This window comes from Candidatus Roseilinea sp. NK_OTU-006 (assembly GCF_012931985.1).
In the GTDB taxonomy this organism is placed as follows: Bacteria; Chloroflexota; Anaerolineae; order J036; family Brachytrichaceae; genus JAAFGM01.
In genome coordinates, this window is sequence record NZ_JAAFGM010000016.1 from 1 (window position 1) to 57,671 (window position 57,671).

General features: G+C 64.3%; 47 protein-coding genes and 1 pseudogene (1 of these 48 running past the window's edge). 38 read left to right on the forward strand and 10 right to left on the reverse strand.

Annotated features, from left to right (window positions below; all coding sequences use genetic code 11):
- Positions 1-1,847, forward strand: a 1,847-nt coding sequence (locus GXH28_RS09570; protein WP_206156782.1) for a C1 family peptidase, incomplete at its 5' end; no start/stop codon positions are given.
- A gap of 319 nt (positions 1,848-2,166) precedes the next feature.
- Positions 2,167-3,036 (forward strand): aspartate carbamoyltransferase, encoded by an 870-nt coding sequence (gene pyrB / locus GXH28_RS09575; protein WP_320447941.1) that lies wholly within the window; start codon positions 2,167-2,169, stop codon positions 3,034-3,036.
- A 2-nt stretch (positions 3,037-3,038) separates the two neighbouring features.
- Here the strand turns inward: pyrB and aroQ are convergent, their stop codons facing one another.
- Positions 3,039-3,485 (reverse strand): type II 3-dehydroquinate dehydratase, encoded by a 447-nt coding sequence (gene aroQ, locus GXH28_RS09580; protein WP_320447942.1) that lies wholly within the window; start codon positions 3,483-3,485, stop codon positions 3,039-3,041.
- Between the two features lie 158 nt (positions 3,486-3,643).
- On the opposite strand from aroQ, the pseudogene GXH28_RS09585 reads away from it, so the two are divergent.
- The 28 genes and pseudogenes from GXH28_RS09585 to GXH28_RS09715 all read left to right on the forward strand — a co-directional run bounded on the left by GXH28_RS09585 (position 3,644) and on the right by GXH28_RS09715 (position 42,970).
- Positions 3,644-4,419: pseudogene (locus GXH28_RS09585) on the forward strand (SDR family oxidoreductase).
- 89 nt (positions 4,420-4,508) lie between these two features.
- The gene (locus tag GXH28_RS09590) at positions 4,509-6,671 is read left to right on the forward strand and encodes a glycoside hydrolase family 3 N-terminal domain-containing protein (RefSeq protein ID WP_169238803.1); all 2,163 of its coding nucleotides are present in this window, start codon (positions 4,509-4,511) and stop codon (positions 6,669-6,671) included.
- Positions 6,672-6,795: 124 nt separating this feature from the next.
- Entirely contained in the window at positions 6,796-7,179 is a 384-nt protein-coding gene (locus tag GXH28_RS09595) for an alpha/beta fold hydrolase (RefSeq protein ID WP_169238804.1), read from the forward strand.
- 28 nt (positions 7,180-7,207) lie between these two features.
- A complete protein-coding gene (gene tnpC / locus GXH28_RS09600; RefSeq protein WP_206156783.1) occupies positions 7,208-8,599 on the forward strand; it encodes an IS66 family transposase in 1,392 nt (463 codons plus the stop codon).
- 194 nt (positions 8,600-8,793) lie between these two features.
- Entirely contained in the window at positions 8,794-9,030 is a 237-nt protein-coding gene (locus GXH28_RS09605) for a hypothetical protein (RefSeq protein WP_169238806.1), read from the forward strand.
- A 3-nt stretch (positions 9,031-9,033) separates the two neighbouring features.
- Positions 9,034-9,243, forward strand: coding sequence for a DUF2283 domain-containing protein (locus tag GXH28_RS09610; protein ID WP_169238807.1), 210 nt, complete (start codon positions 9,034-9,036; stop codon positions 9,241-9,243).
- 392 nt (positions 9,244-9,635) lie between these two features.
- Positions 9,636-10,478, forward strand: coding sequence for a Pvc16 family protein (locus GXH28_RS09615; RefSeq protein ID WP_169238808.1), 843 nt, complete (start codon positions 9,636-9,638; stop codon positions 10,476-10,478).
- Positions 10,479-10,639: 161 nt separating this feature from the next.
- Positions 10,640-12,313: a phage tail sheath family protein gene (locus tag GXH28_RS09620; protein ID WP_169238809.1), complete on the forward strand. Its 1,674-nt coding sequence runs from the start codon at positions 10,640-10,642 to the stop codon at positions 12,311-12,313.
- An 83-nt stretch (positions 12,314-12,396) separates the two neighbouring features.
- On the forward strand, positions 12,397-12,855 hold the full coding sequence (locus GXH28_RS09625; RefSeq protein WP_169238810.1) for a phage tail protein: 459 nt from the start codon (positions 12,397-12,399) through the stop codon (positions 12,853-12,855).
- A 36-nt stretch (positions 12,856-12,891) separates the two neighbouring features.
- Positions 12,892-13,260, forward strand: a complete 369-nt coding sequence (locus GXH28_RS09630) for a phage tail assembly protein (protein ID WP_169238811.1) — start codon at positions 12,892-12,894, stop codon at positions 13,258-13,260.
- Between the two features lie 17 nt (positions 13,261-13,277).
- Complete coding sequence (locus tag GXH28_RS16840) at positions 13,278-13,418, forward strand: DUF6760 family protein (RefSeq protein ID WP_320447943.1); 141 nt, start codon at positions 13,278-13,280, stop codon at positions 13,416-13,418.
- Positions 13,419-13,420: 2 nt separating this feature from the next.
- Entirely contained in the window at positions 13,421-13,606 is a 186-nt protein-coding gene (locus tag GXH28_RS09635; RefSeq protein WP_206156784.1) for a hypothetical protein, read from the forward strand.
- A 1-nt stretch (position 13,607) separates the two neighbouring features.
- Positions 13,608-14,129, forward strand: a complete 522-nt coding sequence (locus GXH28_RS09640) for a phage tail protein (protein ID WP_169238813.1) — start codon at positions 13,608-13,610, stop codon at positions 14,127-14,129.
- A gap of 14 nt (positions 14,130-14,143) precedes the next feature.
- Positions 14,144-16,603, forward strand: coding sequence for a hypothetical protein (locus tag GXH28_RS09645; RefSeq protein ID WP_169238814.1), 2,460 nt, complete (start codon positions 14,144-14,146; stop codon positions 16,601-16,603).
- A 64-nt stretch (positions 16,604-16,667) separates the two neighbouring features.
- Positions 16,668-17,438, forward strand: coding sequence for a CIS tube protein (locus GXH28_RS09650; protein ID WP_169238815.1), 771 nt, complete (start codon positions 16,668-16,670; stop codon positions 17,436-17,438).
- Positions 17,439-17,482: 44 nt separating this feature from the next.
- Positions 17,483-19,294: a VgrG-related protein gene (locus tag GXH28_RS09655; RefSeq protein WP_169238816.1), complete on the forward strand. Its 1,812-nt coding sequence runs from the start codon at positions 17,483-17,485 to the stop codon at positions 19,292-19,294.
- Positions 19,295-19,315: 21 nt separating this feature from the next.
- Complete coding sequence (locus GXH28_RS09660) at positions 19,316-19,675, forward strand: hypothetical protein (protein WP_169238817.1); 360 nt, start codon at positions 19,316-19,318, stop codon at positions 19,673-19,675.
- 19 nt (positions 19,676-19,694) lie between these two features.
- Positions 19,695-20,105 (forward strand): GPW/gp25 family protein, encoded by a 411-nt coding sequence (locus GXH28_RS09665; RefSeq protein WP_169238818.1) that lies wholly within the window; start codon positions 19,695-19,697, stop codon positions 20,103-20,105.
- A gap of 3 nt (positions 20,106-20,108) precedes the next feature.
- Positions 20,109-22,247 (forward strand): putative baseplate assembly protein, encoded by a 2,139-nt coding sequence (locus GXH28_RS09670; RefSeq protein ID WP_169238819.1) that lies wholly within the window; start codon positions 20,109-20,111, stop codon positions 22,245-22,247.
- 14 nt (positions 22,248-22,261) lie between these two features.
- Positions 22,262-23,395 carry a phage tail protein gene (locus GXH28_RS09675; protein ID WP_169238820.1) on the forward strand — a complete coding sequence of 378 codons (1,134 nt, stop codon included), beginning with the start codon at positions 22,262-22,264 and terminating at the stop codon, positions 23,393-23,395.
- A gap of 2 nt (positions 23,396-23,397) precedes the next feature.
- Positions 23,398-24,564: a DUF4159 domain-containing protein gene (locus GXH28_RS09680; RefSeq protein WP_169238821.1), complete on the forward strand. Its 1,167-nt coding sequence runs from the start codon at positions 23,398-23,400 to the stop codon at positions 24,562-24,564.
- Entirely contained in the window at positions 24,561-25,406 is an 846-nt protein-coding gene (locus tag GXH28_RS09685) for an FHA domain-containing protein (RefSeq protein WP_169238822.1), read from the forward strand. Before GXH28_RS09680 ends, GXH28_RS09685 begins: the two co-directional genes overlap by 4 nt.
- A complete protein-coding gene (locus tag GXH28_RS09690) occupies positions 25,403-26,260 on the forward strand; it encodes a hypothetical protein (RefSeq protein WP_169238823.1) in 858 nt (285 codons plus the stop codon). Before GXH28_RS09685 ends, GXH28_RS09690 begins: the two co-directional genes overlap by 4 nt.
- A 23-nt stretch (positions 26,261-26,283) precedes the next feature.
- Positions 26,284-29,325, forward strand: a complete 3,042-nt coding sequence (locus tag GXH28_RS09695) for an FHA domain-containing protein (RefSeq protein ID WP_169238824.1) — start codon at positions 26,284-26,286, stop codon at positions 29,323-29,325.
- Positions 29,326-29,365: 40 nt separating this feature from the next.
- Complete coding sequence (locus tag GXH28_RS09700) at positions 29,366-38,203, forward strand: FG-GAP-like repeat-containing protein (protein WP_169238825.1); 8,838 nt, start codon at positions 29,366-29,368, stop codon at positions 38,201-38,203.
- Between the two features lie 45 nt (positions 38,204-38,248).
- The gene (locus GXH28_RS09705) at positions 38,249-38,989 is read left to right on the forward strand and encodes a hypothetical protein (RefSeq protein ID WP_169238826.1); all 741 of its coding nucleotides are present in this window, start codon (positions 38,249-38,251) and stop codon (positions 38,987-38,989) included.
- A gap of 11 nt (positions 38,990-39,000) precedes the next feature.
- Positions 39,001-41,175 (forward strand): ATP-binding protein, encoded by a 2,175-nt coding sequence (locus GXH28_RS09710; RefSeq protein WP_169238827.1) that lies wholly within the window; start codon positions 39,001-39,003, stop codon positions 41,173-41,175.
- Positions 41,176-41,308: 133 nt separating this feature from the next.
- Positions 41,309-42,970: an eCIS core domain-containing protein gene (locus GXH28_RS09715; RefSeq protein WP_169238828.1), complete on the forward strand. Its 1,662-nt coding sequence runs from the start codon at positions 41,309-41,311 to the stop codon at positions 42,968-42,970.
- A gap of 146 nt (positions 42,971-43,116) precedes the next feature.
- On the opposite strand, the gene GXH28_RS09720 is transcribed toward GXH28_RS09715, so the two are convergent.
- Genes GXH28_RS09720 through GXH28_RS09730 form a run of 3 tightly spaced genes read right to left on the reverse strand, consistent with a single transcriptional unit; the run spans position 43,117 to position 44,049 of the window.
- Positions 43,117-43,437 (reverse strand): nucleotidyltransferase family protein, encoded by a 321-nt coding sequence (locus GXH28_RS09720; protein ID WP_169238829.1) that lies wholly within the window; start codon positions 43,435-43,437, stop codon positions 43,117-43,119.
- Positions 43,434-43,703 carry a PD40 domain-containing protein gene (locus GXH28_RS09725; RefSeq protein ID WP_206156786.1) on the reverse strand — a complete coding sequence of 90 codons (270 nt, stop codon included), beginning with the start codon at positions 43,701-43,703 and terminating at the stop codon, positions 43,434-43,436. Before GXH28_RS09725 ends, GXH28_RS09720 begins: the two co-directional genes overlap by 4 nt.
- The gene (locus GXH28_RS09730; protein ID WP_169238831.1) at positions 43,657-44,049 is read right to left on the reverse strand and encodes a PD40 domain-containing protein; all 393 of its coding nucleotides are present in this window, start codon (positions 44,047-44,049) and stop codon (positions 43,657-43,659) included. Before GXH28_RS09730 ends, GXH28_RS09725 begins: the two co-directional genes overlap by 47 nt.
- A gap of 142 nt (positions 44,050-44,191) precedes the next feature.
- Here GXH28_RS09730 and GXH28_RS09735 point away from each other — a divergent pair, with 142 nt between their 5' ends.
- Positions 44,192-44,554: a hypothetical protein gene (locus tag GXH28_RS09735; RefSeq protein ID WP_169238832.1), complete on the forward strand. Its 363-nt coding sequence runs from the start codon at positions 44,192-44,194 to the stop codon at positions 44,552-44,554.
- 105 nt (positions 44,555-44,659) lie between these two features.
- Here the strand turns inward: GXH28_RS09735 and GXH28_RS09740 are convergent, their stop codons facing one another.
- The 6 genes from GXH28_RS09740 to GXH28_RS09765 form a co-directional block, all read right to left on the reverse strand.
- Positions 44,660-46,168, reverse strand: coding sequence for an aldehyde dehydrogenase family protein (locus GXH28_RS09740; protein WP_169238833.1), 1,509 nt, complete (start codon positions 46,166-46,168; stop codon positions 44,660-44,662).
- A 7-nt stretch (positions 46,169-46,175) separates the two neighbouring features.
- Entirely contained in the window at positions 46,176-47,231 is a 1,056-nt protein-coding gene (locus GXH28_RS09745) for a 2,3-butanediol dehydrogenase (RefSeq protein ID WP_169238834.1), read from the reverse strand.
- 31 nt (positions 47,232-47,262) lie between these two features.
- Positions 47,263-48,081: a carbohydrate ABC transporter permease gene (locus GXH28_RS09750; protein ID WP_169238835.1), complete on the reverse strand. Its 819-nt coding sequence runs from the start codon at positions 48,079-48,081 to the stop codon at positions 47,263-47,265.
- 56 nt (positions 48,082-48,137) lie between these two features.
- Positions 48,138-49,031, reverse strand: coding sequence for a carbohydrate ABC transporter permease (locus tag GXH28_RS09755; protein ID WP_169238836.1), 894 nt, complete (start codon positions 49,029-49,031; stop codon positions 48,138-48,140).
- Positions 49,032-49,185: 154 nt separating this feature from the next.
- Entirely contained in the window at positions 49,186-50,595 is a 1,410-nt protein-coding gene (locus tag GXH28_RS09760; RefSeq protein WP_169238837.1) for an ABC transporter substrate-binding protein, read from the reverse strand.
- A gap of 139 nt (positions 50,596-50,734) precedes the next feature.
- Positions 50,735-51,850: a mandelate racemase/muconate lactonizing enzyme family protein gene (locus GXH28_RS09765; protein ID WP_169238838.1), complete on the reverse strand. Its 1,116-nt coding sequence runs from the start codon at positions 51,848-51,850 to the stop codon at positions 50,735-50,737.
- 140 nt (positions 51,851-51,990) lie between these two features.
- Here GXH28_RS09765 and GXH28_RS09770 point away from each other — a divergent pair, with 140 nt between their 5' ends.
- From GXH28_RS09770 to GXH28_RS09800, 7 genes are all read left to right on the forward strand, one after another.
- The gene (locus tag GXH28_RS09770) at positions 51,991-52,470 is read left to right on the forward strand and encodes a cupin domain-containing protein (RefSeq protein ID WP_169238839.1); all 480 of its coding nucleotides are present in this window, start codon (positions 51,991-51,993) and stop codon (positions 52,468-52,470) included.
- Positions 52,471-52,493: 23 nt separating this feature from the next.
- Positions 52,494-53,045, forward strand: a complete 552-nt coding sequence (locus GXH28_RS09775) for a hypothetical protein (RefSeq protein ID WP_169238840.1) — start codon at positions 52,494-52,496, stop codon at positions 53,043-53,045.
- 48 nt (positions 53,046-53,093) lie between these two features.
- Positions 53,094-54,740 (forward strand): GMC family oxidoreductase, encoded by a 1,647-nt coding sequence (locus GXH28_RS09780; RefSeq protein WP_169238841.1) that lies wholly within the window; start codon positions 53,094-53,096, stop codon positions 54,738-54,740.
- 108 nt (positions 54,741-54,848) lie between these two features.
- A complete protein-coding gene (locus GXH28_RS09785; RefSeq protein ID WP_169238842.1) occupies positions 54,849-55,622 on the forward strand; it encodes an ABC transporter ATP-binding protein in 774 nt (257 codons plus the stop codon).
- A gap of 4 nt (positions 55,623-55,626) precedes the next feature.
- Positions 55,627-56,331, forward strand: a complete 705-nt coding sequence (locus GXH28_RS09790; protein WP_169238843.1) for an ABC transporter ATP-binding protein — start codon at positions 55,627-55,629, stop codon at positions 56,329-56,331.
- 3 nt (positions 56,332-56,334) lie between these two features.
- A complete protein-coding gene (locus GXH28_RS09795; protein ID WP_169238844.1) occupies positions 56,335-57,234 on the forward strand; it encodes a branched-chain amino acid ABC transporter permease in 900 nt (299 codons plus the stop codon).
- Positions 57,231-57,671, forward strand: the beginning of a protein-coding gene (locus GXH28_RS09800; protein WP_169238845.1) for a branched-chain amino acid ABC transporter permease. Its footprint extends 603 nt past the window's final position; 441 of the gene's 1,044 nt are visible here — the first part of the coding sequence; it begins with the start codon at positions 57,231-57,233; the stop codon falls past the right edge of the window. Before GXH28_RS09795 ends, GXH28_RS09800 begins: the two co-directional genes overlap by 4 nt.

Here is a 57,671-nt window from a genome sequence, read left to right on the forward strand (position 1 = left end):
CTGAAACGTCTCTCGAGACAGGTCTTGTTTCTCAAGATACCCCGACGCTGCTGGATGTTCAGGTAGGCCAAGATGGAAGCTGGGCGGCGGTCGAGAGCGGGCCGGCTTCTTCTGGCGCGCTGCAAACGCAGCAGACGCTGTCAAGTGGCGCGTCGCTGGACACGTTGTCCACCTGGTTGCATAGCAACGTCGACCGACTACTGGGTCGCGTGGGCAGCGCTGCGCTGACCCTGCGGGGCCAGGTCAAAGCGGGGGAAACGTTCAGCCTGACCTTGCCGTGTAATCCCTCCACCGGCTTCCTGTGGCAGGCCCAGGCCACGACAGCTCATGTGTCGGTTTCTCCGACGCCCGACGCGATTCATCCCATCACACGTCTGGTAGGCAGCCCGGCAATTTGCGCCTTTGCCGTTGTGGCGCTGGCCGATGGCGAGACGGATCTGACTCTGACCCACAGCCGGCCCTGGCTGAGCCAGCAGACCATCGCGCGGCGCGCGCAGTTCACGGCCAGCAGCGGGGTCGCGCTGGCGGCTTTGGCCCAGGTGGTCAGTTGGCCGTTGCCCGACCCGCTGCCGGACCAGCCGCCCGTCCTTCCCACCGGCGCGCAGCCTCGCCCTGCTGGTGAGACGGACGAAACGCCGGCCAATCTGTCGCCAGCTGCGCTACAGCAGCTTCCGGGTTACTTCAACTGGTGTCAACACAACAAGTGCCCGCCCATTCGAGACCAGGGCTGGTGTGGCAGTTGCTGGGCCTTTGCGACGGTTGGGGTGATGGAGTCTGCTGTGTTGATCGCCCGACCTACGCTTAACCCGACTAACGTCAACTTTTCCGAGCAGTTTCTGGTCTCCTGTAACCGCAGAAAGTGGGGATGTAGTGGCGGCTGGTGGGGCCACGACTATCACACCACATTGCGGATTGTAGGCGAACCGATGGCCGGAGCGGTGGGCGAAGCTGCCTTCCCGTATCAGGCAACTGATGCGCCGTGCAATGGTCCGTATCCACATCGTTGGCAAGGGCGGGTCTGGAACTACATCAGGCCAGGCGATCCATACTCGGTTCCTGGTGTGAATGAGCTGAAGCGGGCTATCCTGCAATACGGCCCTGTGGCTGTTGCGGTGCAGGTCGGGCCGCAGTTCGCGAATTACACCGGCGGCGTGTTTGCCATCAACGAGGCGAGCGGCCCGCACGACATTAACCATGGCGTCGTGCTCGTCGGTTGGGATGACAACGTGCAGGCCTGGATTTTGCGCAACTCATGGGGCGCCTGGTGGGGCCAAGGGGGCTACATGCTGATCCGGTATGGCGTCTCGAACGTTGGCTATGGAGCTTCATACGTCAACGGTGCGCGCCTGTTCAACCGCTGGGCTTACTTGCCTGTGGTGCGCAGGCCGAGTCCTACAAACGGGCCATTCATCTTCCCAATTCCCGATGGCGATTTTGAGCGTCAGGTGGAAGCCTGGTACAACACGTCGGGGATTACTAACTGGCAACGGCGCAGCGGTAATTGGGCTGCTTGGTTATGGGCCAATCGGTATAACCGAACGCCGACCATCTGGCAATCGGTGACTGTGCCCTCGACGGCGAACGCGCTGCGGTTCTGGTATCGTGTCTATCGCTATCCTAACCAGACCTGTGGCCAGGACTACGCGCGCGTCAAGCTGGGTGTAAACATAATTCAGCAATACAACCTGTGTGACTCGGCCATGCCAACAACATACTGGGCCGTGCAAGATGTCAACGTGCAGGCTTGGCGCGGCCAGCGTCTTACGCTTGTCTTCGAGGCCAGCACAAACAGCTCAGGTGATGCGCCTGTTGAGTTGATTCTGGATGACGTGCAGTTCATCCGCTAAGCGATCAACAGCCGGCTGACCGACAGGGAGAAGGCAGTGTGGCGCAGAGTGTGCCCCACCCTGCTGAACCTGTCGGCGGCCACACGATCTCGCAAAGAATCACGCGCTATGCCGCCTGACCGCGCATGTTAGAATCTCTGCGCGATGCGCGCGACTTTGTCAGCATTTACGAGGCCTTTGGTGTTCCAAGGGCCTTTTATTTTGTCTGTCACCGGCGCGCGTCCAAATCGGATCGAAGAGGGTGCACAACCGGATGAACTCACTCAAAAATCGTGACCTGATCAGCATTACAGACCTGAGCAAGTAAGAGATTCAGGATGTGCTGGCCCAGGCTGCCGAGTTCGAGCAGCGCCTAGCCAGCGGCGAGGTGTTGCGTCTGTGCGATGGGCGCATTTTGGCCACCGTGTTCTACGAACCGAGCACGCGCACCCGACTGTCATTCGAAAGCGCCATGCATCGCCTGGGGGGGGGGCGCGTTATCAGTGTGGCCGAAGCTAAAACCAGCAGCAGCGCTGCCAAAGGCGAGACCATCGAAGATTCGGCGCGCATGTTGGCCGGCTATGCCGATGTCATTGTGCAGCGCCATCCGGCGGTTGGCTCGGCGCGTGCGCTGGCCGACGCCGCCGATGTGCCCGTTATCAACGCCGGCGATGGAACGGGTGAGCATCCCACCCAGGCGCTGCTCGATTTGTACACCATCGAGCGCGAGAGGGGCGCTTTGGATGGTCTGACTGTCGCCATGGTGGGCGATCTCAAGAATGGCCGCACGGTGCACTCGCTGGCGCGCGCACTGGCGCACTGGCAGGTCACCCTCGACTTTGTGTCCCCGCCGGAGCTGTCCATGCCCCCGGCTCTGGTGGCTGAACTGCGATCGCGCGGCACAGTGGTGCGCGAAACGTCGAACATGGACGAGGCACTTCAGCGCGCCGATGTGGCCTATATCACGCGCATTCAGCAGGAACGTTTCATCACGCCGGATGAGTACCTGAAGTACAAGGGCGTGTATGTCATCACCGCCGATGTCGTGCGGCGCGCCAAACCAGGCGTGTCTGTTCTGCACCCCTTGCCGCGCGTCGATGAAATTGCCACCGATGTGGACAACCTGCCCAATGCCGCATACTTCCGCCAGGCGCGCAACGGCGTGTATGTGCGCATGGCGCTGTTGGCGATGGTGTTGGGTGCGATCTGAAATCAGGCCGGCTTCTGCTCGCTCAGCAGGTCGAGCAGCGCGCTGAGACCCAACAGATAGCTGCGCCAGCCGAACCCGGCAATTGTGCCGGCGCACACGGGTGAGATGTAGGAGTGGTGTCGGAACGGCTCGCGGGCGTAGATGTTGGACAGATGCACCTCGACCGTCGGTAGCCCGACGGCGCTGATGGCGTCGCGCAGGGCTATGCTGGTGTGAGTGTAGCCGCCGGGGTTGATCAAGATGCCGGCAGCCCGTTCGCGCGCGGCTTGAATTTCGTCAATCAACACGCCTTCGTGGTTGGATTGCACGATGTTGAGCGTTGCGCTGCGTGACTGCGCCAGCGCGCTCAGCCGCGCGTTGATCTCGCTCAGCGTGATGCGCCCGTACACCGCCGGTTCGCGCAATCCGAGCAGGTTCAGGTTAGGGCCATGCAGCACCAGGATGTTCACACCATTTCCTCCATGCCGGCCGGTCAAATGTCGCGCCGGTCTGCCGTAGTGTTTACGATAGCGCCAAAGCCGGCAGTATAGACAATTTGCCACACCAGTGTCTGGGTAGCCGCGCGTGACATGCACGGTGTGACCGGTTGGCTAGAATGTGAGCTACTATGCAACTTGCACTCACCAACAAAGTCGCGCTCGTCACCGGTGCCGGCTCTGGCATTGGCAAGGCCGCCGCGCTGCTGTTCGCCGCCGCCGGCGCCAGAGTCGGCGCCCTCAGCCGCACCGAAAGCGAAGTTCAACGCACCGCCGAGGAAATTCGGCAGGCCGGCGGCGAGGCGCTCGCTCTCAAGGCCGACATCGCCGACGCCGACCAAATGTCTGCCGCCTTCCAGCGCATGATGGATCACTGGGGCCGGCTCGACATCGTGTTTGCCAATGCCGGCGTCAACGGGGTGTGGGCCAAAATCGAAGACCTGACGCTGGAAGACTGGAACAAGACCCTCGCCATCAACCTGACCGGCACATTCATCACGCTCAAGCTGGCCGTGCCGCTCATCAAGCAACATGGCGAGGGGGGGCGATCATCGTGTGCTCGTCGGTCAATGGCACACGCGTGTTCAGCAACACCGGTGCCACCGCCTACTCCTGCACCAAGGCGGCGCAGGTGGCGATGACCAAAATGCTGGCGCTCGAGCTGGCGCCCAGTCGCATTCGTGTGAATGTCATTTGTCCCGGCGCCATCTATACTGAGATTCGCGACAACACCCAGTACCGCAACCTGCAACGCCGGCAGGACGTCTATATTCCGCTCACCGGCAAACCCGGCACATCAGAGCAAGTAGCCCGGCTCGCCTTGTTTCTCGCTTCCGACGCATCTGATCACATCTCCGGCACCGAAGTCTGGATCGACGGGGCCGAGTCGCTGATTCAGGGATTCTAGTGAGTCGTCAGTTGTCAGTAGCCAGTAGTCAGACGGAATAGGCAGCACACACTACCCGACACTCAGCACGCACTCCCTTCCAACCTGCCATGACCACCCCCACTTCATTTACCCGCCCGGAAGTTGAGCAACGCATCAATGAACTGCTCGGCCAGATGACGCTCGAAGAAAAGATCGGCCAGATGAATCAGGAATTGCCGCATGCGCCGCCGCAACTGGATGCGTTGCGCGCCGGCAGCGTCGGTTTACTCATCACCGAGGTGACTGCGTTGGCCGGCGCTGGCGTGGACGCAGCGCCCGAAGTGCGCGCCGAGATCTGCAACGACTTGCAGCGCGTCGCCGTTACCGAGTCGCGCCTGGGCATCCCGATTCTGTTTGGCCGCGATGTCATCCATGGCTATCGTACGGTCTTTCCCATTCCGCTCGGCATGGCCGCCACCTGGAGCCCCCAGCGCATGGAACAAGCCTCGGCGGTAGCCGCTGCCGAAGCCAGCGCCGCCGGCGTGAAGTGGACCTTCGCGCCGATGCTCGACATCGCCCGCGACCCGCGCTGGGGTCGCATTGCCGAAAGCCCCGGCGAAGACCCCTTCCTGGGCAGCGCCTTGGCGCGCGCGGCGGTGCGCGGCTTTCAGGGCGATGATTTCTCAAGGCCGGATAAGCTGGCCGCCTGCGCCAAGCATTATGCCGGCTATGGTGCGGCCGAAGGCGGGCGTGATTACAACTTCGTCGATGTGTCGATGCGCACGTTACGCGATGTGTATCTGCCCCCGTTTCGCGCCGCCGTCGAAGCCGGCGCGGCCACGCTCATGTCGGGCTTTCACGATTACAGTGGCGTGCCTGTGGCCGCCAACCGAACGCTGTTAACCGACATCCTGCGCGCGGAGTGGGGCTTTCAGGGGTTCGTCGTCAGCGACTGGAACGCTATTCATGAGCTGGTGGTGCATGGCGTGGCCGCTGACGATGCAGAAGCAGCCGCCAAAGCGGTGATTGCCGGCGTCGATATGGATATGATCGCCGGTGTCTATCCGGGTCAGCTCGCTCAGCAGGTGCGCAACGGGCATATGCCCCTGTCTGTCATCGACGAAGCGGCCCGGCGCATCTTGCGCGTCAAATGTCTGGCCGGCCTGTTCGACCAGCCTTACACCGACCCCGATCGCGCTGCGCGTGTCATTCTTGCGCCCGAACATCGCGCGCTAGCCCGCCAGATTGCGCAGGAATCGTGTGTCTTGCTGAAGAACGCAGACGGCCTGTTGCCGTTGAAGGCCGACAGCCCCTTCAAGCGCATCGCCGTGTTCGGCCCGCTGGCGCACGGGCGCAGCGAGCTGCTGGGCACGTGGACGCTGGACGGACGCGGCGAAGATGTCACCTCCATCGCAGACGCCATACGCCAGGAAGCGCCCAAGCACTTCGAGATCGTGACACCCTCCACGCTCCCCGACGAAGCGCTGTATCACATGCTGATGGGCGTTGATCTGGTTGTGCTGGTGATGGGCGAGCATCCGCGCCGCAGCAGCGAGGCGGCCAGTGTGTCCTCGCTGGAGCTGCCGGCCGGCCAGCGCCAGATGATCGAGTCGGTCTGCGATGCCGGCGTGCCGGTGGTTTTGGGCGTGCTGGCCGGTCACCCGTTGGCGATCAAGCGCGAAGTGGATCTGGCGCAGGTTGTGTTGTATGCCTGGCACCCCGGCACCGAGGGCGGCTATGCGATTGCCGACCTGTTGTTTGGCAAAGCCGCGCCGAGCGGGCGGTTACCTGTCACCATGCCGCGCGCCACCGGCCAGGTTCCCATCTACTACAACCATCGCAACACCGGCCGGCCGGCCGCCAACCGCGGCGACTCATCACGCTACATCGACCTGCCCATCGCCCCGCTGTTCCCGTTTGGCTTTGGCCTGGGCTATACCACCTTCGCTTACTCAGACCTGCGCGTGATCAAGCGCGGCGCGTCGGTGGAGATCAACGCGCAAGTGACGAATACCGGCGCAAGCGCCGGCATCGAGACCGTGCAACTGTATGTGCGCGATGTCGTGGCCTCGGTCACAAGGCCAGTGAAGGAATTGAAGGGCTTTCAGCGCCTGTCCTTGCAGCCGGGTGAGACACAGCGCGCACGGTTTGCTCTGTCGGCCCAAGACCTGATGTTCACCGGTTTGGATGACAGGCCGGTGTTCGAGCCGGGCGCCTTTCACGTGTGGGTTGGTTCGCACAGCGCGGACTGTGTCCGCGCAGCCGGCGCGCAGGGCGAGTTCGAGTTGTGAGCGAATGCCGCAGACAACGACTTGTGCGCGCGATGCGTATGGCGTCTGCTGCTGTGGCCTGTGCCCGATCCAACAGCGATCGCCACAATCCTGATGAACTTCTGGCTGCCCTCAAAGAGGAGTCATGGTGCCAACGATTACTCTCGGCGAGCAGGACATTCACTACATTGAACGGGGAGAAGGCGCCGTGCTGCTGATCTTTCCCGACAATGCGCACGCGGCTCAGGGGTACGCGGCGGAAATCGAGCATTTCGCCACGCGCTTCCATGTGTTGAGCTTCGACCCGGCCGGCACTGGTCAATCCACGCGCGTCGTCAAGTATCACGATGAGCGTGAGCATGATCTGTGGAACTATCAGGCAGACTGGGCCTGTCACCTGCTCATGGCGCTGGGCATCGAGGCATGCTATGTGCTCGGCGCCGGCTTTGCTGCGTGGAGCGCCCTGCATTTTGCTGGCAAACAGGCCCGGCTGCACCGTCTGACCGTGCGCGGCGTGGTACTTGTTTAGCGTCTTCGGATGTGCTATATAAATCGCCATGATGACCGAATGTCCCAGCTGCCGGATGCTTCGGGCCGAATTGGAGGCCCTCCGAGCCAAGCTGGAGGCGGCTCAAGCGAAGATCGCTGCCCTGGAAGCCGAGCTGCGTCGGGGCCATCGCCAAGCCGCGCCCTTCTCTCGGGACGAGCCGAAGCCTGATCCTAAGCCCCCGGGCCGTCGCCCGGGGAAAGGCCTCTTCACCTATCGGCAGGCGCCTCCGGAGGAGGCGATCCACGAAACCATTGTTCTCCTGCTGGAAGCGTGCCCCGACTGTGGGAGCCCCTTGGAGGAGCGGGCCACCCATGAACAAGTGCAAGTGGATCTGCCGGAGGTCGAGCCGGTCATCACGCGGTTTCGGACCGAGAGTGGCTATTGCCCCCGGTGCCGGAAGCGAGTGCGCTCGCGCCATCCGCGGCAGGTCTCGGCCGCCACCGGGGCGGCAGGGGTCAGCGTGGGGCCGCGGGCGAAGGCGTTGGCGGCGGACCTGAAGCATCGCCTGGGCATCCCCTACGGGAAGATCGCTGACCTGTTCCAGACCGCTTTCGGGCTGGAGGTCACCGCGGGCGGGCTCTGCCAGGCGGATGAGCGGCTGGCGGAGAAGGCCGAGCCGATCTACCAAGAGCTGGTCGAGGCCATCCGGCAGTCGGCTGTGGTGCACGCCGATGAGACCGGTTGGCGGATCGGAGTGCTCTCGGCGTGGTTGTGGGTCTTCACGAACCAGACGCTCACGGTCTACACGATTGACGAGCACCGCTCCCACGAGGTGGTGGTGGAGATCCTGGGGCGCCAGTTTGCCGGCGTGCTGGTCACGGACTGCTTCCTGGCCTATGATCACCAGGCGCTGGTGGACTGGCTCCAGCAGAAGTGCTTCGCCCATTTTCTCGACGACTTGGCGAAACTGGCGCGGGAGAAGACGCGGGGGGCGGTGCGCTTCCCCCGGGCGTTGGCTCAGCTCTTGCGGGAGGCCCTGGCCTTGCGGGACGCCCAGCCGACCCTGACGGCGGCGACCTTCGCGGCGCAGGTGCAGCAGCTCGAGGCCAAGCTGGACGCCCTGATCGCGGAAGGGCGGCGGTTCACCGATCCGGACAATGCGCGCTTCGCCCAGCGGCTCCGCAAGCAGCGGCGCCATCTGCTGCGGTTCCTCCAGGTCGAAGGAGTGGAGGCGACCAACAACCGCGCCGAACGGGCCCTCCGCCCGGCGGTGATTGTCCGCAAGACGGGAGGCTGCAACAAGACCCCGCGGGGCGCCCGCACCCATGCGGTCTTGGCGAGCGTCCTGCAGACCCTGAAGCAGCAGGGGCGCGAGGCGCGGGACTACCTGGCTTCGGTCCTGACGGCCCCAGCCGAGCCCCCGAAACTCCTCGCACCATCGGTATTCGATACCTCTTAACTGTACTTTCGCCAATTTTGTTTGACCACCAGATATGGTAATCAGGAGGACGCTAAAGCACCACATATGGGCGCTGGCTCCTCGAAAATTTCGCATAAACCATAAAAAGGCGAAACTACAGCATCGTAATCAGATCCGTTGCCGATGTGTATTTTGGCAATGAGCGCCTTGCGCTTCAAGTATAATCAAAGCAAATGAAAACCACGCAATACTTTCAATACACCCGCCAGCGTCCAGACCGCGCCGTTATCAAAGATGAATGGATTGAGCAAGTCGTCCGCAGCCCATTGCGTGAGGAAATCCAATCCGACGGGAGAATTCGTCGCTGGGCGCGAATCCCAGAAATGGAAAACCGCCCGTTGCGGGTTATTCTGCTCGAGGATGGCGAGACGGTTCACAACGCTTTCTTTGACCGAAACTTTAAGGAGTAAGCCATGCGAATCAAATACTTTGAAGATACCGACACGACATTGGTTGAACTTTCCAGCAACCCGCCTGTGGAGACGCGCGAACTAAACGAAAACATCTATCTGGATTTGGACAGCAATGGCAACGTGGTCAGCATCACGATTGAACACGCCAGCGCATACAGCGACATGAGAGAAATTCTTTACCAGAGAATACCAGCGGCAGCGTCCACATAAAGCGAAACGTCCCGAAGTCAGGCGTCTTCGGGACGTTTTTTTACCGCTTCAACGTGCGATACTTCACCCGATGGGGAGTCAGGTCTTTGCCGAATTTTTCCCTCATCAGCGCTTCGTCGTCACCCGAATTCGCTAAGCCTTTTGAACCTCCCGAAGGCTTTGTGCAAGCAACTTCAAGTCGAACCCGGCCTTTGGGACGATTGCGAAAGAGAAGTATGTTGACATCTGTGGAGGTGCTGCTACAATAGCTGCAACGCCTTCGCCTACTCGCTGCCAAAAAAGCGGATTGTTGGTGGGTTGTCTCCTGGCTGTGAGAAGCGAAGGGGTCCTGCCAGGTGAGGTCTTTATGCGTTGGAGTGCAGATCTGCTGCCCAAGCTAGGAGGCAACCGAAATGATAGACGAAATAGACGAAGCGCTCCGCCAGCTCTTGATCCAAGAGCTGCCAATTCGGCAGGGAGAAGTTGACGTCACCTTTGACCAACCGAAGCGGGAGTGGTCTGCGCGTCTGAGCCGGCCTACCCTCAACCTGTTCCTCTTTGACATCCGCGAAAACAACAAACTGCGTCAGCCCACGCCGGCGTTCGATATTGAGCGGAGTGAGAACGGCGTGGTGGTGCAGCGCCGCAAACCCCTCCGGCTGGACTTACATTACATGATCACCGCCTGGGCCGCCGATCCTGAAGACGAGCATCGGTTGCTCGCGCGGACGGTGATGGCATTGGCGCGCCACGGCACGTTGCCCAATGGTGTGTTGTCAGAGGGCCTGCGCGATCAGCCTGCTCCCATCCCCCTGAGCGTCGCCCAATCCATCATGATGGAGAAGCCCACCGATTTGTGGAGCGTGCTGGATAACGAAGCTCGCCCCGCGGTCGGCTGCTTGCTCACCGTGGCGTTGAATCCTTACGCGCCCGTGACTACGCCGCCAGTGCGCTCGGCGGAGGTGCGCTTTGGGCAAAGCATCCGCCCGCCAGATCAAACGCTCAGCACACCAGACGGCGAAGGACGCTTCGTGTGGATTTCCGGTTTGTTGCGCACACGCTCTGGTCAGCAGCTCAAGCGTGCGCGCTTGCGTTTGGTTGAGCGGGCACTGGAGGTGCCTGTGCAAGAAGGAGGTCAGTATGTTATCGGCCTATTGCCGCGTGGCCGGCATACGGTGGAGGTCACCGCCGAAGGGCGCAAGCCCGTGCGCCAGACACTTGTGATCCCATCAGAAAGTTACGACATCGTTGTGTGAGTGATTGGGCATTGGCAAAGCCGCACAAAGCGCAGGAGCCACCTTTTGCCAATGTCCGGTGAGTGACTGGGCATAGCGTGAACAACGTTTGCGGTGCAGACCTGTTCCGTGATTGAAGCCCCAATTTTCAGGTAGCAGACTTATTGCCAGAGGAGCGAAGCATGCCAGAGTATCTATCGCCAGGGGTATACGTGGAAGAAATTGACCGCGGCCCCAAACCGATTGAAGGCGTTGGCACCGCGATGGCTGTGTTCATTGGCTTCACCGAAAAGGCCCAAACAGTGGAGCGCGTGAACGGCGAAACGGTGACGCGCGATTTGCTGAATAAGCCCCAACTGATCACCAACTGGTCGCAGTTTGTGGAGAAGTTTGGCGGGTTCGTCAGCGGAGCCTATCTGCCCCATGCCGTATATGGCTACTTCAGCAACGGGGGGACGCGTTGCTACGTGCTGAGCGTGAAGACCATCCCGAAAGCGCAGGCGGCGTTGCTGAACAATGAAGGCAAACCGATGTTGATCGCGCAAGCCCGCCAGGCCGGCTTCGATGGCGCGCGCTTGCGGGTGAAGGTCGAGACCACCGGCGCGCCGCCTGTCGAGAAGCGGGGCCGGGCTGCCAAAGAGTCCCCTGCGCCGGAAGGACAGCCGGCCGATGCACCGGCTCCTGGCGCGCCAGTCGGTGACGGCTCGGCTGCCTTTCACCTGACCATCGAGCGCGAACGGCGCGGCGGCGGCTGGAAGACCGAAGAGGTGATCCGCAATGCCACGTTGGTCGAAGTGGAGGAGAACGGCGTGCGCCGCGTAGCGGTCTCCTACGCCAACAACAAGCGCCCGACCCTGATCGATCTGCTGATTGCTGACGAATCTGCGCCGCTGGCCAAAGTGTGGCCGCGCGAGCAGCAGCAATCGCTCAGCATTGACACGCGCCAACTCGCCCCAGCCACCAGCTCGGATTTTCAGGGCGATGTGACCGAGCGCACCGGCATCGAGGCGCTGGAGGCCATTGACGACATCACCATGGTGGTCGTGCCCGATCTGATGACCACCCTGCCGGGCCAATCGCTCGACCTGAATATGGTCAAGGCCGTGCAGACGGCCATCATCGCCCACTGCGAGCGCATGGGCGACCGTGTGGCGATTCTCGACACCCCGCCCGGCCTCAACCCGCAGCAGGTCAAGGCATGGCGCATGGAGGCGACGGGCTTCGACTCCAGCTATGCCGCGATGTACTACCCGTGGATCGAGGTCATGGATCCGGTGACCAACCAGCCGATCCATGTGCCCCCCTCAGGGCACATCGCCGGCATCTGGGCGCGCAGCGACAACACGCGCGGCGTGCACAAAGCGCCGGCCAACGAAGTGGTGCGCGGCGCCACCGGCCTGGCCTACAACTGCACCAAGGGCGAGCAAGATGTGCTCAACCCCAACGGTGTGAATTGCATCCGTGCCTTCCCCGGCATGGGCATTCGTGTGTGGGGCGCGCGCACGCTATCCAGCAACCCGGCGTGGCGTTACATCAACGTGCGCCGGCTGTTCAACTACGTCGAGAAGTCCATCGAACGCGGCACGCAGTGGGTGGTTTTTGAGCCGAATGAGCCCCGTTTGTGGGCGAAAGTGCGGCGCGATGTGAGCGCCTTTCTCACCACAGTTTGGCGCGGTGGCGCCTTGTTCGGCCTCACGCCCGCTGAGGCCTTCTACGTCAAGTGTGACGCCGAATTGAATCCGCCCGAATCGCGCGACCTGGGGCGGTTGGTGATCGAGATCGGCATGGCCCCGGTGAAGCCCGCCGAATTCGTCATCTTCCGCGTCAGCCAGTGGCAGCCCGGCGCCGAAGCCTAAACGCGGCGCACAGCGAGGCATCTTCCGCGACAATCCTTATCGCAAGAGATATCCCAAAATACATCTTTCAGGAGGTTTGAAAAATGGCCCAGAAATCCGGACGCTCAAGCGATCCCCTGGTGGGGTTTCAATTCGCCCTGGACATCGGGGGTAAGATCACCGGTTACTTCTCTGAGTGCAGCGGTATCGGCTCGGAACATGAAGTGATCGAGCACAAAGTCATTGACGAAAACGGCCGCGAGTTGGTGCAGAAAATCCCCGGACGGCTGAAGTGGGGTGATGTCACCTTGAAGCGCGGCATCACCGACACCCTTGACATCTGGGAGTGGCGCGATCTGGTGATCAACGGTAAGATGAAGGAGGCGCGGCAAAACTGCTCGATCATCATGTTTGATCGCAATTACGAGCCGGCGGCGCAGTGGGACTTCATCAACGCTTGGCCGATTAAGGTCACCGGGCCGGACTTCAAGGCCGACAGCAACGACTTTGGCATCGAGGAACTGGTGCTCACCCACGAGGGGATGAAGCGCGTCAAAGTCTAGCCCCTACCTCGCTCGATCCATCCCCCATCTTCGGCCATGAGACCGCAAACTGAGTTCCCATTCACGCTGCCGGTTGGCTACGTTGATCAGGACGGGAATGTGCACAAAGAAGGTGTGATGCGCCTGGCGACAGCGATGGACGAAATTGCCCCGTTGCGCGATCTGCGCGTGCGGGCCAATCAGGCCTACCTGGCCATTATCCTGCTCTCGCGTGTGATCGTCCGACTGGGCACGTTGCCTACCGTCACCACCGGCATCATCGAGAATCTCTACGCCGCCGACCTGGCTTACTTGCAGGCGTTGTATCGCCAGATCAACGAGACCGGCAAGAGCCTGATCAGCCTAACCTGCCCAGAGTGCAACGCTCGATTTGAGGTGGACTTGGCCGAGTTGGGGGGAGCTTAGGCTACCCCTCTGATCGCCTGCAAGAGGAGGTAGCCTACCTGGCTTACTACTTTCACTGGCCGCTCGACGACATCCTCAACCTGGAACATGCCGAACGACGGCAGTGGGTGGAGCAACTGGCCGGCATTAATCGCAGGCTCAATCAAGCAGGGGAATGACCATGGACCGCGATCAACCCACGGCATCGAAGGAAGTGCCGACGACAGGCGCATCCCTCGACGCCCCTTCAGTGATTCGCTCGACAGATGCCATTGATTTGGAGGCCCTGGCGCGCTGCATCTATGACTTGCTCAAGCGCGAATCGCGCATTGAACGAGAGCGCCTGGGTGTTCAAAAGTTGAGGTGACATGAGCACAGCCTTTCAAGCGCCGCTCACTCAACAAGACCTGATCGAAGCACGCCAGACGCAAGCGTTGCTAGGTGGCGCGCGCAGCGCCGGCCAGGCATTTCGCTTTTATCTGGAGATCGCCGGCATCCTCTCCGCCGAATTCCTGGAGTGCACCGGACTGAGCATGGAGCGCGAACTGAAGGAAGTCGCGGAAGGGGGGGTGAACGACTTCGTGCACAAGCTGGCCGGGCGCACCAAGTGGTCAAACATCACCCTGCGCCAAGGCATCAGCTACTCGCGCGATCTGTGGGACTGGTATTGCAACGGGCTATACGACGGCAAGGTGAGGCGCGTCAACCTCTCCATCATCCTCGGCAACGCCGAGCTGAAAAAGGTGAAGCAGTGGGACGTGTTTGACGCTTTCCCCGTGCGCTGGTCTGGGGCAGACCTCAGCACGGACACGCTTCAGGTCGCCATCGAATCCTTGGAAATTGCTCACCACGGCATGATGCTGAGCCGCGAAGAGGGCAATGCCCTCTGAAGGATGGGGATGCCATGAACGAACACTCAGCCGCTGTGTTGACCTTGCGGCCCTTGGCCCGAACCGAGGCGTGGGTGCGTCGGCAGATCGTCGTTCGTGCGCGCGGCGCGGCGTCGTTCATGGCGCTACGGCATCGCCGGTCCTTGCTGCGCACGGCGGCGCGGGCCCAGCGCCGGGCGGAAACGGTGCCAACCTGGTTGTGCCGCGCGAGCGCACTCTCCCCCGCCATGGTGGATCGCTTCGTCGCCAGCGTGAGCGAGCGCACCACACCCACGCTGGTGCGCCGCAGCTTGGCGCGCGAGGGAGGCGAGGAGTGGCCGGCGCTCGACATGCCCTTAGCGGGGGGGCCGTCGGCAGAAGCATCGCCGACTGCAGGCGCGCCATCCACCATGTGGCCGCCGCCGGCCTTGTATGCCATTGGGCGGCAGCGCGATGATGACTTGCCGGCGCGCCCCACCGCCGATTTGCCCCCGTTCGGCTTCCGCCGATCTTCTTCGTCGTCGCTCCCCGCCGCACCGTCAGTGTCTTCTCGGCCCATGCCTGGGGCTGGGGCCTCGCCCTCTCCCTCATCGTTGGCCGCGCCCGCCCCCTCCCCACAGCGCATTCGACGCTATTCGCGGGTGGAGGAGATTGATCCCCTGGCGTTGGCGGCGCAGAACGAACAGCGCGCTGCCGGCACCACTCGCCCTGCGGCGACGGAGATATCTTCAGAAGCGCCGTCCGCGGTCTCACCTGAGCGCCGAGCACAGCGCGCTGCCATCCCAACCGATCCTGCCGATGCGCCGCCGATGCAGCGTGCTGCCGATGCCCCGGCCCGTCCCGCCGCGGCGCTCCAGCGACCGACACAGACATCTCCGCTGCCCCATCCCCCGATGGACTCCGGCCCAGAGGGAGGAGAAGAGGTGACGCCGCGTCGAGTTTTACAGCGCCTGCGCCAGGCGCGCGCCGCGCAGTTACAGCGCCAAGCCGCGCGCCCTGCTGCGCCAGACCAGCGCCCATCACCGACGGGGCGCACCAGCCCCACGCTTGACGATCCGCCCAACGTTGCCGCTACCCCACCCCCTGATCTACCGGCCGCGGCTGCGCTTCCCCCATTGGCCGCTCCCCCTGAAACGCCGCCTCGCTACGTCGCGCCGTCATCTCCCCCCTCCTTGCTTCAACGCGCGACAGATCCACAACGCCTGCGCCCGGTGGCGGCCGAGCGCCTTACACCCGAGTCGCAAGCCACGCATCCCGCCCCTACCCACTCACCTACAACCGATGTCCCAGCGCGGGGAAATGAAGATGCAGAGGCGCCGCCGCGCCGCGTTCAACCATCGTCCAATTCCCAAGCGGAGCCGGCATCCGTGCGCCGAGCGCCTGACCCGCCGCAGGTCGAGCCTGTTCCGTTCACCGTCGTCCCTCACGCTGCGGTCCCCTCGCCGCGAATGAGCGCCCCCGCGGTTCAGGGCAAGCCCGCAAAGACAGAGCCCGCCATGGACGCGCCGACGCGCGACCAGGACGCTCCCAACGCCACCGATGCGCCGGCGCGCGTGCTGGCCATGCTGGCCGAGCACATCACGTCGCGCGCGACGACCAGCGCTCGCCTGCCGCTCAACGTCATGCGTTCAGCGAAGCCGGCGCGGCCGGTGATTGGGCCCGGGCGGGTGGCACGTCGTGCAGCCGCGTTGCCCCAAGCCAATATTTCGATGCGGCGTGCGCCCGTCGCTTTCCGCGTCGCGGTAGCGGACCGAACGGCGGATGCGTCAGCGACGCCGACCGCCGCGAAGGCAACGGGCCAAGCGTCACGACAAGCTGCTCTTGCCGAAGCGGCGTTCCGCGTGATCGGGGCGGAGCAGGTCACGCCACCTCAGAGCAGCGCGCCGATGCCTAGGTCACCGCTACAACGCCTTGCCCTGCGCCAGCAGCGCGCGCCAGACGTTGCCGCGGGCGAAGCAGCGGCCGAGGGGAACCGCCCAAGCCTTTCATCTCAGGCGCGGCATACGCTCGCGCGTTTTGCTGCGGTCGAATCGCCACCTGCAAAGGGGAGTCTGCAAATGCCGTTGGTTATGTTGAGAACGGAGGGGGACCGCGCTCCGGTCGCAGATCACCCGCTGCCCCTCGCGGCAGCGGTCGGCGCATTGCGCGTGGCGCGGCGCACGGCCCTGCCCCTCACGGCAGCGATGCGCTCGGCCTCGCCGGCGCCATCGGCGGTATCGGTGCATGGCAAGTCGCAGGCCAAAGCGCCTGCTTCGTCCAAAGCGTCGGCAGTTACGACAGCGCGGCTACCGCTAGCACGGCCTGCTGCTGCGCCGCGCATACAACGCGCAACTGCAGCCAGTGAGGTAGCCGTTGGTTCGCCGCAGCCCCGGCCGACCCGCGCCCAGCCCGTCGTCGTAGCGCGCCCGCCCGATTTGTGGTCGCTGGCGCGCCAGGTGTATCCCATTCTCAAGCGCATGTTAGCGGTGGAGAGGGAACGCATGCGCGGTTTTTGACGTATCCAGCCTGCGCAGTGTGACAACACACCGGGTGCAAACGAGACAACAAAAGGAGTTCATCATGAGAACCAGTTCTGCCGAACGCGCGCTGAACGTGAATACCAACAGCGAGCGCATGAAGAACTTGATGCAAGCCGGCTATGTGCCGGTCAAGGCCATGATCGTCAGCGTCGATCCTCCCTTCATTACCATTCCGTGCCAATTCAACCCCAGCGAAATACGCTTCAGCAAAGGCACGCGTTGGAGCGACAGCACCGAGGAAGCGGGCAACAACGCGCCCACCCTGGCCAAGCGCAATGTGCCCAAGTCCTACTTCAAACATGGTGAAGCGCCCCGCCTGAAGATGAGCCTGTTCTTCGATACCTCCGAGGTTGGGCACATGGACGTGCGCCACTACACCGATCTGTTGGTGGCGCTAACTGTCATCAACCCCACGACCAAAGCCTCCGGCGAGGAACGCCCATCGCTGGTGAAGTTCATCTGGGGCATGTTTTCGGCTTCGCTGACGATGTCGTTCACCGGCTACATCCCCTCGGTGGACCTGACGTTCAGCCTGTTCTTGCCGGACGGCACGCCGGTGCGCGCCGAGGCCGAGATCGAGCTGGTGGCGGTCTCCAGCATGTTGCCGTTCCAGAACCCCACCTCACGCTCCGAAGCGCGTCAGATGTGGGTCGTGACCGAAGGGCAAACGCTTGATTGGATCGCCTATCAGGCCTACGGCGATCCCTCGCATTGGCGGCACATCGCCGAGGCCAATGGCCTGCTCGACCCGCGCAATCTGAAGCCGGGGCAAGTGTTGAAACTGACCCCACTGCCGCCGCCAGGGCTGTAAACGGCAAGCCCGCCGGGCAAACGTTGGCCGGCAAGGAAAGCGCCATGCTTGGATTCGACCGCTTCACCATCACGATCAACGGCACACCGCTGACCGCGCCGCTGATCTACGACGTGGTGCGGGTGGTGGTGGACACCAGCCTGCACATGCCGTCCATGTTCGAGATTCACATCGCCGAGACGGAGGCGCCGCTGGGGATGTTCAAGTGGATTGACGCGCCGATGTTCACCGTCGGCGCGCCGGTGAGCATCGCTGCCTCGCGCCAGCCGGCCGACAACCTGCCGCCCATGCCGTCCGTTCCCCAAACGCTGATTACCGGCGAGATCACCGCCGTCGAGGCGCAGTTCCAGAGTGATGGGTCGGCGTTGTTGGTGGTGCGCGGTTACGACCGCTCGCACCGCCTGCATCGCGGACGCAAGACGGCAGCGTATCAGATGATGACCGACAGCGCCATCATCCAGACGGTAGCAAGCGAAGCCGGCCTGACGGCGCAGGTGACGCTTCCCGCGTCCATCGTTCACGAGTACGTCCTGCGCCACAATCAGACCGACATGGAGTTCATCCGCGAGCGGGCCGGTCGGCTGGGCTGCGATGTGTTCGTCAACGAACTGGGCGTGCTCATAGTCAAACCCGGCGGCGCGCCGCGCGGCACCGTCACACTGAAATGGAAGGAGGATTTATCCAGCTTCTCGCCGCGCCTCAGCTCGGCCGAACAGGTCAACCGGGTGGCCGTGCAAGGGTGGGACCCCAAGACCAAGACGAACATCACCGGCCTGTTCGGCGTGCCGCCGAACGCTTCCGGCGGCGCGGCCATGCTGGTGGACAAAACGGCGGCTCGCGCGGCCTTCAAGCCATCGGCCCAAGCCGTGGTGGTGGACGAGCCGATGGCAAATCCTGCCGAGGCGACTGCTCGGGCGACCGGCGTGGCCGGCAAGATTCAGGATGCGCTGGTGCAGGCTGATGGCGTGTGCCTGGGCAATCCGGCCGTGAAGCCCGGCGTGACCGCCGTCATCGCCGGCGTGGGCGCCAAGTTCAGCGGGCCATATCTCATCACTTCGGCCACGCATGTGTACGACGACAACGGTTACACCACCACTTTTCACGTGGAGGGACGCGAGCCAGGCGCGTTGCTGGCTTTGCTCAATAGCCCATCCGCTGCCAACGACCGCGTGAACGGAGTGGTGATCGGGGTGGTCACCAACAACAACGACCCGCTCGGCCTGGGCCGGGTCAAGGTTCGGCTGCCGCATCTGGGGCCGATGCCGCCGATTGAGAGCCACTGGTGTCGCGTGGCAGCGCCGATGGCCGGCGCCATGCGCGGCTTCTACGCCATCCCCGAAGTCAACGATGAAGTGCTGGTGGCCTTTGAGCACGGCGATGTCAACTATCCCTACGTGCTTGGGGCGCTGTGGAATAACGTGGACCGACCGCCCAAGCCCAGCTCGGCGGTGGTGATGGGCGGCAAAGTCAGCCAACGCATCTTCAAGACCGCGTCCGGCAGCCAGCTCATCTTCGACGATACCCCCAACGCCGAGAAGATCACCCTGGTGGACAAGACGCAGGCCAACTCCATCGTGATTGACGCCGCGCCGCCCGGCGCGATCAAGTTGACCGTGAACGGCACCTGCGTGATAGACGCCAAAGGCAAGGTTGAAATCAAGAGCGCCTCGCAGGATGTGGAGGTGAGCTGTCTCAACTTCAAGGTGACGGCCAACGCCACGATCCAGATGAAAGCGAATGCGCAAATGCAGTTGGAAGGCACGGCTGCGGTCAACGTCAAGAACGGCGGCGGCGCGCAAATTGCCATGGCCGGCCCGACGGTGAACGTCAACAACGGCGCGCTGGAAGTCATGTAAAGCAACACAGGAGCGATACTGATGCCGGGATTTTTGCTGACGATGGCCTCGCAGGTGACATGTGGGCACGGCGGAAAGGCCTCGCCGAGCGCGCCCAACCCGCGCGTGAAGGTGATGGGGCAACCCGTGCCGATGTCGTCGGTGCCGTATCTGGTGGCCGGCTGCCCGTTTCAAGTGGCCACGCCGGGCGGGCCGGTGCCGAACCCGTGCGTCTCGGCCACCTTTCTGCCGCCCACCCTGACCACGCGCGTCAGGTCCATGGGCCAGCCGCTGCTGTGCCAGTCCAGCATGACCGGCCCGGCGATCGCCAGCGGGCCGGTGCCCACCGGTCCGCCGTTGATCGTCGCCTCGCCGGGGCAGACGCGCGTGCGCGCGATGTGACTTGAAGGAGGATGAACGAATGGATCCCACCGTCCGTGACCGCGAATTCATCGGCCAGGGGCTGGCGTTCCCGTTGCAGTTCAACGCGCGCGGCGAGCTGGCGCTGGCCTCCGGCCCGGCCGACATTGAACAGGCCATCCGTATCATCCTCGGCACCGTGCCGGGTGAGCGCGTGATGCGCCCCACCTTTGGGTGTCGGGCCTGGGAGCTGCTCTTCAGCCCCAACGAAGCCGTCACCCAAAGCCTGATGGTCGAGTACGTGCGCGAGGCGCTGGAGATGTGGGAGCCGCGCATCGAGGTGCGCTCGGTGGTCGCTTACCGCGACCCACAGCGCGACGGCGGCATGCTGGTCGAGATTGACTACGAGATCAAAGCCACCCACGACCCGCGCAGCATCGTCTATCCGTTCTACATCTCCGACGAAACCTGAGCCATGCCGCTGCCTGAACCCATTCTCGACGATCTGCGATTCCAGAAGGACCTGGTGGATGAGGCCCGCCGGCGCATCATCCGCTATTGCCCCGACTGGACCGACTACAACCTGAGCGACCCCGGCATCACCCTCATCGAGCTGTTCGCCTGGATGACTGAGCTGATCGTCTATCGGCTGAACCAGGTGCCGGACAAGAACTACATTCGCTTTCTGGATTTTCTGGGGGTGCGCTTGCAGCCGGCCGCCAGTGCGCGCGTGGAACTCACCTTTCGCACGTCCGTCCCATTACCCATCGCGCCCGGAGACGAGACCAGCGTATTAGTGCCGGCCGGCACCGAAGTGGCCACCCGCCAAACCGAGGACGAGCCGGAGATCATCTTCACCACCGATGCGCGCTTGCTGATTGCGCCGCCCCGCCTGACGCAACTGCGCCGCGAAGCCGCCGACAGCGCCGCCGGCGACGACTTCAACAAGAACTTCCTGCCGCGCCTGGGCGTGGAGCCGTTCTATGCTTTCGGCCGGCCACGCCCTCAGCCCGGCGACACGTTCTACCTGGGCTTCGATGACCAGGTTGACCTGAGCGGCTACATCCTGCAACTGGTGTTCACCTGCGAGGAGACCCAAGCCGCCGGCATCCGCCGCGAGGACCCGCCCTGGGTGTGGGAAGTGTCGCGCGGCAACGGCGTGTGGGAAGAACTGCCGCTCAGCACGCGCCTGGGCGAGCGCGACACCACCGGCGGTTTGAACAACGCGCAGGGCAGCCTGGTGCTCTATCTGCCGCTCGACTTACAGCCCGATGACGTGCACGGCCGGCGCGGCTACTGGCTGCGCTGCCGGGTGGAACAGCGCCGGCCCGAACAGGGCATGTATCGCGAGTCGCCGCGCATCACCAGCGTGCAGGCGTTCGCGCTGGGCGCCACCACGCGCGCCACGCACGCGGTGGCGGTGCGCCACGAGACGCTGGGCATCAGCAACGGCGAAGCCGGCCAGTCGTTCAAGCTGCGCCACGCGCCGGTGTTGGCCCTGCGCGACGACGAGCGCGTGGAGGTCGAAGAGATGATTGACGGCGAACTGGTCTTCGTGCCCTGGCAGACGGTAGCCGACTTTTCCGAATCGGGCCGGCATGATCGCCACGTCACCCTCGACACCGCCACCGGCGAAGTGCATTTTGGCCCGTGCCTGCGCCAGCCCGATGGCAGTATGCGCCAGTATGGCCGCGTGCCCGAAGCCGGCCGCGTGATTCGCATGAGCCAATATCGCTATGGCGGCGGCGTGGCCGGCAACCTGCCCCCCGACAAGTTGCAAGTGCTCAAATCCCCCATTCCCTACATTGACCGGGTGACCAACATGGTGCGGGCCAGCGGCGGGCGCGACCAGGAAACGCTGGACGAGGCCCGTATGCGCGCGCGCCGCGAATTGCGCGCCCAGCAACGCGCCGTGACTGCGGAGGACTACGAGCATCTGGCGCTGGCCGCCAGCCGGCAGGTGGGGCGGGTGAAGTGCAACACGGGCGCGCCGGCGGACGGCCGACCACTGCCCCCCGGCGTGGTCGAATTGCTGGTCATCCCCGCTGCGCTAGATGCAGTTCAAGCCGGCGATCTGTCTCGCCTCCAGCTTGACCCAGCGTTGCGCAGAACCATCGAAGCGTTTTTGGATGAGCGACGCTTGCTTACGACCACGCTGCGCCTGCGCGAGCCGACGTATCTGGGCGTGAAAGTGCGCGCCGAGATCGTGGTGAACGCACATAGCCGGCCCGAAGCGGTGCAGCAGCGCGTGGCCGAGGCGCTGCGCCGCTTCATCACCCCGTTGACGATCCGTTGGCCGCCCAACGGGGCGGATGGAGCCTCACCAGCGGCGGATGGTGATGGCCAGCCCACGACCCCTGCGCGCGCGCCGTTGCAGGGCTGGCCGTTCGGACGACATCTCTACGTATCCGATATTTACAGTCTGGTGCAGCAAACTCCCGGCGTTAAGCATGTGCGCGACATCAAGCTGGGCAGCCGGCTGCTCACGCCCAGCGCCGAAGATGCTCGTGCGCCGGCGGATGACGTGACGCTGGATGATCGGCGAGTGATCGAAACTCCGCCCGATGGCGTGCTGTGCTCGCTGGAGCATGATGTGGTGGTGGTGGCGTTGTAGCGCGGAGACAAAGCATGGCCGAACCTGTCCCCTCTCCCCAGCTTCTCCAGGTCGTGCGGCGCGCGCGCACCGATAGCCGGCGCGATCTCGATGGCCAACCGCTGCAGCCTTCGCTCACGGCCGATGCGCTACGGCGTTACCCCGGCGAGCCGGTGACGCTCTTCCTGCGGCTCGATGTGCTGGACGATGCAGCAACCGATGCGGTGGTGCGCCTGACGACGCCGCCGGGCCTGCGCGTAGAGCGTTTCCACGCCCCAGCCGGCTTGTCTACGCCGACAAGCACGTTCTTCGGCGATGATGCCTCGCCCGGCCAGATGCTGGTGTGGGAGGTCGGCGCGCCTGGCAAAGCGCGACTCGAATTCGAGATCACGGCGGTGGTCGATCATGACGTGGCGCGCGTTGCGGCGCGCGCATCAGATGGACGGGCGATGAATGGAAGCGCCATGCCCATGCCGGTCTTCATGCTGGAGTGCGTGGCCGAGGCGCAAGCGCACATCAATGGCGCGTCTCTCACGCGCTCACAGGCGCTGGCGCTGGAGGTGTCTCCCAACGCGCGCTATTTGAAGCATCTCCCCGGCATCTACGAATCGGACGAGTTGATGAGCCGGCTGTTGATGTTATTTGAAAGTTTCTGGGCGCCCATCGAGCAGCAAATCACCCATCTCCACTATTACTTCGACCCACGCATGACCCCGGCCAGGTTGTTGCCCTGGCTGGCTGCGTGGGCGGATTGGGTGATGGACGAACGCTGGCCTGAGGATCGCCAACGTCGGCTGGTGCAGGCGCTGGTGTCGCTCTATCGCCGGCGCGGTACACCGCAAGGCCTGCGTGACATGTTGGCACTCTACACCGGCTTGGACCCAAACAGCGACGCGATTCAAATCGTTGAGCATCGGGCGAGCAACTTTGTGATGGGGCCAACTGCTTATTTGGGGCCAGGCGTGGCGCTGGGCACGCGCAACATTGCGCATACGTTCTCGGTGCGGGTGCGCTTGCCCCCGCTCATGCGTACCCGGCCTGATCTAACGCCTGACGAGGTTGAGCGCGAAGAAGCGCGCCGGCGGCAGGTGATTGAGGAAATTATCGAGATGGAAAAGCCGGCGCATACACGCTGCGACTTGCAAATCGCTGTGGAGGATGAAGCCTAAGCATGGACACTGATCTACTTGCATCCGCCGCAGGGCTGGCTGCCCTCAAACAGATTCCCGCCCGCCGGCTGAAACCGGTGAACGGCCTGGCCGTCACAGCAGAGGTGTGGGAAGAGGCGCATGATTTCCATCGCCTGAATCAACGCGCCCATCACCTGCTGGGGCATGGCTGCGGCATCCTGGCCGGCCTCGACGTGGTCGCCAGCGATCCGCCCGATAGCACCGTCTATATCCGGCCCGGCGCCGCCATTGACGCCAACGGCGAACTCATCGTGCTATCGCAGCCGGTGGCTTATGACCTGGGACAGGCGCAGGGCGACTTGCATCTCCTGCTGACCTATGCCGAAAGTGATCCCACGCCGGCCCCGAACGGCGACAGCACACGCCTATATGTCCAGATCGGCTATCAGGTTGAGGCTTGCCCTGTAGTGCCGGATGCACTGCATATCGAGCTGGCGCGGGTGCGGCGCCAAGGACGGCAGTCGCCGGTGCGCAATGCTGCCGATCCGGCGCACCCGGGCCTAAACGAGATCGACCAACGCGCGCGGCGCAGGGTAGGGGGCATCGCGCGCGATGTGGCTGGGGTTGCCGTGTGCTACGTGGGCGAACCGGCGCTTAAAGAGCAGGCGCGCGCCGGCTATTTGGCCGGCATAGATGCCATGGCTCGCGCGGCCAGCCGTGGCGGCGCCACCGATTTTTGGGTGGATGACGATGTGCCGCTAACCGGCCCACTCGATCGCTACGTCCTGGTGTACGTGGTTGGGTTGGGTGGTTTTCAAATGTCGCCTGAAGCGATGAAAGCCCTGTATGCCTATTTGCAGGCAGGGGGCACTGTGCTCTGGGAAGGGTGTCACCGGGCTGGAGATGGCGCTGCGGCTGATGCAGCGATCAGAGAGGTGCTCGGATCATTTGGCATGCAGCCAGTCGAGGTGACACCGGGCCATCCGCTGCTCAGCACCCCCTGGCTCTTTGGCGCGCCGCCGTCCGGTTACGATGCCGATGAGCCAGGCCAGTTGTGGATACATGACGGGCTGATCGTCAGCCGGTCGGACTACGGCAGCCTGTGGCAAGGTTGGCGCGCGGGCCGGCCGGCCACCCGCGAGGAGATCCGCGCGGCGCATGAGTTGGGCGCTAACGTGCTGGCCTATGCCCTGCGCCGCCGGAGATGAACGAACAAGAGCGCATTGTGCAAGGCGCAAGGATCGAAATCCAAGATCGAGATGGCTGGCACAAGACGTTTGTGATCCAGAAAGCCATCACGCACGTCGGTTCCGAGGCGCGCAACGACATCGTGCTGGAGACGTGGCGGGGGATGGGTGTGTCATCGCGCCATGTTCAGATCATCAGCGTGGGCGCGGCCTACCGCGTGGTTAACATCGGCGACAAAGAAATCGTAGTGGCACCTGACCCAAACAGCGCAGAGGCGCCGATTGCCCCCCTTGCCACGGCCGAACTTCGCGATGGCGCGCTGATCCAGATCGGCGACTTCCGCTTGCGCTTATTCATGCCACCGGTTCAGCCGCCGGATGCTGGGTCCCCGTTGACCGGACAGGAAGGGGCCGTCACAAGCCCTGCGCGCGACGCAGCGATATATCCTGCCCTGGGACCGGCGCCGCTGCCATCCACGGGACGCGACATCGGCCTGCGCTTGCAGTTGAGCGAGGCCGCCCTTTCCCCTCATCGTCCCTTGCAGGGCGTCCTGGTGGTGCGCAACCAAGGCCAGCAGGCAGGCGTGCAATTTCGGCTGGAGGTCATCGGCCTTGAGCCGGAGATGTTCGAGATTGGACCGGGGCCGATCCTCTTCCCTGGCGCCGAGAAGGAAGTCGCCTTGCGCATTGTTCACACCTGCAAACCCCATCCCCCGGCTGGGCCATTGACGTGGTCAGTTCGCGCAACCGCGCCGGAGGCGTATCCTGGCCAAAGCGCAACGGTTACGCACACTATTCAGGTGTTGCCCTTCTATCGTCATTCCTTGATTCTGGTCGAGGACCTCAACATCGTGCGCGCATGAACATGTTGCAGTGGCTGGTCAGCGGGGCTGTGCTGGGCATTGTCGCAGCGGCTAGCGTTGCGGCTTTGGCAATGGCGCGTGTTCAGGCACGTCACATGCAGCGCGTCTTTTTTGCCCGACTCACCAACGAAGGCAACGCCCCTACCCGCTACGAGGTGTGGACCGAGCTGGTTGGCCAGACCGATGCTGCGCCGAACGTTAGCTTTGAATTCCGACTAGATGGGCAAGTGCTTGCCACCTCGACCTTCGTTGAGCAGGACCGATCCCGCGCGGCTTCCCTCTCGAAGCCCGGCGCAGCGCCCGCCATCCCAGCGCAGCCAACCGCACTGGTGGAGAAGGCGCATGCAGTTGCTGATCTTTTGGCTGGGCTGGTGCCCGGCGTGGATGCGCATTTGCGCCGTGCGGAGGCGCAAGTTCGGCGTGGACAAGCGGCGGCCGCACGGATGGAGCGCACCACGGCGCGCTATCGCCGTGTGGCGGACTCCATCGCCAACGTTGCCAACCAGCGCACCTCCGGGCATGAGGCAGACGATGGCGATGTCACGCTGCCGACAGCAGCATCCATCCCTGGCGCGCCACCCAACGCAGCCCATACCCCTGTGGTGGCGCCTGGACAACAACTCACGCTATCGCTCGTCGTGCAGCGGGTCAAACGCGACCGCGCTCAAACCATCTCGTTTGTAGTGCATTCGCGGCCGCTCGCTGTATCCGACGCGCCAACCCAGCATGTTCAAGCGGGTGTGCGCTTCGAGGATCAAACCGGTTTGCGCTTCTTCACGCCGTTCGCAGCGATCTTTTTGATCGCTGCGGGGTTGATCGCATTGCTTCTCGCCATAAGCGCCCGTGGCCTATGAGCAGATATGTGATGTGAACGACGATGTCTGAAACCGATCAATTGGAAATCGTGATGCCCGACGGCCAGGTGAGGTTCTACGACCTGGACCCGCAGCGGGGCGTGACCAACATCGGCCGCCATCCGGAGAACGATGTGGTCGTGGACAGCCCCAGCATCGCGCCTTTCCAAGCCGTGCTCGACCATCGTCAGAAGCCGTACCACTTAGTGGTGCTGAGCGAGGAAGGGGATGTCCGCGTCGGAGATGTGCGCGTGCCGCCCAATACGCCCGTTCCGCTCAAAGGTTGGGAGACTTTGCAACTGGACGGGATGTCGCTGGTGTTGGTGGAGCGCGATACCTCAGGCGTCGCCGGCCGACCACCGCGGCCGGCGGTGACGGTGGCTGTGGTCCCGGAAGGCAGCGCCGCGCGCACTGCAGCGAGCGTGCCTGTGCCACGAATTGCCGAGGTATCCACGCCGACAGGCGCCGGAGGCGCGCCGGCTCCATCCCCGTCCGCCCCGACGACCGGTTGGGGAACCACTGAACGGGCCGAAAAAGTGAATCTGGGCGCCCTGCCGCCCGATATTCCCGACGATGTGATCCTGGCCCAACTGGCCGAGCGCGCCTTCACCATTGACGCCGGCCAATCGGCCACCTGGACGTTGACCCTCATCAACGGTGGGCCGCTGGTGGCGACGATGGTGGTCTCGGTGGCCGGCCTGGACGAACGCTGGGTGGATATCTCGCCGCCCACGATCAACTTGAACGAAGGCGAGCGGGCCAGCGTAACGGTGACGATCTCGCCGCCGCGCCTGTCGTCCAGCCGGGCCGGCAACCATCACTTCGCCATCCTGATCACTTCGCCCGATTACCCCGGCCACGTGCATCAACTCGGCGCCACGCTCACCCTCAACCCGTTCTACGACTTTGCCATCAGCGATCTGTCGCCGCGCCAACAGACGGTGGGCTGGCGCAAACGCACCGGCGTGGCCAGCATCGCCATTGCCAATCGCGGCAACAGCGAGGCCGCCTTCCGCGTCAGCGGCGAAGATGACCAGCGCGGGTGCAGCTTTGAGTTTCAACCGCCCGGCGAGTTGGCCAGCCTGGCCCGCCAGGCCGATGTGCGCGTGCAGCCCGAAGAAGTCCTGCCCCTGCCGGTGCGCATCACGCCCAACCGCCGCATGTTCATCGGCCTGCGCAAGACCATGTACGCGCTCACGATCACCGCCCAGCCGCTCGACGGCCAGCAGGCCGCGCGCTCGGTGCTGGGCCAGCTTTACAACGCGCCGCTGATCGGCCCGTGGCTGATTTTGCTGCTGCTGTTGCTGCTCGGCTTGCTGGTGGTGGTGATCTTCCGGCCCTGGATCGGCATATTCACGGTCAGCCGGGCAGCCATCAACGAAGGCGAGACCACCCGCTTAAGCTGGCAGGCCTCGCCGTTCGCCGAGGTGCGGCTGGAGCCGAATCCGGGCGTGCCGTTGCAATCGCAGGGCAGCCTGGAGGTCAGCCCGAAGGACACCACGCAATACCGCCTCTACGCCGAGAACTTGCTCAGCCGGCTTTTGCCGCCGCTGGCCGTTCAGCCGGCGGTGACCGAGGTGGTCGTCAACCCGCTCATCCCGGTCATCAACCAGTTCGATGTAGATCGCAAAGAGGTGGTGGTGGGCGAAAGCGTGATCGTGTATTGGGACGTGGTGGGGGCCGATAACCTGGTGCTCACCACCAACGGCGCCCCAGATGCCATTCCGTCGTCGCAGCACGTGGGCCAGCGCGTGGTGCGGCTGGAGGCAGACACCACGTTTGGGTTGCAGGCCTCGAACCGCCACGCCAGCATACCGCGCAGCGTGACCGTGCGCGTCAAGCAACCCACGCCCACGCCGATGCCCACGCCGGCCATCATCATCTTCGATGTCAATCCCAAGGTCATCACCCAGGGTCAAGAGGTGCGCATTGACTGGCAGGTGCTGGGGGTGAACGAGGTGCAGATCTCCGGCATTCTGGGCGCGAACACCTTCCCGCCGCAGGGCAGCATCAACCAGTCGCCGCAGCAGACGACGATCTATGTGCTGTCGGCCGGCATCGGCGATGCGCGCGTCTCGCGCCAGTGGGAGGTGCGCGTCAACCCCGCCCCGCCGCCGCCGCAACCGCCGACGATCGTGTTCTTCACCGCTTCGCCCAACGAAGTAGTGCGCGGCGGCGCCCAGGCGGCCGCAGTGTCGTTGGTGTGGTCGGTGCTCACCCCCACTACCAACATACAGTTGAGCGGCCCATCGCTGGGCGCCCCGATTGACAACCTGCCGGAGCAGGGCAATATCACCTTGAGCGTGGATCGCAACACCTTGTTCGTGCTGACTGCTTTCAACGGCGACTTGAAGACCAGCCGCACCGTGGATGTGCGCGTGCTCGAGCCGACGCCCACGCCGCCGCCGACGCCCACACCCTTCCCGCCGCCGCGCATCGTCTTCCTGCGCGTGGAGGACGGCAGCGGCAACGTCCTGTTGCCCACCGGCCCAGACGCCTATCAGGTGCTTTATAACTCGGTCGTGCGCCTGTCGTGGCAGGTGGAAGGGGCCAGCCTGAACGTGCAGTTGTATCGCGACGGCAGCCCGCTGGGCGGCCAGCCGGCCACCGGCTCCAGCGCGCCGGTCAATGTGACCCGTGCGACGCGTTTCCAGCTCGAAGCCAGCAATCCCGGCGGCACTGCAAACGCCTTTGTCACGATTGACCTGTTGCCGCGGCCCGCGCCCCCGCCGCCCTTCAACGTGAACCTCGTCAATGAAACGCCCGCTGCGGTGACGATTCAGTGGGACTACGACTTTGCCAACGTCGGCAACATCAGCGGCTTTCGCATCTACCGCGCGCCGATCGGGTCCACCAGCTTCCAATTGGTTGCAGCGGAATACCCCGTGGGCAGCGCGCCGGTGCTGAACGCCTTCACGCGCTCGTGGACGGACGCCGCCGCGCCGGTGTGCGGTCAAACTTACTATGTGGTGGCCGCCTGGGTGGACACCTACGGCGCGCCGCAGGAGACGGCGGCCGGCTCACCCTCGGTGGCTACTCAACCGTGTAGTTCCGGCACGCCGTGAGCGCGCGGGGTCCGGTTTGATGTAACGGGAGTTACCGATCATGACGACTATCGCAACGATGCCGGCCGGTTGGCGGGCGCTCTGGCGCGGGGCGTTTTGCGCCGCGTTGCTGTTGGCCGGCGTCGCGCCGGCCGGCGCGACGCCGGCGATGACGCCAAGCCGGGCGCGGGCCGCCGACGCTGCGTCAGCGCCGGCCCTGCTGCGCGCGCCTCAACGCGCAGGCGCCTACGCGCCGGCCGGCCTAGTCGTCTCCATGACCGCACAAACCGATTCCGGCATCCCCGGCGTGGTGTTCAGCGGGCAGCGCATCACCTACACCATCGGCGTATATAACGGCAGCAGCAGCGCGCTCACCAACGTCAAGCTGTCCGACGGCTTGCCGCCCCAGGCCCTGGACGACATCGTGTGCGCGCCTGCTTGCAACCAAACCGTCCTCCCCCAATCGTTCAAAGACCCCCTCGGCGATACCATCATCGTCAGCCGCGTCACCGCCGTGAACTGGACGGTGACCAACTGGCCGGTCGGCGTGGGCCAACAGTTCACGGTCAGCGGCCGCGTCGGCGGCTTGCCCGACGGCGCACTCCTGACCAACCAGGGCCTCCTCGAAGCTGATGCGATCAGCCCCTTGCCGACCAACGCGGTGCAGACCACCGTGCGCCTGCCCGTTCAAAACACCGGCGATGCCCAGTTGGTCGGCATAGCCACCTGGCTCTCCGCCGACTTGGGCGGCACGATTGACCAGGACTGGGGTGATTTTGACCGCGACGGCCGGCCCGACCTGGCGCTCGGCTCTTCCAACGGCGCTTCGGTCTACCGCAATGTCGCCGGCGCTTTGCAGCCGTTCTGGAGCAACGCCAGCCAAACCTACGGCGTAGTGTGGGCCGACCTCGACGCGGACGGCGCCCTTGAACTGGTGACGGTGGGTAAAAGCGGGGACGGCACAGCCGTCACCCCCGGCGTCAATGAGATTTATCACTACCGACCGGATGTGTTCGGCTTTGTGCTCTCGGCCACGCTTCCCAGCGATTATCAATTGGTGCGCATCACCGCGGGCGACCTCAACCGCGACGGATTGCCGGATCTGGTGGGCAGCACGAATTTCATCAACGCCCCCTGCCCGGTGATCGCCTACATCAACCTCGGCAATTTGAGCTTCGACCCGCGCTGCGTCAGCCCGCGCGCCACTGCCGCCGTCGGCCTGGGCGATTTCAACAACGACAACTGGCCCGACCTGGCGCTGGGCCTCTTCCCCAGCGACATCGTCGTGCTGGTCAATGAAATGATGCATAGCGGCGGCTTCTTCGCTGCGCCCATGCCGGTGGATACCAGCACGGCTTTCCTGGCCTACGATTTCGCGTGGGGCGATTACGACGGCGACGGCTTCCTCGACCTGGCGGCGGCCTTCCCCTTGCAACGCGAAGCGCGCGTGTATCGCAACCTGGCCGGCCAAGGCTGGGATTTGTCCGCCGCCAACATCATCCCCACCCAGCTCTTCATGACCCCGCTCACGGTGGATTGGGCCGACTTCAACGGCGATGGCCGAATAGACTTGGCCGTGGGCGACTCGCCCCCACGCCTGTATTGGTGGGACGGCGCCCAGCCCAGGGGGTTGGAGGGAGGCTCGCTGCCATCAAGCGGTGGGACGATCTGGCAGGTATGGGATCTGCGCGCGGTGCAAACCCGCCCCGGCGCGTCGGTGAACCTGGCCCTGGCCAATCGCAATCAACCGAGCATGATCTTCGATGTGGCCTCGCCCTGGTTGGCCAAGGCGCGCCGGCTGGTGGACGCCAGCCCCTCGGCGGTGCGCGCCGGCGGCGTCGCACTGGGCGATCTTAACCAGGACGGGCGCACCGATGTCGCGCTGGGGGCCGCCGCCGGCCAGTTCGGCGCGCAGACCTATCCCAACGCCGGAGTGGGCTTCATCGCCGGCCCGACATGGGGCAACGATGCCGGCCCGCATCACTTGGCCCTCGCCGATATCAATGCCGATGGCTCGCTGGAGGCCGCCGTCGCCACGGCGGTGGGCGTGAAGGTGTATCTTGCTTCCGGCTCGGTGTTGACCTCGCTCGTTGTGCCGGATGGCGGCCCCTACGTCGTGGCGTGGGGCGATCTGAACGGCGATGGCTGGCTCGACCTGGCGGTGGGCAGCAGCGGGCGCGTGTTTGTGTACGCCAATGCCGCCGGCCAGCTCAACACCCAACCCGCGTTCATCACGTTGGAGAGCTGCCCGGTCAGCAGCCTAGCCTGGGCCGATTATGACGCCGATTACTGGATGGACCTGGCGGTCGGGTGTCGCGGCGCGCCGGCGCGGGTGTACCGCAACAGCCGGATGCGCACGCTCATCCAGGCGTGGAGCGCGCCCTTCACCTCGACTCAGGACAGCCTGGCCTGGGCCGATTTCAACCGCGATGGCCGGCCGGACCTGGCCATCGCCGGCTTGAATGCGCCGGTGCGCGTCTTCGAGAACGTGGCTGCGCCGGGTGGCGGGCGCACGCTTGGCGGACTGCCCATTTGGGCCTCGCCCACCGTCAGCCCCACCACCGGCATCGCCTGGGGCGACTGGAACGATGACGGCTGGCTCGACCTGGCCGTCGCCAATGACGGCCAGCCCGATCAGGTGTTCGCCAACCTGGGCAGCACGCCCGGCCAGCCGCGCTTGTTCTGGCTGTGGTCTTCGGTGGAGGCCAGCCGCACCCTGGGGCTGGCCTGGGGGGACGTGGAGGGCGACGGCGACCTGGACCTGGTGGTCGCCGACGCCGACGGGCGCAGCGGCGTGTACGCGAACGGGACGAACAAGCCGGCCCATCACGCTGCGGTGTTCACCCCCACGCTGGCTTTGCCCGCTGTGCCGCCCTATCTCTCGCTGCGCCGGCCCGGCGGCACGGCAGCAGCTTGGTTTTACTCCACGCCGCGCCTGTTGGGCGGCCTGAGCAGCCCCACCGTCACAGTGAGCTATCGCCTGTTCGACGCCGACGGCGACCGCGCCGTGGCCGGCTCGAACATCACCGGGGGCCAGGTGGTGAGCACGGCGTTTGAATACTCGCTCGACGGCGGCAGCACCTGGCAGCCGGCCACGCCGGTCACTTACACGCCGCCCCCGCTTACCTTGACCTATCGCCTGGGCGCAGACGGCGCGTTCATTTGGAACGCGCGGCAAGACGGCGCGATCAGCGACGATGCGCGCTTCCGCGTGCGCGTGGTGGAGGCAAGGCCGTTTGGCCCCGCCCCGCGCGTGTCGAGCGTGGCGACCAGCCCGCCCTTCCGCGTGCGCGCCACCTCCTGCGTGTGGCCTCAGAACCCCGCCTTTACCTGGACCCCTTACAACCCCGCGCCCGGCCAGTCAACCCAGTTCATGGCCATCATCGGCGGGGGCAGCGGGCAGATCACCTACACCTGGGACTTTGGCAACGGCCAAACGCGCGTCGGCCAAGTGGTGCAGATGTCCTTCACCCTGTCCAACACCTACCAGGTGCGCCTGAGCGTAACCGGCACGCCCTGCCCGCAAACGCGCGAATCCATCACCATGTCCATGGTGCCGGTGGGCAGCGGTGTGCCGCCCTATCGGATTTACCTGCCGCGCGTGGCGCGCGCCTCGGCCAGCATGATGGCGCTGGCCTCGGCAGCGCTCGCGCCGCCCGCCACACCGGCCAACCCTGAGGGCGTCGGCGCGCTGATCGGCGAGACCGACCCCGTCGCCGGCGTCACCCGCCTGCGCTGGAGCGCGCCCGAAGGCGCAGCCAGCCCCGATGGTTATCGCGTCTATCGCATAGACCCCAACCAACCGCCGCGCCCGCTCGCCACGCTTGGCCCCGACGCGGTGTCCTTTGATGACGCCACGCCCGGCGCCGGCTGTGGGGTGGGCTATTTCGTCACCGCGCTGTGGGACGGCGGGACGCGCGAATCCGACGCCAGCGCCAGCAGCTACTATGCCCCGCCCTGTCCCGAATCCGACGACGGCCTGCCCGGCCCGCTCGCCATGCCTGAGGCAGGGCCGGAATTGCCGATGGACAAGCCGGAGCTGACCACGCCCGGCCCAACCTACGGCGCGCCGCCGGCCTTCTCGTTCATGGGTCCGTCATTCACCCCGGCTTCGGTGACTGCCGCGCCGGCCGCTTGCAACGTGATCACCGTAACCTCCGGCGGATTCAGCGGCCAGCCCAGTGTCGCCGCCAACGCCCCGCGTGTGGCGTTCTGGTCCACCGGCGCACTCGACACATCGGCCAACAACACCGACGGCAACATCGAGGTCTTTGTATACGACGCCGGCGCGTTGGACTTCACCCAAGTCACCAGCTCTAACGGCAGCATCCTAGGCGGCTTTAACCTGTGGCCGACGCTCAGCGAGGACGGGCTGAAAGTGGCCTTTGCCTCCGACCGCAACTTGGTCGCCGGCGGCAACCCGGACGGCAACTTTGAGATTTTTGTGGCCGCCCTCACCACAACGGCGCTCATCACCGTGGCCCAGGTGACCACCACCACCATCGGCGCCAACACCGCCCCTGTCCTCAGCGCCGATGGCCGCGCGATCGCCTTTGTCTCTGACCGCGATCTGGTCGGCGCAAACCCCGACCACAACCCGGAGATCTTCATCGCCTGGATCAGCGGCACGCAGGTGCTGACCTATCAACAGGTCAGCTCCTCGACGGGCGTGGTGAACGAGGCGCCTGCCATCAGTCGCGACGGCAGCCGGCTCGCCTTCAGCCAACGCGCGGCGGATAACTTGGTCGGGCCGGCCAGCGTTTGGCTGTCCTCCACTGCACTCATCAGCATTGGCGTGGCCGGCGCAGGCGTGCAGCCTTGGCCGGCCATCAGCGCCGACGGGGCGCGCGTGGCCTTTGTCTCTGATCGTGACTTGGCGCCGGGATCAAACCCCAGCCTTCTGCGCCAGCTTTTCGTGTACGACGTGGCGACCAGCCAGGTGCGCCAGGCGACCAGCGCCGGCGTTGGGCCGCGCTGCGCGCCGGCGATCAGCGCGCAGGGCGAGCGAGCCGTGTGCGCCCAGTCCGGGCCTGAAGTCGGGCTATACAACCTGATCGCCGAACGTGTGACTCTGGCGCCTTCCAACGGCCAACCGGTGCGCGGAACGTCACTTTCCGGCGATGCGCAAACGGTGGCCTGGGCGGCCGGCGGGCGCATCCTGCTGGCGCAGTGCCCCGTCGCCGATGTGTCGGCGGTCAAGAGCGCGTTGCCCGCTCAGCAGGCCGGCCAATCCCTCAGCTATACCTTAATCGTCAGCAACGCCGGGCCGGGAGCCGCCGTCAACGTGGTGCTGACCGATCTGATGCCCAGCAGCGTGATCATTCCGCCCGCGTTGTTGCCCGATCAGACGGACGACGACAACACCGCCGCCGGCTTTGGGGGCGGCTCGCTGGGTCAGGCGGCCAGAAACATCACCTGGACAGCCGATCTGGCGTTGTCCGCTTTTGCCGGCGCGCTGACGCTGCGCAACCCCCTCAGCAACGCCGCCGAGCTGCCCGACAATCGCGTCAACACTGGCTGGTTCCCCATGTCCGACAACGTGTTGCTGCTGCACCTGAACGAGCCGGCCACCGCCACGACCTTCCTGGATGCTTCCGGCCTGGGGCATCACGCCACGTGTAGCGGCGCGACTTGTCCTGAGCGCGGCGTGTGGGCGCACGTGGGGCGCGGCATCGCGCCGGACGGCGCCGACGACTTTATCGAGGCCCCTCATCATGGCGACTACAACTTCGGCAACAACCAGGATTTCACCGTCATGGCCTGGGTGCGCGCGTCGTTCTGGCAACAGGACACCGCCTTTCAGGACAACAGCATCATCGAAAAGTGGAGCGGTTCAGCGGGCTATCCGTTCGTCATTCGGTTCTTCAACCAGACCAGCGGCTTTCACGGGAAGGTGACGGCAGCGCGTTACGATAGGTGGCTTGCCTCTTCGGTGCGCTCCACGTCGCGGATTGACGACGGCGCGTTTCACCACATCGCCTTTGTGCGCGCTTCGGGCACGCTCTCGCTCTACGTGGATGGGATCCTCGAAGATGTCAAACCCGATCTGTCTGGGAAGCTGATCCTGTGCGGCTTCCTCACGTGCGACACAGGCAACACCGCGCCGGTGTATGTCGGCCAGCGCGGAGGCGGCACCAACCGCTTCACCGGCGCGGTGGACGAAGTGGCCATCTTCAGCCGAGCGTTGACCGCCGACGAAGTGGGGGGCATCTATGCGCGCCAAGCCCCCGGCTTTCGCGCCGGCGGCCTGTTTGATTCGCGCATCATAGACGCCGGCCAGGTGGTGAACTGGAATCGCCTGTCCTGGATGCCTGACCGCCCCTGGGGCAAGCCGCTGCCCGACAACAACCAGCTTGAAACCGGCTACCCCACCCTGACCGGCTCGCTCAACATGTCGGGCAACGTATTGCTGTTGCACCTCGATGAACCGCCGACGGCCACCCTGTTTTTGGACGCATCGGGCAACGGGCAACACGCTGCTTGCGCCGGCGCCGGCTGCCCCGCGCCTGACGTGTCCGGCGTGTATCGCACGGCGCTGCGCTTTGACGGCAACAACGATGCGCTCCAAGTGCCCAGCAGCAGCGCCCTGGATCCCCAGTCCGAGCTGACCCTGGAGGCGTGGGTCTATGCCGAGGACACGATACCCGACCAAAAGCTGGTTGGCAAGACGCCCATCGGCAGAGGTTATCTGCTGGGGATTCGCAATGGCTACATTGATCCGGAAATCTGGGACGACCAAGGCGGGCACTATCGCTTCCCTGCAAACAGCGGCCCGTTCATCCGGCCCTACCAGTGGACGCATCTGGCGGTGACCTTCAAGGCCGGCGACCAAATGATCGGCTACGTCAACGGCCGGACCGTTGCTACCCTGACGGTTGGCAGCCGGCCCGTCGGCCCCAGTTCCACGCCGCTGCGCGTCGGCGTGGCGCCGTGGGATGGCACGTCCTATCCTTTCCGCGGGCGGCTGGACGAGGTGGCCGTGTATCGCCGCGCGCTCGGCCCGGACGAGATTCGCGCGCGCTACGAGCGCGGGGTGGGGCGCGTGCTGTTCCAGGTGCGCTCGTGCGACGATCCGGCCTGCAGCGGCGAGCAGTTCAGCGGGCCGGGCAACGATCCACAGCAGTTCTACAGCCAGGCGCTGCTCAGCACCGCCCAGCTCCCCGCCGTCTCTTTCTCGGCGCCCAACAACCGCTACTTCCAGTATCGCTTGTGGCTGGACGGCGGCGGTCTGGATGCGCCGCCGGCGGTGTATCGGGTGGAAATTGGGCCGCCGCACGGCCCGGCGAGCGCCAGCCAGGGCGAGTGCAACGCCAGCGCGCCCATCGTCTGTATGTTGGGGGAGCTGGCGCCCGGCATGACTGCCACCGTGGTGATCTCGGCGCAGATTACGCCGACTGCCCCCGCCGGCCTCACGCACAACGTGGCGGTGGTGGCGGCCGATTCTGAAGACGTGAACCCCACCAACAATGCTTACACGGCGACGACAAACGTGTTGCGCAATGTGTCGCTCGACATCGCCAAGCTCGTCCAAAAGGTGACGATCAGCGGCGTGCAGCAAATCACCTACACGATCGTAATCACCAATCAGGGGACGGCGGCCGCCAGCGACGTGACCTTGAGCGATACCGTGCCGAGCGAAGTCATCATCAGCCAGGTGAATGCGACCGGCCTGGCGTGTAGCCAGAGCGGGAATAGCGGGAATTTGGTCTCGTGCGGCCCCAATTCCCTGAGCGGCGGTGCTACAGCCGTAGTCAGCATCGTCGGCGTGGCCAATCCGGCTGCGGGCGGCGTCATCACGAATACGGCATGGGTCAGCGCCAGCGAGTTCCTCGCCGGCGCAACGGCCACCGTCACCACTACTGTGCTGGCCACTGCCGACATCAGCGCGACCGTGCTGCCGCCGGCCGGCCCGCTCATCGCCGGCGACTGGGTGACCTTCACCGCGCGTGTGAGCAACACCGCCTTCTCAATCGCGCCGGGCGTGCAGCTTACCCTCACCTTGCCGCCCAGCGCCACCGCCGCCTCTGCGCCGGGATGCACCCCCGGCTCCGGCGTGTTGGTGTGCGCCCTGGGCAATCTGTCCGCCGGCCAAGTCGTCAGCGTGCCGGTCGCCCTGCAAATTCACCCGGCGTTGCTCGATCCTCTGCCGCTGACCGCCACCGCGACGCTGGACGGCATTGACCTGAATCCGGCCAACAACAGCGCCACGACGGCGCCGCCGGTGCAAGCGCTCGCCGACCTGCGCGTGGAGCAGCACGCGCCGAGCAGCGTCTTTGCCGGCCAGCGCATCACCTACACGTTGCTCTACACCCAGGCCGGCCCCTCGCTGGCGCGCCATGTGACGCTCACCACCCTGTTGCCTGCCGGCCTCGATCTGAGCGGCCTGATCGTGCATGGACAGCACCCGCCGACCGTCTTTGCCTCGCCGCTGATCGCCGGCGCGCAGATCACCTGGACGACCGGCGCCCTTTCGCCGGGCGCGAGCGGCGTGATCACCTTCAGCGCGCCGGTCACGTCCATCTCACCCCCGCCGACGCTGACCAATCTCGCCGTCATCGCCGCGTCCACGCCCGATCCACAGCCGGCCAACAACAGCGCTGCCTTTACCGCCACCGTGATACCCATCGCACCCACAGCCATCGCCTTAACCTGGGCGACGCCGGTGATCAGCGGCACGCCCGCCGTGCTTACTGCGACCGTGTCGCCCCTGGACGTGACGCTGCCGCTGACCTTCACCTGGACGATCAGCAACCATCCGGGTTACGTGCTCACTCTTCCAAGCTTAGTGAGCGCGGTGACGGTGACGTGGACGGTGACCGGCACGCAGGTGGTCAACGTGAACGCGACCAACGGCGCCGGCGTGGTCAGCACCTCGTCCAGTGTGACCGTTGGGCCGTGAGCCGGTGGTTCAGCCAGGAGGTGGTTGAAGAGGATGAATGATCCGATGCGTAGGCGCAGCAAGCAAGCCGGGATGATGCTCGTGGGGCTGTTTGGTCTATTGGCCTGTGCAGCGCCGGCCGAGCCGTCCACCATCTTGGTCTACATCCACGCCCAGGATGCGACTCCGCCGTCGGCTGCGCCTGCGGCGGCATCGCCGACTGCTCCTCCGGCGGCGCCGACGGCTGCGTTGACGGCCACGCCGGCGCCGCCGGCCTGCGCCCTGGAGACGCTGGCGCCCGGCCTGCACATCTCGGCCAACGGCAGCTACACCGAAACCGAGGACCAGGCCGCCGGCCCGATGACCTGTCGCATCGCGCGTGACTCGTGCGCGTTTGGCCTGCTCATCCGCAACCTCGACGCCGCCATCCTCTTTCAGGATGAGGAAGCCCCGCCGCACAACGACGAAGACCGGCGCATGCACCCGGCCGTGCTGATGCCGCTCAGCCGGCTGCGCGATCTGGTGGCCGCCGAATGGCGAGGCGAGGCGCGCCTGGTGGTCTCGGATGCCTACGATGCGCTGCTGGAGCACGACCTGAATCAGACCGACCCGGCGCGCAAGTATTCCTTGCACTTCGAGGGTCGCTCGATTGACCTGTTGCTCTCGCCGTATGACCCGGCGCGCATGGATCGGCTGTGTGCGCTGGCGCATTGCGCCGGCTTCGATTGGGTGCACCACGAATCCACCCATTGCCACGCCTCGGTGCGGGCGATGAGCCTGTGCGCGGCGTGCAGCGGCGAGCGATGAAGAACTGACGCATGGCTGATCTAAGCTTCATTCACCTTCAAGCGTCGCTGGCTCGAGTTGAGGTGCTGCTGCGACGGACGGTCCGGCTGGCGCAACTGGCCGGTCGCACGGCGCATGACCCGTTGCGCGGGTTGCATGTGTCGGACGAGCAGGCCCACGAGCTGGTCACGCGGCCGTGGGCATGGCAAAGTCAAGCCAAGCTGCCAGCCCAAGACCATGCTGTCTTCGCGGCTGCTATGGCCCAAGTTGAGGCCAATCTGCGTGCCATTCGGCAACAGGCGCGCCGCTGCGGCGAGGTGTTACGCCTGGAACGGCTACGTCGCGCTTTTAACCTGAGCGCTTTTGAGCGCGATGCCTTATTGTTGTGTTTAGCGCCGCTGGTGGATCTGCGGTTTGAGGCCCTCTATGGTTACCTGCATGATGATCTCACCCGCAAACAAGCCAGCCCAAGCCTCATCCTCGACGTGCTGTGCCCGCCGGGCGCGTCCCGCCTGCATTATCTTGCCCGCCTGGGTGATCAGGCTCCGCTGTTGCGCTTTCGCCTGCTCCAGCGCGCCAGCGACGCACAGGATGGACATCCCCATCCCTTGGGCCAGTTGCTCTGTCCGACGGCGATGTCCCTGGCCTGGCTGCTCGGCGATCCGCCGGAGGTTTGGCCGCTGCATCCGGCCACGCGCTGGCTTGCGCCCGAGGCGTTGCCCACCGCCGAAGCGGATTTGTTGCTCACGGAGGATGTGAAGATGACCCTCATCCGCGAGGCGGTGCAGCCCGAATCTCCCCCGCCGCTGGTGTTGGCCTATGGCGAGGATGCGCGTGCCGGGCGCGCCGTAGCCGCGTGGTTGGCGCATGTCTTGGATCGGCCGTTGTTATGCGCCGATTTGACCCAGGTCGAGCCCGGCGGGCAGGCGCTCGGTGCGCTGATTGAGTGGCAGCGCGACGCCCGCCTGAGCGGAGCCGTGCTCTGGGTGGGCAACGCGGATGCGTGGGTCGTGCCTGATCGCGTTACGCCGCCGGCGTGGTGGGCCGAATTGCTCGCCTATCCCGATTGGGTCGTGTTGGACAGTCGGAAGGAGTGGCAGCCGACCGATGAGAAGCGGCGGGTGCTGCGCGTGCCGTGTCCGGCGCCGGGCTTTGAACAGCGCCGTCGGCTCTGGGAGGCCTACATCGCGCGTGCCGGCGGAAGCGGGGCGGAGGGGATTGATTGCAACGCGTTGGCCGCTGCGTTCAACATGACTACGGAACAGATCGCGCGCGCCGTGGCAATGGCGCGCGATGAGGCAGCGCAACACTTGCGCCCGCTGACGAACGCCAGCCTATTTGCCGCTGCGCGAGCGCACACCAGCCCCTCGTTGGGCAGCTTGGCGCGCAAGGTCATCCCACGCTACCGATGGGAGGATTTGGTATTGCCCTCTGATTCACTCGCCGTCTTGCGCGAGCTGGCTGCCACCGTGCGACACCGCCCCTTGGTGTTGGAGACGTGGGGGGTGGGGCGCAAGCTGGCGGCAAGCGCCGGCGTGACCGCCTTGTTTGCCGGCCCGCCCGGCACCGGCAAGACCATGGCGGCCGAAGTGATCGCCGCCGACATCGGCCTGGACCTATACAAGATTGATTTGTCCGGCTTGGTGAGCAAATACATCGGCGAGACGGAGAAGAACTTAGAGCGCATCTTTGCCGAGGCCGAGCACAGCAATGCCGTGCTGTTCTTCGATGAAGCGGATGCGCTGTTCGGCAAGCGTTCGGAAGTGCGCGACGCCCACGATCGCTACGCTAACATCGAGGTGAGCTATTTGCTGCAACGCATGGAAGCCCACAATGGCCTCACCATCCTGGCCACCAACCTGCGGGCCAACCTGGATGAGGCCTTCCTTCGCCGGCTGCAATTTGTCGTGGATTTCCCCTTTCCCGATGAAGCCCATCGCCTGCGCATCTGGCAGACGCTCTTTCCTGCTCAGGTGCCGCATGCTGACGACGTGGATTTTGCATGGTTGGCGCGCCGGTTGAAACTCTCCGGCGGCAACATTCGTAACATCATCGTTGCCGCTGCCTTCTTGGCAGCCGCCGAGGGGGGATGTGTAACGATGGCCCATTTGCTTCACGCTGCGCGTCGCGAACTACAGAAGATGGGCCGTTTGGTGAACGAGCGAGATTGGGTCTGGACCGGCCAGGTTCCGACCAAGGAGGTATGAAGCAATGCGTGACTTGAAGACAAAAAATCATGATTCAGTTACTCGATCCCATGCCCAAGCAACGCGTGTGCAACGTAAGCCGGCATGCCGCGATAGTGTGCGGACGTTGCAACATCGCGTTGGCAATCGCGCCATGAACAGGCTGATCCAGGCCAAGCTGATTGTTGGGCCGGCGGACGATCCCTACGAGCGCGAGGCGGAGCGGGTGGCTGCTCAGGTCGCCTCGGGCGGGGCGACGGCCTCTGAGGTTTCCGCACCGCAAGAACCAGCCGAGGTGCAGGCCATGCCGGCGGCGCCGGCAATTGGGCCGGCCGGCGGCGAGGCGCCGCCGGAGGTGGAGCGCGCGCTTGCCGCCAATCGGGGCGCCGGCGCGCCGCTGCCCGAACCGACGCGCGCGACGATGGAACAGCACTTCGGCGCTGATCTGAGCGCGGTGCGTGTGCACACCGGCCCGCAAGCCGAGCAATTGAACCGCCAACTCGGCGCGCAGGCTTTCACCTGGGGCAACGATATCTACATGGGCGCGGGCAAGTACAACCCGGCCACACAAGCCGGGCAGCGCTTGCTGGCTCACGAATTAACCCACGTGGTGCAACAGGCCGGCGGCGCGCGGCGACAGGTGCGCCGCTTGATGGCGTCCACGCTGCTCAAGGGGCTGGCCGGCGAAGCGCGCGCCGATGTCAAATTAGGCAAGCTGACCGTGCGCAGGATGAGCGCAGCTTACAAAGCCGTGCTGCAAGCGATCGACGCCTATCACGGCAAAGTCAGTTCGATCTCTGCGGCCGGAATGAAAGACGAGCAGCTCGCCGATGTGTATGCCAAGCTAACCGCCGTGGAGCAGGCTTGTCGGGCTTATATCAACAAGCATTCCACCGGCTCACGCACGCCGCACATTCAAGCAGTGTTAGACGACATCCCTAACGAACGTGCGGCCATTCAGCAAATTGCCGGCAACCGGGCCGCCTATCCCTATACCCTGCGCAATGCGATCGAACGCGTGCGCAACCAGCCGGTGATCACGCAGGTGACTGGCATGATGAACATCGCTGCCGGGCGCAATCTGCGCGAGGCCAACCAGGAGCGCCAGGGGAGCAATCTGCCCGCGGTGGCCGACGCAGAAGGCGCAATCGCCGCCGCCGCGCTGCAATCCTACGCGGCGGACATGAACCGGATTTTGGCCGGCGACCAAAAGAACCAGGGACGAGCGCCCACTGCATTCGACTGGCGGGGCAACACAGCGACCACCAAGCTTGCCAGCGGGCTGGGAATGAAAGTTGGGCAGGACTACTTCGCGCGGGTGATCGCCCCTGAATTGAGTCAGGCGCTCAGTCTCCCGGATGCGCTGGCCGAGGTGGACCCTAGTAGGGTCGCTGACCAAGCCAAGCTGCAGTCCAACATTGCACGTATGAAGGGGGTGTACGGTAGTTTTATGCTGCTCTTCACTGCCCAGGGCGCCGCGAAGGTCCCGCTGCCGCTGGCGCGGTTCTGCGCTGAGCTGTACGCGCTGGCGCTGCGCAAAAACATGAGCGCGGAAAACGCCTATCTGCTCGTCTCCAGCCAGCTTTTCCTGCGCACGATTAACCCGATGCTGACGAATACGGCTGCCTCGCTGACGGACGACAGGCCGGGGAAGCGTGCGCTCTTGATCCTCTCCAAGCTGGTGCAAGACGATGCCAACAATGTGGATCACGGCGGGAAGGAGCCGTTCATGGCCGTCTTCAACGGTGTCTTTAACAGACAACAAATACAGGAGTTTGTGGCGGCGGTGATTGCGCGAGGAGGTGTTGGGGCGTAGGGAGGGCATGTGCTCTTGTGAGGCATTTGATTCGCCCCCTCTGCTGATCTCACGACCACAAGCGGTCGCTGTCCCAATAGTCGGTAGGAGCAAAATCGCCGGCCAGGTTGTGCCAGGGGTGAGGTGCGCACGGATCGCCTCTTTGTTCAGCGCGATCCCCAGACCCGGTCCTTCAGGCACGGGGATGTAGCCGTGCTGGAGGATCGGCTTGGGGATGCCGTTGACGAAGTTGTCCCAATAGGGAAGGCCGGTGAAGTGGTGCTCAGGGGCGATGGAATTTTCTCACCCATAGCCCGATACAGGCGGACGCCGGCGAGGTTGTCGGCGGCGATGTTGATGTCCGAGCCCTCGTCGAAGTCGCCGCGGGCCAGCGACCCGAACAACACCATGCGCGTCGCGCCATAGCGCTCGACGAGGATGCGCGCGCGGAGCGCTTGAAGCTGTGTTTCGGTGGCCAGCGCGGTCATATGGGCATTCTACTGCCGCAGCACGCGCTCATACACGGCGAGGAGTTGCTCGGCGGCTGGATGGCTTGGGTGACTTGCTGGATCTCGATGCGCCGGGCGCGCGGGATGCGCGCCCGCCACAGGTTGATCGCACCGTCCTTGCTGAGCGTGAAGTAGAGGAAGCGGCTGTCCGGGCTCCAGGCGAACGCGACCAGGCTGCGGTCGAGCGCGTCGGTCAGGTCAATCAGGTGATCCATATCGGCCGCGCCGTCGGGCTGCAGTGGCACGATCGCCAGCGTAGCCGGCTGATAGGCCGCCGGGATCTTCGAACGAGCGGTCGAAGGCCAGCCATCGGCCGTCCGGCGATGGCGTCGGCGTATAGCATGTGTAACCGGCCAGCGGGATGCGCTCGAAGCCGCGTCGGTGCGGGTTCGTGTTGCCGGCGTCAAAGCGAACCAGGTCGGCGTAACGGAACATTTCGCCCGAATCCGGGTCGCGGGTGTGGGCGCTGTAGATCGTCTTGCCGTCGGCCGACCAAACCGGTGGGGCGAAGTTGATGGTGCGGCCGGTGAGGCGGGCGCGGGCGCAGCACGTCTGGGCGAGGGTGCGAGCGCGCGCGCCCGACGGCGGCAAAGCGACCGTTAGCGCGGGGTGAAGCGCGTGGCGGGACCGGAGCGGGCGATGGGGTGGTCGTCCGTGCAACCGGCCCAGAGGCTGCCTCGCGCCGGTCAGGGAGGCGTTTGTTCAAGCTTGCCTACATTGCGGATCGTAACGCTTGACCGGCTGCGCTGCAACGGATGGCTCTACCTGTTGCTCATTAGCCGGCGCGCTGCGCTATCTTGAAAGCGCCGGCCTGGGCAAGCTGCTGGCTGTGGAGCGGGCCTACGCGCTGCTCACCCGCTACGCCGGCTGGTTGGGCATCGGCGAGCGCCAGCAGTTCACGCTCTATGAGCGAGCGGATGTCCTGGCCCAGCATGCGCCGCAAGCACAAGACGCAGTTCAATGCCTCACTGCGCTGTACGTCCATCATCGCCTTGCGCCGCCTGCCGCAGAACCGCATCCTGCCGACGCCGCAGAAGCAATCGGTGCGTGGCAGCAAGCGCGCCGCGTGTTGGTGCGAGAGAAGTTCAAGCGATAACTTAGCAAAGAACAGCCTCTCACCGTCGTCCAGCGCGCCACGACGGGGCGCAGCGAAGTCTGTGCTGCGCCCGCTCACGCGCAGGGGCCGCACGACAGGCCGTGCCTACAGCTTGACTGTGACCGCCTTAAGCTCGGTGAAAGCTTCCACACCCTCTTGCGAGAACTCACGTCCCATGCCGGACTGTTTGAAACCGCCGAATGGCAAGTTCGGATCGAACACGCCGAAGCAGTTGATCCAGACCGCGCCGGCGTTTAGGCGCGCCGCCAGCGTATGCGCGCGGCTGATGTCACGGGTGAAGATCGTCGCCGCCAAGCCATAGTGGGTCTGGTTGGCGACGGGCGCGATCTCATCAGGATCATCAAACGGCATGGCAACCAGCACCGGGCCAAAGATTTCTTCACGCACGATGGACATCTCCGGCGTGGTGTTAGTGAAAATCGAGGGGGCCACAAAATTGCCGGGCACGTCTTGGAGCACATCGGGACCACCGATGACCAGCTTCGCTCCACTGCGCAACCCCTGGTCCATGTAGCTCAAGACGCGCCTTTTTTGCTCGCTCGTGACTAACGGACCGAGCTGGGTGCTTTCGTCCAGGCCGATGCCGATGCGTAGCTTCTGCGCATATTCGACGACGCCCTCAAGCACGCGGTCAAAGGAGCGGCGCTGCACGTACAAGCGCGAACCGGCGTTGCACACTTGTCCGCTGTTGTTGAAGATGGCGGCGGCGGCTGTAGGAATCGCCTCGGCCATGTCGGCATCATCAAAGATGATCGTGGGCGATTTGCCACCCAACTCCAGCGTCAGGCGTTTCAGGTTCGACCGGCCGGCCGCTTGCATGATGAGTTTGCCGACGGCGGTGGAGCCGGTGAACGAGATTTTGTTCACGTCGGGATGCTCGGCCAGAGCCGCGCCGGCGGACTCGCCCAGGCCGGTGACGATGTTGACCACACCGGGCGGGAAGCCGGCTTCGGCGATCAACTCGGCCAGGCGTAGATTCGCCAGCGAGGCCTGTTCGGCAGGTTTCACCACGGTCGTGCAGCCAGCCGCCAAGGCCGGGGCGATCTTGAAGGAGACCTGGGCTAGGGGATAGTTCCACGGGATGATGCAGCCCACCACGCCGACCGGCTCGCGGCGAACGTAGGAGAAGAACGCGCCGCCGGGTGGCAAACTGAGATCAAGCGTTTTGCCGTAGAGCTTCGTGGCCCAGCCGGCGTAATAGCGCCAGAGGAAGACGGTGAACGGCACGTCAATGGCGCGGGCGCTGGTGATCGTCTTGCCCACATCGAGCGACTCAATCTCGGCGAACTCTTCGGCATGTTGCTCGATCAAGTCGGCCAGCTTGAACATGCATGCAGCGCGTTGCGTGGGCGACATGGCGCGCCATTCGCCCTCGAATGCGGCGCGCGCCGCGCGCACAGCGGCGTCAATGTCCGTCGCATCGCCGGCGGGAATGTGATCGAGCACACCGCCGGTGGCCGGGTCTTCGGTGGGCATGGTCTTGCCGGAGGCCGGCTCGACAAACGCATTGTTGATGAACAACCGTTTAGGACGTTTCAAAAATGCCTGCACCTCAGGCAGCAGAGAAATGGGTTGATTGGCGATTGTTGACATCTCGAGTTCACATCCAGGGAGAAGCAATGATTTTCACGTGTTGATCGGTGTTCTCCATCAGCTCGCGATAACCGACGTCCACCAGGTGGTCCAGGCTAATGCGCGCCGTGATCATATCGCCGGCGCGCACCTTGCCCTCGGCGATCAACTGAATGGCCGGCGCGAACTCGCCGCAGTACGCCACCGTGCCGATCAGCACGCGCTCGTTGAAGCCGATCTCGTTGACAAACAGACGGAAGGGCGTATTGGTCTGGCTGACGAGGCAAATGCGCGCGCCTTTGCGTGTGTTGCGCACTGCCGTTTGGTAGGCGGCGTCGTTGCCGCCACATTCAAAGGCGATGTCGGCGCCGAGCTGATTCGTGAAGTTGCGGATTTCGCGCTCCACGTCGTCGCGGCGCGGATCCAGCGCGATGGTCGCGCCAAATTCGAGCGCCATCTCGCGCCGCTTGCGGGCCGGCTCGACGACGGCGATGCGGTTGATGCCGGCGGCGCGCAGCACTTGCAACGCGGCCAAGCCGATCGGCCCTGCGCCCACCACAAGTGCGCGTTCGCCCAGCAAGGGCTTGACGTGATTGACGGCGCGCACGGCCACAGCCGTCGGCTCGACCAAAGGGGCAGCTTCCCAACTCACGCGCGGGTCGAGCGGGTAGAGTTGATAGGCCGGTGCGCACACGGTCTCGGCCAGCCCACCCGGCGCAGAGAACCCATGAAAGGCTAGCCGCTCACAACGGTTGTACTCATGTCGTTGGCAGTAGTAGCACTCATGGCAAATGTGATACCCCTCCAGCGCCACCCGGTCGCCCACCGACCAGCCGGTGACGCCCTCCCCCAGGGCGATGATCTCGCCCGCGAACTCGTGGCCGATGATCACCGGCGCGCCATAGCCTGTGAGGGGATGTGGCTCTTTGGCGATGAACATCGGCCCTTCGAGATACTCATGCAGATCGGTGCCGCAGATGCCGCAGTAATGCACTTTGAGCTTGACCTCGCCCGGTTTCGGCGCACACTCCGGAACATCCTCGATCCGCACATCACGTTGGTCGTGCCATCGTGCGGCTTTCATAAGCGATCACACCTCCTGAAGGGCGCGCGGCCTATTTCACGCTGCCGCGCGTCAAGCCATGAATCAGATAGCGTTGGAAAAACATCGCCAGCACATACACCGGCACGATGCCGGTGAGCGCTGCCGCAGAGATCTCTCCAAATTGCAGCCCGTGCTCGCCTTGAAACTCGGAGATGCCGATCGGGAAGGTCTGCGAGCGCAGACTGTAGGTGAGGATCAACGCAAACAGGAATTCGTTCCACGACAGGATGAGGCAAATGATCGCCGTAGCGACCAGGCCGGGCAGGATGAGTGGGATGACGATGCGCAGCAGCACGCCCCAGTGAGAGGCGCCGTCCATCTGCGCCGCCTCCTCAACTTCCAAGGGCAAGCTGCGCACAAAGTCCATGAGCATCCATGTGGCCACCGGCAGGTTGGCGACCATGTGCAACAGGGCCAACCCCAACGGCTGATCTACCAGGCCAACGGAGCGCATCAGCATGAACACCGGCACGCTGATCACGATGGGCGGGGCGACGTAGGTGCCGAGGATCCACGACGGTAGCAATCGCCCGCCGGCGCGAAAGCGCACAATCGCGTAGCTGGCCGGCACGGCGACGAGCAGCGTCATGGTTGTGCTCATGATCCCGACGAAGAGTGAATTCCACAGATAGCGCGGCAACGGCACGTTCCGAAAGGCGCGCTCCCAGTTCACCAGAAAGATCCCCTCAGAGGGGAGAAGGCTGCCGGAAACGCGGATCTCGATGGGCGACTTCAACGAAGTCGTCAGCATGAAGATCAGCGGGATGAGCGTGAACGCCAGCAGCAGCCCGACCGTCACCCAGCGCAGCAGGTGCATGACCGTGCGCATCGGGTGCAGTGGCTTTGCCGGTCGCTGGCGAAGCGATGAGGAGATCGCTCGTTCAGTCATGGCCCGTATTTCGCTTGTGCCCGCCGGTAGAGCGCCGTGAGCAGCGCGACCAACACCGACAGGATGACGATGACGATGATCGTCATGGCCGAGGCATAGCCGGTTTTGAATTGCTGAAAGGCCGTCTTGTAGATATAGAACGAAGCAACCTGCGTGGACGACCCCGGCCCGCCAAAGGTGAGCATGAAGACCAGGTCGAAGACCTTCATCGCGCCGATCAAGCGCAGGATGGCGATGACGAGCACGCCGGGCAGGCACAACGGCAGCGTGAGGTGAATGAATTGCTGCCAACCGTTCGCGCCGTCCACGGCAGCAGCCTCGTATGGCTCATGTGGCAGGCCGGCCAGCACGGCCAGCGAGAGCAAAAAGACGAACGGCGTCCACTGCCAGATGTCCACCAGCATCACCGACGCCATGGCCAGGCCGGGCACGCCGAGGAAGGCGACGTTCTGTTCCAAGATTCCGGCGCGCACGAGATAGTGATTCAGCATACCTGATGATGGGTCATAGATCAGCCGCCAGATGGCTGCGATGGCGACCGGCGGGGTGATGAACGGCAGCAGACCCAGCGTGCGCGCGAAGCGCGTCGGGCCGCTCTCGCGGTTCAGCAACAATGCCAGTCCAAAGCCGATGACCGTCTCAATTGCAGTGACGCCGAACGCATAGACGAACGTGAGCACCAGTGAGTTGCCGAACAGCGCATCCCTGGCCGCATTGGTGTAGTTTTTGAACGCGATGAATTCGCGAAAGGGTCGCGCCAGTTGAGAGTCGGTCGCGCTCAGGGCGATGGAATAGATCAGCGGGTAGAGCGAGAAGACGATCAGCGTCAAGACGGCCGGCCCGATCATCCATAGGACTTCGCGCTGGTGTTGGCGATGAAGTGTGTGCATCGAATGCGAAAGTACGGTTAGCCGCTAACGCGCTGTCATTCTGTTTCGGGTGAAATTCGATGCGAGCGGGCACAGGGCGGGACCTGGGATTCTGCAAATCACTTCAGGCCCCGCCCTCGTCCTCAGAGAAATTTGAGGCTCTTCCCAACGCAGCTTACTTGCCGAGTATCTCGAGCCACTTGGCCTGCGTGTCGTCCAGCGCCTGTTGGGGCGTCTTCGTGCCGGCCAGCGCCTCTGCGACGTTCTCGGTCAGCACATCTTGCATCTCCGGCCACTTGGCGTTGGTGGGCCAGGCGAACGCGCCGCTCAGCGCTGCCTTGGCAGCATCGGCCAGCTCCGGCGTGACGTGCTTGCGATACGCTTCGGCGTCGAAGGTGGACTTGCGCGTGGGGTCGAGGCCGCCGACGATGGTGTTGACCCGCACGTTGATGTCCGGCCGGCCGACGAACTTCAGGAACTCATAGGCCAGCGGCTTGTTCTGCGCCAGCGTGGAGATGCCCAGCGCGAATCCGGCGTTGAGCGCGGGTCGGCTGGCAGCGTTCGGGCCTTCGCCCTTCGGCATCGGTACGGCGCCCCACTTCTTCATGATCTTGGACTGCTCTGGATTGTCGCTCATCTGCCCTAGGTCGGTCCAGAACTCGACCATGCCCACCTTGCCGGTGGTGAAGCCGCCGAGCGCTTCGTCGAACGCCACGGCCTTCGGGTCGGGCAAAGCATAGGGGAGCTGATCCACCAGCTCTTGCAGGGCCGCGACGGCCTCTGGGCTGTTGATGGTCGGCTTGCCATCGGCATCGAAGAAGCTGGCACCATAGCCCTGCAGCCGATTAATGAACGTGGATAGCAAGATGATCGGCACTTTGGCGCCCATGATGGCACAGCCGTAGATGCCTTCGGATTTGCCCTGCTCGGTGATGGTCTTACAGGCTTCGCGATATTCCGCCCATGTCGTCGGCGGCTTCACGCCGTACTTCTCCAGCAGCTCGCGGTTGTAGAACAACAGGTGCGTGTCGCCGTCATAAGGCAGCGCCCAGCGTTTGCCGTCTATCAGCGTGTAGGGATCGGCAATCGAGGGCACGAAGTCATCGAACTGCAACGCCTCCTTGTTCTCCTCCCACCACTGGGTGAGATCCTCCAATACACCGCTCTCCACCAGCTTGCCGAGCATGGGATACCAAATTTCGATCACGTCGTATTCGCCGGCGCCGGAAGTGACGTCGAGGATGGCCTTCTCGGTGACGTTGGCGTACGGCACGACAAGCACCTGGACGCGCGCGCCGGTCTCCTCCTCGAACCATTTGGCGAGCGCACGGGTCGCCACGGCATGAGGCTGAATTGTCAACACATTGATGGATTGGCCCTCAAACGGTTTGGGAGCGGTCGCTTCTGGGGTTGCAGTAACCGTGATTTCGCGAACGACCTCTACTTGGCGCGTCACCTCAACTTCACGCGTCACCTCAACTTCTCGCACTGCAGACGGCGTAGCCGGAGCAGCGCAGGCATTCAGCACAACGACAGATAGCAGTGCACCGATGAGCACGGTGCGCATTTGGCGATGCGTATTCATCTTCAGCAATGCCTCCTCTACTTACGAATGACCAAATTGACCAAAGTATTGAAACGTTCTGGAAGGTTAGGGACGAATTCAGGGAGTTTCCAAACGCTAATGATCACCTCCTACTGGATGCATTGGCGGACGCAGCGCGTTATAAGCGCACTTGATGGGCGAGGACGACTTCCCAATTTAGCTCGATGCCCAATCCTGGCCCAGTGGGCGTGAGGGCGCAACCATCCACCACCGTGATCGGCTCACGCAAGACCGACTCACGAAGTGGAGCTGGGGAGACATCGCGCAGCATGTAGTCTGCGCCGGTGACGGCGGAGATCAAATGAAGCGCAGCAGCAAAACCCACGTCAGAACCGTAATGATGCGGCGAATAAGGGTAGCCGCGCGCCCGTGCTAGAGCGCAGATGCGTTGTGCCTCGCTCAATCCACCCGCGCGCGTTGGATCGGGCATCAAATAGCGAATGGCGTTCGTGTCCAACAGTGCGGTCGCATCGGCCACGTCGAACTGGTTCTCGCCGGCGGCGAGCGGAATATCGGTGTGCTCCTTCAGCGTGCGATAGCCTTCCAGATCACTGGCGAGCAACGGCTCTTCCAGCCAATACGGGCGGTACGGCTGCAACGCCTCAGCCATGCGTTTCGCACGGTCGAGGTCATAGGCCATGTTCGCATCTACCAACACCTCCACCGCATCCCCCACGGCGCGCCGCACGGCCTCCACGTTGGCGATGTCGCGCGCTTCATCGAAGCCAATGCGCACTTTCACCGCTCGATAACCCTGATCCACGAACCGACGGGCGCTGTCGGCTAACTGCGCGGGGTCCAGCCCGGTGGCATACAGAGGAGCGCGGGCTGGTTGGCTGCCCCCCAGCAGGGCATAAATCGGCTTGCCGTGCGCCTTGCCCGCGATGTCCCACAGCGCGATGTCCACCCCGCCGATGGCCGACATGACCGCGCCCTTCCCCCACAGCACCCCTAAGCGGCTAAAGGCGTGGAGCATCTTCTGCCAAAGACCGGCGACGTTCAGGGGATCCTCACCCACGAGCAGCGGCTTCAGCCCTTCCTCGATGGTGGCCTTGCGCTCGACGATGGCCCAGCTAGGAAAGTTCACCGATGTCTCGCCGACGCCGCTGATGCCGGCATCAGTCTCGACCAGCACAAGGCCGAAATTGCGATGATGCATCGCTCCCCAAGCCAACCGCAACGGTTGTTGCAGGGGCTGGCGCAACGCGATGAATCGAACATCACGAATTTGCATGAGCGCAGCTATTGTAGTGAGATCTGCAAAAAGCGCACGCATGGCCTCATGCCCTGTCCCGGAGTAACGAATGTGAATCCAAGACGGCACCCTACAATGCGGTTGCATGTCGTAGGACAGTCATATATAACTACGAAGCCATGAGTAAACGGAACAAGGTCGTGATCCATCCCCGCGAAGTGCTGGAGGGTGCTCCCATGCAGCAAGCCGGGGGTGGCGTCCGCGATCTAAAATTGATTTACCCTGAGACCGGTTTTGACGCCAAAACCCTGTGTCTGGGCATTGTGGAGATTGACCCCGGCCACCATTCCCCGTTACACCGCCACAATTGCGAGGAGGTGTACTATGTGATCCAGGGCTCCGGTGAGATCGAGAGTGACGGCAAGCGCTACAAGTTCTCGGCTGGGTGTGCCATCTTCAACCGCCCCAACACCATCCATCGGGTGTGGAACACCGGCGACGAGACCATTCGGCTTGCTGTGGTCGGCGGCATCATGTTTGTGCCCCTGTGGCCGCGGTGGCCGACGGCATCGCCCTACGAAGTGTTCGAGGGCACATCGGCAAACGCCGAGTTGCCCAAGGGTGCCGTAAAGCCGAGCAAACGCAAGCGCGCAAAATAACGCCGATGCTGACGGAGTGAACTATGTCGCGCCGTAAAGCCAACGCGAAGAAGTCCCTGGAGCCGCGACACATCTCGGAGACGTTGGCGGCATTCGTAGATATCCTTCTCCCCGGTGATGCCCTCTTCCCGCCTGCTTCGCAGGTGGGCGCGCAGCACATACTGGCCGAACGCCTGCGCGCCCATCGCGGCAGCGATGCGGTGGAACGGCTGGTCGAGCTACTCGCAGATGAGGGGGGCGCTTTCGCCGATCTTGCCCCGCGGGATCGCACGCGCGTCGTGCGCCGCCTGGAACGCAACGAGCCGGACCTCTTCGCATTCGTCCGCGCAGCAACCTACTTGGCCTACTACCAGCACCCGTCGGTCGTGCGCGCCGTGCGCAAGCTGGGCCACGATTACAACGAGGCGCCGCAGCCGCAGGGCTACGCGATGCCGGCTTTTGATCCGGCGGTCAACGCCCCCAAGCATCAGCGCGGCTTCTATAAGAAGACCGAGGAGATGCAACCGGTGGACACATCGTCGCTCGCCGAACTGCTGAGCGGACTGCCGCGTTACCCTGCGAAACGACGCTTTTGACGCTACCGATACCAGCGACACCCTATTTGACACTACCAACACTCATCTATGAACAAGCACGATCGCGTTGATGTCGTCGTCGTCGGGTCGGGCATGGGCGGGGCGGCGGCAACCAAGATCCTTGCCGAAGCCGGCCTGCGCGTTGTCTGTTTAGAGCAAGGGCGGTGGACGCGACCCGAAGATCACCCGCACACCAGCCCAGATTGGGAATGGCAGCGCATGACCAATTGGGCGACGGCTGCCAATGTGCGCCGCCGAGCGGAGGACTATCCGGTTGACACGCAGGACGAGAACCCATTGATGTGGAACGGCGTCGGCGGCTCGACCGTGCACTACACGGCCACCTGGCCGCGCTTCCGCCCGTCCGATTTTCGCAAAGGCACGGAGCATGGCTACGCGCCCGACTGGCCGTTCACCTACGAGGAACTCGCGCCGTACTACGTGATCAACGACCGCGATGTGGGCGTGAGCGGTTGGTATGGCGACCCCGCCATGCCGCCCCACGAGGCCTTTCAAACCGGCCCGCTGCCACACGGGCCATTAGGGCGTATCGCTGCGCGTGGCTTCGACCAACTGGGCTGGCACTGGTGGCCGATGCCCTGCGCGATTTTGGCCGAGGACTACGACGGTCGGCCGGCTTGCAACAACTGCGGCAACTGCCAGAGCGGCTGCAACCGTGGCTCGCTGGCCGATATGCAGGTGACGCACTGGCCGAAGGCGATCAAAGCCGGCGCCGAGCTGCGCACCTTTGCCCGTGTGGAGCGCGTCGAGCTGGATCGCACCGGGCGCGCCAAAGGCGTGGTCTATGTGGACCTGAACACCGGCACGCGCCACATCCAGGAAGCCGATGTGGTCATCCTGGCCTGCAACGGCATCGGCACGCCGCGCCTGCTGCTGAACTCCCAGTCCAACCGCTTCCCGAACGGCCTGGCCAACTCGAACGACCTGGTGGGGCGTTTTCTCATGCACCACGGCCTGGCCATCGTGGAGATGTGGGTGGATGAGCCGCTGGATTCGCACAAAGGCATCGTCTCCGCGGCCATGATGTGCGCCGAGTTTGCCGAGACCGACGTGAAGCGCGGCTTCATCAACGGGCTGACGATTCATATCGCGCGCTTGAACGGCGCCGGCTATCAGGCTGCCGGATCGCATTCTGGCAACGCCGCGCCGTGGGGCAAGGCGCATCACCGCTGGTTCAAGCGTCACTTTGCGCATGGGCTGTGCGCGCTCATCGTGGGCGAAGACCTGCCGCTGCCGGACAATCGCGTCACGCTCTCCGAGACGATGGTGGACTCCAGCGGCATGGCTGCCCCAAAAGTGCGCTACACGCTCCACCCCAACGACCGACGCATCGTCGAATTTGGCATCGCGCGGGCGCTTGAACTGGCTGAAGCCATCGGCGCGTTTGACGTCAAGGTCAACCGCTTTGAAACGCCGGGTCGGGGCTACACCCCGCCGGCGTGGCACTTGCTCGGCACCTGCCGCATCGGCAACGATCCGGAGACCTCGGTGTGCAATCGCTGGCACCAGACATGGGACGTGCCCAACCTCTACATCATGGACGGCAGCGCCATGCCCACCAGCGCCGCCGTCAATCCCACCAGCACCATCGGCGCGATGGTCGTGCGCGCAGCGATGCACCTGCGGGACAACTTTGCCGAGCTGCGCCGCGCCAAACGCACGCTGCCGAATTAGAATGCCGGTGAGCGCTTAGCTGACAGGCGAAAAACGTCGCGGTGCCGTTCGGCTGCCTGCCGGCTTGGCCGATGCGCTACGCCCGACCCTTGAATTTGACAACGCGACATGTCTTCTCTCCCGCTCCTCCAAGTGCAGGACCTGGCGAAGTCCTTTCGCGGTGTGCAAGCGCTGCAAGGCTATCGGCTGGAGCTGATGCCGCATGAGCTGGTCGGCGTGATCGGCCCGAACGGCGCCGGGAAGACCACGCTCTTCAATACGCTCACCGGCGTCACTCCGCCCACGCACGGGCGAATCGTCTTCGACGGTCGAGACATCACGCGCGCATCACCCGATGCGATCTGTCGCACGGGTGTAGCGCGCACCTTTCAGAACATCCGCCTGTTCCGCCGGCTCTCGGTGTTGGACAATGTGCGCATCGGCCTACAAGCGCACGCCAAAGACCGCCTGCACGAGGCTGTGCTGCGCCTGCCCGGCTTTGCCGCGCGCGAGCGACAACTCGAGCGACAAGCGCGCGAGCTTCTCGAGATGCTGAGCCTGGCCGACTACGCCGGCGCGCAGGCCGACGCGCTGCCCTATGGCCTGCAGCGCCGGTTGGAGATCGCCATCGCACTCGCCACACGCCCCAAGTTGTTGCTGCTGGACGAGCCGGCCGCCGGCATGAACCCGACCGAAGCGGAGTCCCTCATGCACCTGATCGCCCGCCTGCATGACGAACTCAAACTTGCCATCATCCTGATCGAGCACAACATGCGCGTGGTGATGGGAATATGCCGGCGCATCCAAGTGCTGAACTACGGCCGACTGATCGCCGAAGGCCGGCCCGAGGAAATCCAACAAGACCCGCGCGTGCTCGAAGCCTATCTCGGCGTCGCCACTTGACCCTATGCTCAGCGTGCAAGACCTTCATGTGTATTACGGGCGCATCCACGCGCTCAAGGGGATCTCGCTCCAGGTGAGCGCCGGCGAGATCGTCGCGCTGATTGGCAGCAACGGCGCCGGCAAGACCACCACGCTGACGACGCTCTCCGGGCTGCTGCGCCCGCGCGAGGGGCGCATCCTCTTTGAAGGCCACGATCTGACGCACCTGCCCGCGCATCAGATTGTGCGCCTGGGCGTGGTGCATTGCCCGGAAGGACGCCAGGTGTTCGCGCGGCTGAGCGTGATCGAGAACCTGCGTTTGGCGGCGGCGCACCGCGCCGATCGCGATGGCGTAGCGCGCGACCTGGAGCGCGTGTACGCGCTCTTCCCCATCCTGGCCGAGCGACGCGGCCAATATGCCGGCACGCTCAGCGGTGGGGAGCAGCAAATGTTGGCGATCGGCCGCGCCTTGATGAGCCGGCCGCGCCTGCTGCTGCTCGATGAACCGTCGCTGGGGCTGGCGCCGATGGTTGTCGAGACCATCTTCCGCGTGATCGAGGCGCTGCGGCGCGACGGCGTCACCATCCTGCTGGTCGAGCAGAACGCCTACCAGGCGCTGCGGTTGGCCGACCGCGCCTACGTGATGGAGACGGGTTACATCAAGGCGAGCGGTCCGGCGCGCGCGCTGGCCGACGATCCGGCCGTGAAGGCTGCATATCTGGGAGGCTAAATCGTGCTCACGCCCGCGTATATCGCTCAGCAATTCATCAACGCCCTGAACATGGGCAGCATCTATGCCCTGGTCGCCATCGGCCTGACGGTGGTGTATGGCATCTTACGGCTGATCAATTTCGCGCATGGGGACATGATGACCCTCGGCGCATATCTGGGGTTGGCGGTGCTGACGGCTCTGGCGCTGCCGGCCTGGGCTGCGCTGCTCATCCCCATGCTCGTCGTCGGCGCGTTGGGGGTGCTCATCGAACGTCTGGCCTATCGCCCGCTGCGCGGCGCGCCGGAGGTGGCCATGCTCATCACGTCGCTGGCCATCAGCTCGCTCATCCAGAATGGCGCCACGATGACGCTGACCGCGCAACCGCGGCCGGTGCGCCTGCCCGCCGAACTGACGCAGCGCGTGGATGTGCTGGGCGTCAATTTCGCGGTGATGGACGTGGTGATCGTCGGGCTGGCCGTTGCCCTGATGATTGCGCTGACCCTCTTCGTGCAGCGCACCACGTTGGGGATCGCCATGCGCGCGTGCAGTGAAAACGTGCGCGTCACCCAGCTCATGGGGGTGGATGTCAACCGTGTGATCGCCGTCGCGTTCGCCATCAGCGCCGGCCTGGCTGCCGTCGCCGGCGTGTTGTGGTCGGGCAAGTTTGGCCTGGTGGACCCGTTCACGGGCTTTGTGCCCGGCCTGAAGGCGTTCGTTGCAGCGGTGATCGGCGGGATCGGCAACATCCCCGGCGCCATGCTGGGCGGCTACTTGCTGGGCTTCGCCGAGGTGTTCTTCGTCGCCTTCACGCCGCCGGAAGTATCCGGCTACCGCGATGCGTTCGTGTTCGTGCTGCTCCTGGTGGTGTTGTTGGTGCGTCCGACCGGCCTATTGGGCGCGCGCGAGGTGAATCGGGCATGAAGCGCTTCGCGCCGCTGATGCTGATCGTCGTCGTGATGGGCCTGGCCGGCCTGGCGCAATCGGCGCTGAACGACTACTACCAGCGCGTGTTGTCGGTCATTGCGATCAACATCATCTTGGCCGTCAGCCTGAACCTGACCAACGGCTACAGCGGCGACTTCTCGTTGGGTCATGCGGCCTTCATGGCGATCGGCGCGTACGCGTCGGCCATCCTCACTTTGCCGGCGCGCGCCAAGGCCGTGGCAATGCCCGATCTGCCGCCGTGGCTCGCTCAGGCGGAGCTGCCGTTCATCGTCGCCGCGCTGGTCGGCGCCGGCCTGGCGGCGCTGGTCGCGTTCCTGGTGGGCATTCCGGTGCTGCGCCTGCGTGGGCATTACCTGGCCGTGGCCACGTTGGGGCTGATGGTGATCGTGCAAGTGGTGGCGCTGAACTGGCAG

Excerpts from the sequence above, each read along its gene's own strand:
- GXH28_RS09785 (WP_169238842.1), top strand. The coding sequence starts at position 54,849 with ATGTCTTCTCTCCCGCTCCTCCAAGTGCAGGACCTGGCGAAGTCCTTT.
- GXH28_RS09630 (WP_169238811.1), top strand. The coding sequence starts at position 12,892 with ATGAGACCGCAAACTGAGTTCCCATTCACGCTGCCGGTTGGCTACGTT.
- GXH28_RS09655 (WP_169238816.1), top strand. The coding sequence starts at position 17,483 with ATGCTTGGATTCGACCGCTTCACCATCACGATCAACGGCACACCGCTG.
- GXH28_RS09720 (WP_169238829.1), bottom strand. The coding sequence starts at position 43,437 with ATGACCGCGCTGGCCACCGAAACACAGCTTCAAGCGCTCCGCGCGCGC.
- GXH28_RS09620 (WP_169238809.1), top strand. The coding sequence starts at position 10,640 with ATGCCAGAGTATCTATCGCCAGGGGTATACGTGGAAGAAATTGACCGC.
- GXH28_RS09750 (WP_169238835.1), bottom strand. The coding sequence starts at position 48,081 with ATGCGCACGGTCATGCACCTGCTGCGCTGGGTGACGGTCGGGCTGCTG.
- GXH28_RS09695 (WP_169238824.1), top strand. The coding sequence starts at position 26,284 with ATGTCTGAAACCGATCAATTGGAAATCGTGATGCCCGACGGCCAGGTG.
- GXH28_RS09705 (WP_169238826.1), top strand. The coding sequence starts at position 38,249 with ATGCGTAGGCGCAGCAAGCAAGCCGGGATGATGCTCGTGGGGCTGTTT.
- GXH28_RS09660 (WP_169238817.1), top strand. The coding sequence starts at position 19,316 with ATGCCGGGATTTTTGCTGACGATGGCCTCGCAGGTGACATGTGGGCAC.
- GXH28_RS09645 (WP_169238814.1), top strand. The coding sequence starts at position 14,144 with ATGAACGAACACTCAGCCGCTGTGTTGACCTTGCGGCCCTTGGCCCGA.
- tnpC (WP_206156783.1), top strand. The coding sequence starts at position 7,208 with ATGATGACCGAATGTCCCAGCTGCCGGATGCTTCGGGCCGAATTGGAG.
- GXH28_RS09690 (WP_169238823.1), top strand. The coding sequence starts at position 25,403 with ATGAACATGTTGCAGTGGCTGGTCAGCGGGGCTGTGCTGGGCATTGTC.
- GXH28_RS09775 (WP_169238840.1), top strand. The coding sequence starts at position 52,494 with ATGTCGCGCCGTAAAGCCAACGCGAAGAAGTCCCTGGAGCCGCGACAC.
- GXH28_RS09790 (WP_169238843.1), top strand. The coding sequence starts at position 55,627 with ATGCTCAGCGTGCAAGACCTTCATGTGTATTACGGGCGCATCCACGCG.
- GXH28_RS09745 (WP_169238834.1), bottom strand. The coding sequence starts at position 47,231 with ATGAAAGCCGCACGATGGCACGACCAACGTGATGTGCGGATCGAGGAT.
- GXH28_RS09635 (WP_206156784.1), top strand. The coding sequence starts at position 13,421 with ATGGACCGCGATCAACCCACGGCATCGAAGGAAGTGCCGACGACAGGC.
- GXH28_RS09740 (WP_169238833.1), bottom strand. The coding sequence starts at position 46,168 with ATGTCAACAATCGCCAATCAACCCATTTCTCTGCTGCCTGAGGTGCAG.
- GXH28_RS09605 (WP_169238806.1), top strand. The coding sequence starts at position 8,794 with ATGAAAACCACGCAATACTTTCAATACACCCGCCAGCGTCCAGACCGC.
- GXH28_RS09615 (WP_169238808.1), top strand. The coding sequence starts at position 9,636 with ATGATAGACGAAATAGACGAAGCGCTCCGCCAGCTCTTGATCCAAGAG.
- GXH28_RS09685 (WP_169238822.1), top strand. The coding sequence starts at position 24,561 with ATGAACGAACAAGAGCGCATTGTGCAAGGCGCAAGGATCGAAATCCAA.
- GXH28_RS09625 (WP_169238810.1), top strand. The coding sequence starts at position 12,397 with ATGGCCCAGAAATCCGGACGCTCAAGCGATCCCCTGGTGGGGTTTCAA.
- GXH28_RS09680 (WP_169238821.1), top strand. The coding sequence starts at position 23,398 with ATGGACACTGATCTACTTGCATCCGCCGCAGGGCTGGCTGCCCTCAAA.
- GXH28_RS09755 (WP_169238836.1), bottom strand. The coding sequence starts at position 49,031 with ATGCACACACTTCATCGCCAACACCAGCGCGAAGTCCTATGGATGATC.
- GXH28_RS09780 (WP_169238841.1), top strand. The coding sequence starts at position 53,094 with ATGAACAAGCACGATCGCGTTGATGTCGTCGTCGTCGGGTCGGGCATG.
- GXH28_RS09650 (WP_169238815.1), top strand. The coding sequence starts at position 16,668 with ATGAGAACCAGTTCTGCCGAACGCGCGCTGAACGTGAATACCAACAGC.
- GXH28_RS09595 (WP_169238804.1), top strand. The coding sequence starts at position 6,796 with ATGGTGCCAACGATTACTCTCGGCGAGCAGGACATTCACTACATTGAA.
- GXH28_RS09765 (WP_169238838.1), bottom strand. The coding sequence starts at position 51,850 with ATGCAAATTCGTGATGTTCGATTCATCGCGTTGCGCCAGCCCCTGCAA.
- GXH28_RS09675 (WP_169238820.1), top strand. The coding sequence starts at position 22,262 with ATGGCCGAACCTGTCCCCTCTCCCCAGCTTCTCCAGGTCGTGCGGCGC.
- GXH28_RS09590 (WP_169238803.1), top strand. The coding sequence starts at position 4,509 with ATGACCACCCCCACTTCATTTACCCGCCCGGAAGTTGAGCAACGCATC.
- GXH28_RS09670 (WP_169238819.1), top strand. The coding sequence starts at position 20,109 with ATGCCGCTGCCTGAACCCATTCTCGACGATCTGCGATTCCAGAAGGAC.
- GXH28_RS09640 (WP_169238813.1), top strand. The coding sequence starts at position 13,608 with ATGAGCACAGCCTTTCAAGCGCCGCTCACTCAACAAGACCTGATCGAA.
- GXH28_RS09715 (WP_169238828.1), top strand. The coding sequence starts at position 41,309 with ATGAACAGGCTGATCCAGGCCAAGCTGATTGTTGGGCCGGCGGACGAT.
- GXH28_RS09665 (WP_169238818.1), top strand. The coding sequence starts at position 19,695 with ATGGATCCCACCGTCCGTGACCGCGAATTCATCGGCCAGGGGCTGGCG.
- GXH28_RS09610 (WP_169238807.1), top strand. The coding sequence starts at position 9,034 with ATGCGAATCAAATACTTTGAAGATACCGACACGACATTGGTTGAACTT.
- GXH28_RS09700 (WP_169238825.1), top strand. The coding sequence starts at position 29,366 with ATGACGACTATCGCAACGATGCCGGCCGGTTGGCGGGCGCTCTGGCGC.
- GXH28_RS09760 (WP_169238837.1), bottom strand. The coding sequence starts at position 50,595 with ATGAATACGCATCGCCAAATGCGCACCGTGCTCATCGGTGCACTGCTA.
- GXH28_RS09770 (WP_169238839.1), top strand. The coding sequence starts at position 51,991 with ATGAGTAAACGGAACAAGGTCGTGATCCATCCCCGCGAAGTGCTGGAG.
- GXH28_RS09710 (WP_169238827.1), top strand. The coding sequence starts at position 39,001 with ATGGCTGATCTAAGCTTCATTCACCTTCAAGCGTCGCTGGCTCGAGTT.